The following is a 57,671-nucleotide window of genomic DNA, read 5'->3' as shown; positions in this document are numbered from 1 at the left end:
TGCCCTCGGATTTAAGGCATAATGAAAGGTGGTCAATGCCTTTTTTTGCAAATAGGGATCCATATAAATAAGCACATTGCGACAACTGATAAAATCCATTTTGCCGAATGGTGGGTCTTTTAATAAATTGTGAATGGCAAACACGCACATATCCCGCACGTTTTTATTCACCAGATAATTGCCATTGTGTTTCTTGAAAAATTTCTGCAAGCGTTTTGGCATTAAGGCTTCCACCTCTTTTTTAGTATAAATACCAGAGCGCGCTTTTGCAATGGCAGGTTCGCTTAAGTCGCTGGCAAAAATTTGCACTCTTCTATTGTCGTCCAATATTTCCCTAAAACACATGGCAATGGAATAGGCCTCTTCTCCTGTGCTGCATCCCGCTACCCACACCCGTATGGTTTCGCCAGGCGCTTTGTTTTCTACAATGCGCGGAAAAACATTTTCACATAAATAGTCAAAGGTATCTGTGTCGCGAAAAAAAGCTGTTACCGGAATTAAAAGATCCTGGTATAAAATATTTTGCTCCGCAGTATTTTCCCTTATTTTTTTAAGGTAAGTGGCTAGCTTATCGATTTTACTCAAGGCCATCCTGCGCAATATCCTTCTGCGCACTGTTGTCTGTTTATAATAAGTAAAATCGACTCCCTTGCGAATGGATAGCAGCGCGAGAATTTTTTTAAAAACCTCCTCCTCGGGCTGCAAGAGGTTTTGCAGATCCTCATCACTTTTATCCATATTGGAGCAAAGCTCTATTAATTTTTGCGGAATTTTTTCTGGTGTAAGAATGAAGTCAACCACATTTGCCTGCACTGCGCTGTGGGGCATTCCGTTGTAAGCAGCGGAGGCTTCTTCCTGCGCAATGGTAATGCCACCGTGATCTTTTATCATTTTCAGCCCCAGTGTGCCATCGCTGCCAGTGCCCGATAACACCACCCCTATCGCATGGCTTTGATGCACCTCTGCCAAGGAAGTGAAAAATAAGTCTATGGGCAGGGTGCGATCGGTTATGCTTTTTTCAGGACGCTTAGTGAGCAATAAAACGCTATCCCTTGCCACCATCATTTTATTGCTGGGAATCACGTAAATATGGTTCGGCTCCACTTTAATGTCATCCGTAATTTCTACAACAGGCACACTTGTTTCTTTTTGCAAAATTTCTGGCAACATGCTTTCGTGGTGCGGATCAAGATGCTGAACCAGCACGAATGCCATACCTGAATCTTCGGGAATGGTTTTGATCAGTTTTTTAAAGGCATCCAAGCCGCCTGCGGAGGCGCCAATACCTATTACTGGAAATAAATTGGCAGATTTAGTTGATTTTTTTCTGCTTTTTTTTGGATCGGCTGTTGGTTTCATTTCAATTTGGGATTTTCTGTAATTCCCGTAAGGATAAACTTTTCCTTTAAGGGAAGGGGGCTATTTTCCTGCCCCAGAAGGCTAAGCACATTTTGTATTATATTTTTGAGCTGTGAGAATTTAGGGGGTTTGTGGATATAATAATGCGCGGCATCTTTATAGACCTGTACTACCATATCATTATCAGAGGAGGTGGAAAAAATAACTACCGATAAATTTTGGAGAAGCTCGTTGTTTTTTATTTCCGATAAACAGTCCAATCCATTTTTGCGCGGCATATTGATGTCGAGAAAAAGAATATCCGGAAGTTTATTGGCTTTATCAGTGAGCCACTGCATCAATTGTTCGCCATCGTGGACCATTTTAAGCTGGACATCTACCTGCAATTCCTCCAGTGCTTCTGTAAATAGAAAGCAATCGTCCAAATCATCATCTGCAAGAAGGATATTTAGGGGATTTTGAGGGGATTTATTTGAATTTTTCATTTCTATTAATATAGTAAAAATTAAGGATGAATACTAATGCATCAAGAATCTCATTTGCTTTATTAAATCAGGGTTCAACTTCAACCATTTTTTGGCAGAATGTCTTTCATGCCCCATGAAAAGCCTTGTGAAAATTGGTCGTTCAGAAGAAATTATTTTATCCTAATTTAAATTTCAGGTCTGTTGAACTAGCCAATGTAGCCACAAGATAATTCCACAGTAGCCACAAGATAATTCCTCAGTAGCCACAAGATAATTCCTCAGTAGCCACAAGATAATTCCTCAGTAGCCTCAAGGCATGCCTTGAGGCTACTGAGGAATTGTGCTAGGCGTAATTGTGAATTTACTTCAATCATTCCATAATGTTATTGCAATGTGTGAATCATGTAAGTATTTCCTAAAATTTTGTAACAATTTCCTTCACATACTTTCCGAATTTTAATCAAATTTCAATACACTTTTGCGCATGTTGTTCTCCCTGCAAAACTTCCGGACACAGGTTTTGTTATATACTAAGCACCTGTAGGCAAAACAGTAAAAATGAAAACCACAGAAAATACCTTTCCCACAATCCTACTGCTGATAGCGTTGGCTACGCTTCTTTCTGGATGCGTGTTGTTCCCACAGGCTCAATACAACAAAGCGCAACGCACAGCACCTTATGATGTGGTAATCGTGCCGGGGTTCCCTTACACGGAAAGCGAGCAGGAAATCAACTTTGTGATGCGGCTGCGAGTGTTTTGGGCTTATCACCTTATAAAGAACGGCATTACCGAAAATGTGATTTTTTCAGGAGCCGCAGTACACACGCCCTATGTGGAATCGGAGATCATGGCGCAATATGCCCAAAGCCTGGGGATTCCAGCCAAGCACATTTTTGTGGAATCGAGGGCAGAGCACAGTACAGAAAATCTTTTTTATGGATACGCACTCGCGCTGAAATTAGGGTTTGATCACATTGCAGTCGCCACTGACCCTGTTCAGGCTATTCTAATAAAGATTAATACCCGGAAAGATAAGCTGCCGGTGGATTTCATCACCGCAAATGTCAGTATGGTTTTAAACAATTATAATAAAGTTTATCCCACATTGGAAAACCCTTGCTATGCGCACACCAATGATTTTGTACCGCTTGCGGAACGCCTTTCTGCAGAAGAACTAAAGGAAGGTACCAAAGGCGACCGATTCCGCAACCGCTATGGGCTGGTGCATGTAAGTCCTGACAACCTGGAGTTGATTAATCTGTCTATGAGAGATTAAGAATAAAGGTATTCTTTCCCTCTCAGACAGGCGGCATTCTTGCCCCAAAAAGTGTGAATTATGTAAGATTTTCTAAAAATTTTGTAACGCTTTTCTCATTTATCCGACCCACTTTTATATGTAAGAATCATCTAAGCAATTTAAAATGGGTACGAAAGACTGAATTTGTCAATCAAAATCTGTATGGTCATGAAAAAACCCGACACTCAATTAAGCAACATTGTAAAAAAACTGAGCGATGAAATTAGGGAACGTTATCCCAATCTTTTCCATAGCATAGGTAAATTTCAAGTTTACAAAATCCTGGAAGACCTATGTAAGGCATCGGAAAAAAGTGGTATAAAATACACAATGATAAACGGTTCAGATTGCCGGAGTACAAAGCAGGTTGTTCTTAAAAATGATCATTCAAACAAATAAAATGGGCAGGAAAGAATGAAACCCGTCAATCAAAATCCATAACATGGAAAAATCCGATCCCCGATTAAGCAAGATAGTATATCCCCTGAGCGATGAGATCAGCAAAGGGAAAGGGCATCCAATATTTACAGGTAAAATTATGCTGGGAAAAGAAGATAAAATCAATCACCTTGCAATAGATGTTTTGATACACGAGAAAATTCCGTATTTTACCACGTTCAACATTATGGATCATATCGGTCTTATCGCCAACATGGAGAATCCCGAAGCATTCATAAAACATCTGAAAAGCTTTGTGCTTCAATCTGAAAAGCCGATGTACTTAATCGGAAAAAATTCATCCCACTGTTAATGAAATATTATATTCTGAATATCCTTTTATCATAAATTCTATTTCACTTTTGACTTTAGCAAAAATCACATTTCAGCAATCAAAAAACGACCGATTTTATTCTGAATTAAAATCCAAGGTGAATAACTATTTTGCCGCGCGCAGACTATCGCCACATGCCAACACGCAAATGATTATTAAAACGATTTTGATTTTCATTATAACGTATGGCGCCTACGGACTGATTATAGCCGATTTTCTGCCTATGTGGGCGATGTTTTTTCTTTGCATCGTGATGGGAGCGGGAATAGCCGGACTGGGATTTTGCGTAGCGCATGACAGCATACACGGAGCCTACTCTTCCAATAGCAAAGTCAATTATTTTTTAGCGCTCACGATGAACCTTATCGGAGGAAGCCGCTATGTGTGGAGCATCACCCATAATCTGGCGCATCATACTTATACCAACATCCACGAATATGATGAAGATTTGGAGATCGCACCATTTATTCGTTTATCCAAACATAAATTGTATAAGCGCATTCATCGTTATCAGCATGTGCTGGCATTCATAGCATATTCATTTGCTACTTTTTTCTGGGTATTCTTTAAAGACTACAAAAAGCTCTCGCAGAAAAATATCGGTCCGTACAAAAACAAGAAGCATCCTGTTTCTGAAATCATTGAGTTGACGCTTTTTAAAGTTTTTTATTATACCTATATGATTTTGATTCCCTTACTTGTGATGGACATTACCTGGTGGCAATTTCTCATCGGTTTTCTTACTATACACTTAGTGTCAGGAATTATTATGGGGGTCATCTTTCAATTGGCGCATGCCGTAGAAGAAACCGACCAATTAAAGCATGATGGAAGAGGTGGGATAGAAGCATCGTGGGCGATTCACCAAATGCGCACCACCAATAATTTTGCAATGAATAATCGTTTTATCACCTGGTATGTAGGCGGCTTGAATTTCCAGGTGGAACATCATTTGTTTCCACGAGTCTGTAGTATTCATTATCCCGCAATCAGCAAGATATTGCAGCGCACGGCATCTCAATATCATGTGCCTTACCATTATCATGAAAATTTTTCTGACGCCCTTCGCTCACATTATCGCTACCTGAAAAAATTGGGTAGGTCTTAATGCCAGAATCTATTGGGAGAAAAACAGACTATTTATCTTTTTGGCTATGTGTGAATCATGTAACATTTTGTAAAAATCCTGTAACGCTTTTCTTTAACATTATACGCATTTTTGTTTAACCATCATTTTAACTAAAAAAATGAACAAAAACCAAACAGACCTTCGCAATCAGCAATCTGATAGCAAGTCAAAAAAGCAAGTAATACAAATTGATCCTATTTCTACTAAGGAAAAATTAAAAGAGCAATTAGAGAAACCGGAAGAATTTGAATTAAAATCAAATATTCAAAGAAGACCGCAATTCAGGTTAAATGAAAACATGAAAAGAAGATTCTGCTGAATGTTTTTTGCAAGCTAATTTGCTATTCGGTGAGGACACCAGCCAAGGTAACTTGTTTAAGTCTATGTGCATAAAAATAATTAAGTATTAACATATGAGTAATAATAGAAATTATCCCCTAATGCTTGTTGTTTGGCTAGTCATCGCAGTCATTGCGGTGGTTTTTACCTTACAAAATTCTTCTGATATAGAAGTTGTCTTTTTCTTATGGCAGGTGGAAACACCCCTCGCGCTTTTAATAATCATCACTATGCTTTTGGGAGTAATTGCCGCGCTGGCGTTGACCATGCCCGCTTATTTCAGCGGAAGAAACAGTGAAAGTAAATACAAAAAAGAGAGTGCTGCATTGAGAACGAAAAATTCCGAACAGGCTGCAAAAATAAAACAACTAGAAGCAAGAGCAGAAATCAGAAAATAAACTTTATCAAAGCAATGATGCAAGCTTTAAATGGATGAACAACATCTCATTAAGTTTCAGCATCAATAAAACTATAATTATATAATGAAAAACATCATTCTTTTATTCGCCTTGTGTTCTTCCTTCTTAGCGCATGCTCAGTATAAAACCGTCAATTTTAATTATGAAAGATCCTATTTCAATGAAGGTCAACCGCTGCCGGCACAAGATTATCTAATGCTCAATGGCGAGGTGTCCTCTGATGTTCAGATGGTGCAGTTAAAAATTTACAGAACCTCGAACACGGATAAAGCCCCGCTTCACACCGCCCTCTGGAAAAGACCGAACAACAATCTGCAAAACACTTTTACGCTGCCCATCAATTACAAACTGAATGGGAGTTCGGAATACACCTTCGTCATCAATTATTTTCAACCAGCATCTGATGCTCAGAGTCAAAGTCTTCACGCCATGCTGGAAGAAGTGCTTTTTCAATATCTAGAACAATCCGTTCAGGTAAAAAAAAGAAGCATCACGCTACTGAAAAATCCCAAACTACTCATCAAGGACATGGACCAAATCGTAGAGACCTCATTATCTTTTTACGATAACAAAAACAATTTTCGGTTCAATGGTTTCTCTGATATTATTCTCAGTCAGTTGCAGCAATTGGAAAATATAAACCTGAGCCGCGCGCTGCATGACGGTGAAGGCGATATGAATAAAGCTGCTACGCGCATGGCGTACGCAAGAAAACAAATTGAGGGCGTAAAACTGCTTGTAGCCAGGGAAATCACGCAATTTATTGATGATTACCTGATGATTATCACCGACAATAAAACCATTATTGATTATCCCACAGAGCATGAAAAATATACCTTCGCTATTAACGCGGGATACGGTGGTGCCTATAATGACGGAGGGGTTGACAATTTCACCTATGGTTCGGGAGTAATGCTCGGACTATCATTCCCGCTTGGTCGCGGAAGTTCACGCACGGGGCTCAACCGTCTGGCAATTTCAACCGGTGTGTTTATTCAGGATTTTGATTTCGGAGACGGAAAGGGCGCTACCGGCCCCTTGGTCAAACGACCATATTATCTCGGTTTAGGCATAAAGACTTTGAAAGTAGTCCGCTTAAATGCAGGTGCGGTCGTGTTGCAAAGTACAGACAGTAACAAATTAGTTGATTTTGGAAAAGTATATATCAGACCTTATATCGGTATTGCTATAGAGTTGAACCTTTGGCTGGGATTTTAATTATGAAGCATTTTACTACATTCATTTTCATTCTTCTTTTTTCGTCTGCGCTTCATGCGCAACAGGATTTGTATAAATGGAGGTTAGGCATCCATCTCGGTTACATGAATTATATTGGCGATAAAACAATCGTTCCCTTCACTTCCAAGCCTGTCTTCCTGCCCTATGGCGTTGACCTGCAATACAACTTCACGCCATCATTCGGCATTAACGTAATGGCTGATCATGGAAAATTCTCCATTCCCGCTTCTGATATTGATGCGGTGCAACCCGATTTCGAAACAGATGCTAAAAGCGTTTCACTCAGATTAGTGTATCAATTTGATAATGGAAAGCTACTTCACGCCCGCTCGCTTTTTTCGCCCTATCTTTTTGCCGGTGGCGGTTTTGGATGGTATAATATTGAAGCTGTCACAACCGAAGAGGTGCGCACAGGATTTATTCCCGCGGGTGCTGGGCTGAAAGCGCGATTGTCCGACCGATTTAACCTCGACTTACGGGGCGATATGCGTTACACTTTCACGGACAAATTAGACGCGAATGTTTCTGGCACGAATAACCTGAATGATTTTTATTACCTCATTACCCTTTCAGCCCACTTCAATTTCGGAATGAGAAAAGCAAAATACAAAGCGCCTGCTTTTTATACCGGGGAAAAAGGTTGGGCAATGATACCGCTCGAAAAACCAGAGAGTGAAGAAGAAAAAATTCAACCATCAGTCGATAGTTTGAAGAAAACAGATATTGTCAAAAAAGAAATTGCGGACACTGCGGCAAGAATTAAAAAAGATACTATTTATATACTGGAGGAGATAGATGTTCATGAAACTGTGCTGCCAAAAGAAAAAGGCGTTCGCATCCTCTTGAATGATACGATTATTTCCATTTTGGTGAATGAAAACGAGTCATTGGATTTTCAGATGGACCCTAAATTGTTTCGGGAATCACGCGCTCCATCAAGGAACGCTTATCCCGATGCTTCAAAATCTCAACCGGTTCATGAAATAAAAAAACTACAGGATGAAATCAAATCATTGAATTTGCGCATTGATTCATTGTCAAAACACATAAGGCTGACAAGTAAAGACTCGGTGATTGAAATTGGAAAAATCATTTCAGCAAAGGATTCTCTGAAAGAACAACCTGTCATTCATACGGTGATTGATACTGTCATCACGCCCATGAAATTACCGAAAGATTCGATGAAGCTTATACCGAAATTAAAAGTGGATACGATTGAGTTGCAGATTCCTCAAAAAGACAAAAGCGAACCGGATACCTCTGCGCTGATTTTTGAAGAAGCTGAAATGATGATTGATGATTCAGCAAAGGTGAAAATGAAACAAATTCAGGATGAAACGCCCTATAAAGAAGTGCAGGTAGAAAAAAAGTCCGATACTGTTCAAACCCCAGCATCTGTAGAATCGAAAACTGATACCGTTATTGAAAAGCAGGTGATTACAGAAAAAGATGTTCAGGAAAAAACGAACACGATTTATATAGCAGAACCGGAAACAAGCAAACAGCAGCTTGAACCGGAAAGAGATTCTTTGCAACAAAAAACCCCTGTAAAAATCATTCGTGATACTGCTCGTGTTGAAGTAGAAAAAGAAACACTTGAGCTAGCACCGGTCAATGTGTTTTTTGAGAAAAACTCTTATGTTGTAGAAGAACCTTACCGGAAGCAACTCTCTGAATTTGCGCAATCACTTCTTGCCCAATCTGACACAGCAAAGATTTTGGTAACGGGATTTGCAGATAGGTGGGGCGAATCGGATTATAATAAGATGCTTTCAGAGAAAAGAGCATTGGCGGTTAAAAATGTGCTTGAAAAAAATAATATCCCTGCCGCCCGCATTCTCCTTAGATTTTTTGGAGATGAAAAGGCAGTGGAAGGAAAAAGTGAATTGCATCGCAAGGCTGAGGTAAAAGTGTTGTCCGAATAATCATTGCAGGACGATAAAAATTTGAATGCCCTTCCCGCCCAACAAAATCTTTCCAGACGTTGGTGTATTAAAAATCAAGCGCGTTTAAACCATTTCCCATCCCAGGCATGTTAGGAAATGTTTTCTTTGAGTTGTTTTACCTGCGTTTCACATTCATCCGCAAAGGGGACATGATTTTTCTGCTGTGCGACTTCTGCAAACCAGAGAATAACTATTTTTTGCAAAGCAATTCCATTTGCAAGTATTATCGAATGTATTTTTTTCACCGGGAAAGTGAAGATGTTTGATTTCTGTTGAAAGAAGCTTATCGCTAATCCGCTCTGCTCTTTATGAAGCAGACAAGCCCCTAAAGCTAATTTCTCATGCTCCTTCTCATATTATGCTGAAATAAATAAGAATAGAAAGAATCACTTAGGTGTTCTTTTTGTCCTTAGAGCTTTTGGTAAGACTGGATTTCATTCCAGACCAAATAGCCTTGAAGCAGTAATTAAAAAGGGATTTTTCGGGATCTCTAATATATACTATTGTACCTGCTCTTGCTTCCTTTCCTGAAACCGGATTAGCGTCTATCACTTTTTTATTAGCTAAAAATGATATGATCTGCTCTTTTAAAGCTGTGGTGTCATCTGTCTGTTTGTTTTTAACTGTGAGATCCAATGCATGATAGAGCATAGTCATCTTACCCCTTGCTTGAGTATTATTTGCGATTAAGCTAAAATTCATTGCATCTACTTTCCCGGAATTGACATATACAAAAGCATTTTTCTCCAGCATGGGATTCAACGCCTTTACTTGCATATCGGAAAGTGTTCCACTCAATAAAAATGTATTCTCAGGGTCGTATATTTCTCCTTTCAATAAAATAGTCATTTTGCCTTTTCCCATCAACAGGGCCTGGCCGCTGATGACTAAAAAGTCTTTTTTTGTTTTGTAAATCTTGTCGTTTGTTACTTTAAGAATTTTAGCTTGGATATTATTGAAGCTGATGCTGCCAGGCTTGTTTGCCTTTTCGGCATGTTCGGTATAAATGAGGTTTCCGTTTATTAGTTCTATTGAATCAATATGGAGATCGCCCGGATAATTGTAAATCAAATCCTGGAATGCAGTTTTGTTCACATGCTTGAATGGTTTTTGCTTATCCCGAAAAACATTTATTTCCATTTGTCCGATTTCGATAAAGGAGCTCATCAGGCTTTTGCTTTTTAAATAATGCATGGCAGAAAAATCGTGAACCGAAATACTGCTAAAGCTAGCTTCAATCCTGTCGGTTTCATACTTGTAGCGCGATGTGAAATCGTAATTTTCGTAATTGGGCTGTATGAAAAAACTATCTGCGCTCATGGTGCCGGAAGTATGGGAATATTTTAGGCCACTGCTTTTATAGGTGTACATGCTATCAGCGGAGACAAAAAGGATTTCATCGGCTTCAAAATCAAATTCCTGAATAATGCTGGTGGAAATGGCATCCTTTTTTTCAATTTGCAAATCATGGAATGTCACATCTCCTTTTTTCACGGCATACGCTTGTGCGCTTGCAGTATTATTTATAGCCAGATTTAATTGAACAAACTGCAATTTGCCAAGCCGGATGTTCGCAGGCGAAAGCATGGGCTTCTTTGCTCCTCCTGAAAAGGGCATCGTCCCTTTTATATTGGCATTGGTAATAGTAATTTCCCGAATGTCGATATCATTATTGAATATAGCTTTAAGCAATTTGATTCCCGTGCATTTTATGGAGGCTATTGATCCGCTAAAACCCGTATTGGCCTGATGTATGCCCTTTGACTCGATGTGAATGCCACTAAATTGAATTTCCCTTCTTATCATTGAAATATGCACTTTGTCAATTTCGATGGTAAAATCCTCATTCCCTTCATTAACCATTGCCTCCATTTTATTTCCGACCCAGGGCTCCAGAAAGACTGTACTTAAAAGTTTTGTTAATGCAGTAAGTGCAATCAAGACGACTATTACTGTAAAAAATGTTTTTTTATTCATGATTAAAATTAGAATAAGGCGAAGTTGCTTCATTTTTAATCGGTATATATTACATCATTATTTCAAAACATTACATCATTCACACTTTTTGCCATTAGATATGTGAATCATGTAACTCTTTTCCATAATTGTGTAAGCGCATTGGTAAGAAGTCTATACATCTTGCGCTATTAATTTTATAAAATCTAAAACAAAACAAAATGACTATTAGAAAGAATTTTTTCGCAGCCTTCTCAATTTTTGCGCTGCTATTTTTAGTGCTTGCAAGTGGTTGCAAGAAAGATGATGAAGTAGAAGATAAACCAATGCGCCAGGTCTCATATGACATGAAGGTGAAAGATGTGCTAGGAGTATCGGGTAAAGTAACTTTTATTGAAAGAGCCAATTCTACTACCATTGAAATTGAGCTGAATGGCGTAAGTGATGGCAACCATCCTGCACACATTCATTTTAACTCTGCAGTAGAAACGGGCGGTATAGCAGTAACGCTAAGTTCTGTTGACGGCAACGGGGAAAGTACTACCTCAGTAACACACCTGGACGATAATACGCCCATTACTTATGATGAGCTTATCGCATTTAATGGATATATAAATGTGCACCAAAGCGCATCCAACTTAGGTGTAATCGTTTCACAAGGAGACATTGGAGGCAATGCGCTTACTGGTGCCAGCAAAACCTATAATTTGACAGAAAAAGATAGCTCTGGTGTATCGGGTACAGCACTTTTCGAAAAGCGGAACAACAACAATACACTTGTAACTATTACCCTAGATGGAACATTAGCCGGAGGATCTCATCCAACTCAAATTCACTTAGGTGATGTCAATACCGTGGGCGGAGGACCTGTTGTTGCCGAATTAAATGATGTGAATGGTGATTCAGGAAAAGGTTTTACCAATGTAACCAAACTTTCCAATGGTACGCTAATCACTTATGATAACTGGATGGAATATGATGGTTATTTAAATATCATTGAATCTTCTGCAAATCCAAACTACATCCTTTGCCAAGGAAATATAGGCGCTTTGTAGATTAATACAAAAGTCTTTTGGAAAGAAGTTTCTAAAATAAAAAAGAGCGTCCCATTCTAATTTGGGGCGCTTTTTTATTTCTAATAATTAGCGGATGAGTGCCCGCCCGACTTAAGTTATACAGCAAGGGCAACGCCCAGCGACTATACTAGGAAGTGTATATAAGGGGCTTGTAATGGTCTTAAATTTGGTATGATAATGGGATTTAAACCGATATTTACAGAAATGAAATGTATTTGAGAGAAAAAGGAGATAAATGAGAATATTATTAAAGGTCATTAAATAGACCTCTATGAAAGCCTATCAAAAAATCATTGCTGCAATTGCAATCTTAATCACGCTCTATGTGCTTTCTATCAACGGATGTAAATCACCCGAACCCAAAGACTCCACTGAATCAGTTGACATATGCTTGGACACCGTCACCATCAAAACCGACACAACAACTGTAGCAGAAGAACCCGACACCACCTCAAGGACAAAGAAACACAAGCCTCTAATCCTTATTATAACAAATCTCGACACCACCAAGTCGCCAGTGAACATAGTTTTTTATCAGGAACAGCATGAATTCCTAAGCAAGACCGATCGGCACAAGGGCTATAAATTCACTTCAAATGGGGAAACGCTCATTGTGCAAATAGCAGATCTTAATTATGGGGAATATGCAATAGCTCATTATCAGGATGTGGACAAGAATGGGGAATGCGACAAAAATTTTCTTGGTGTTCCAAAAGAGCCTTACGGATTTTCAAACAATTTCAAACCAAAGTTAAAAGCTCCCCACTTTAAACATTGCAAGTTTATATACAGCGAAAAAGAGGATACCTTAAAAATGTCCATGATTCGATAAAGAATGCTCAAGCTGAAATGTGTGAATATTGTAAGTCTTAGCTTAAATTGTGTAACAGTTTAGCTCTATGAATGGCTCATCTTTGTTGTGTGAAAATTCTTTCACAGCTAAATCAATATATTATGAACACTACCGAATTAAAAGGCAACTGGAATGAGCAGAAAGCAAAACTCAAAAAACAATTTGCAACGCTTACTGATGATGATCTAATGTTCGCAGAAGGAAAAAGAGATGAAATGCTCTCAAAACTTCAAAAAAAATTAGGCAAGACTAAAGAAGAATTGCACAAAATTATCTCCTAAAGTCTATCCAATCTACAGAAAAAGGGGTGTTGCCTTGTGGCATCCCTTTATTAATATAAAAACAATTTAAATAAAACCGCCTCATTTAATTGAGGACATAAAACCAAACAAAATGAAAAATACAATTTTAAAATTCGCTATGGCTTCAACGCTAATGGCTGGAATGATCTTCACCGGTTGTGAATCTTCAGAAACAAAAATGAAAGATGCACAGGATGAAGTAAAAGATGCAAAAGAAGAATTAAACGAAGCACAGCAAGAGGCAAAGGCTGAAGCACAAAGAAAACAGGATGCAAAAGAGTGGAAAGTTTTCAAATTGGAGGCAGAAGCAAAAATCAAGCAAAATGATGCTCTTATTGCTCAATTGAGAGACAGGATGAAAACATCAGGGAATACCATGGATAAGCTTTATGCAAATAAAATTGATGCGCTTGAAGAGCAAAACAAAAATCTAAAATCTAAAATATTTGCCTACGAGAAATCACAGAGTGATTGGGAAACTTTCAAACATGAATTTAACCACGATATGGATCAACTTACACAAGCATTAAATGATCTTACAGTTAAGAATACGAATTGAGGTTAAAAATAGTAGAAGCTGTTATCATATTAAATAATACTTAAAAAAAACAACAAATGAAATATATTTTATTAATTTTAATAACTTCCATTTTAGCACTGACTTCTACTCCGGTAGAAGCTCAGGCTTGGGAAAGAAACTCAAAGGTTTTAACAATTGGCGTTGGCGCTTCTCAGTTTTACCACTTTGACAATTACTATCACGAAGATTTTAGAGGCAATCACCGAAGTTACAAACCACTGACCGGGCAGTTCAATTTGCAGATGGAATTTGGTATTCACAAATATGTAGGGCTCGGATTTTCAACAGGTGTTGGTGGAAGAAGCAGATGGTCAAATCATTACAGAGGGGAAGTAAACATTCCTTTCGGCATTCTCTCCAATTTTCACTTTTATCAACTGATAGCCGATAAATCCAGTAAAAACCTACATGCCGACAAATTGGATATCTATGGTGGAGTAAGTGCGGGAAGTGGCATAGCCATTACATTTTACAGAAACAAAATAAATGAGGTAGAAACCAGGCGTATTGCCCCTCTTGCATTCGGTGGACTTCATGCCGGTATTCGCTATTACTTTAAGCCTAATGTAGGAGTAACTGCAGAAGTAGGCTTTGGACAAAGTTTAGCCAATATAGGGTTTGCGTTTAAATTCTAAACAAACAACATGAATCTCAAAAGAATCTTTGGAGCAGTCCTTACTGTTCTGGGAATAGGCGGCTTGATATTCGCTGCCATTCTGTTTGCCAATTCCACTAACGGACTACAGGGAATCAAAGCTCCTATTATATACGGGTCACTCGGTTTCATATTTTTCATTTCCGGTATTGGCCTGGTGCGCACAACAAAAGATGAAGCGTAATGCTTTTGGAAATAAGGCGTTTTTAAAAAAATAAAAACGCCACACTACATTCACTGGATAGTCGAAACCCTAAATAAAAGCCCTGGAGTCAATTGATTCTCAGGGTTTTTTTATACTTAGAGCAATATTCTGAAAAGTACTCAAGTTTTCTACTTGAAGGTCTGGATATGCTGGATAACCCACTCCAAAACCCATTTTTTGTTTTATTCGAACAGCCAATTGAATTATTCGGTCTTTAATGCAGCATACTTATGCGCTTCTATAGTTACAGCATACTTTCTTTGGTAGAAATTTCAACATGCAGTTTTCACTATCGGAAATTTTCTATCTCCAAAGCAAGACTATAGGAAAAATAATTTATTGCAATATAGTCCGGCATTTTTCTTTCAGGAGGCTTGCTTTCACTTTATTCTTTTTATCCCTGCATTTGCTGTTGATGCTGATCCTAAGTATTGGGCGCCTGTTGGACAAAATCCTTTTTCCCGCTTACCGGGATAATGAAATTAAAGCGCCCCTTTTTATCATCAGTAATCCGCGCAGTGGCACTACCCTACTACATCGCCTGCTCAGCATGGACAAAAACAAATACAGCAGCACGCTCTTGTACCACACCATTTTCCCCTGTGTAACTTACATTAAGGCCATCAGTGCTTTGGCAGCCGTTGACAATAAAATTGGCCGCCCCTTTCAAAGGGTTTTGGACAAAATTGAAAACATGGTGTTTGGGGGTTGGAAAAACATCCACCCAATGGGTTTCAAACGCAGCGAGGAAGATGAAACGCTTTTTGTTTATGCGGGGCTTTCCCCGGCAGTTTTTCTGCTTTCACCCTGGATTCGTGAATTTGAATTCCTGCATTTTTTTGATCGTGCCCCGGAAAAAGAAAAAGCCAGGTTCAAGGACTTTTATATCAGTAGTTTAAAGCGCATACACTATGCTACCAATCCCGACAGAAAGCTGTTGGTTAAAAATGTGTTTTCTACCGGGCGCCTGCATTTCATTCTTGATTGTTTTCCCGATGCAGAGATCATCTATCCATTGCGACACCCGGTAAAAGCTGTGCCCTCACTGCTGAGCATGTTTGCCGGCCCCTGGAAACAACACAGTCCTGAAATCAAGGCAGGGGCACAGGAATTTCAGGATTTTGCAGATTTGGCCATTGCCTATTACCGCTATTTTTTTAACGAGAAAAATAACATAAAGCAAAACAGGATTTATGTGCTGCGCTACAAGGACCTGGTGAAAAGCCCTGAAAAAAGCATTCGCAATATCTATGAACACTTTGGTTTTTCAGGTACTCCAACCTTTTGGCTTACACTTGAAAAGGAATGTCAAAAGAGCAAAAACTACAAATCAAAGCACAAATACGATACCGGTGAATTTGGTATCAGCAGGGAATACATCAACAAGCAGCTTGCAGACATTATCCAGAACTATTGGCCTGAAAAAAACAAGGTCAAAGAACTTGTAGAAAAATAATTACAATTTGACACTATTCCTCAACCTTCTTCAACTCCATGCCACAAATAGCACAATTTCCGGGATTATCATGAAGTAAATCTCCCTCACATTTCATGGGGCACATCCATTTGTCACCTTCTACTGTTTGTTGAGTAGTATTGTTTTCCTTGCCTGAATTGCTACATGCGCTGAAATGCATTCCTACAAATAAGAAAATTATCAGACTGAGGATTGCTTTTGTTTTCATTTCTATGGTTTAGAATTTTCAATAAAATTAATCATTTATTATCATTTTGCGGATATTGACAACAGCCGGGCAAATCTTCATAAACCGATTCCTCCGCTTTTACTTTTTCAGTACTGTGCCCCACTGCCGCTATTTTCCGGTGAATTTCCATCTCTGATATTTTTTCGGGATTGTATTCCACATGCATCATTTTCGTGTCCATATTCCAGTTGGCACTGAAAATTCCAGATTCATCCTTTACTGCTCCTTCTATCCTATCCTTGCACATACTGCAATTGCCTGATACTCGGAATTTCAGGTGATTTTGGCTTTTATCTGATGCGGGGTCAGTCGCTTGCTTTCCGTGATCGTGGCCTTTCCTTTCAGCACCACCTTTCGGATTCATCATACTCGGTTTACCTGCCAATTGCGCAGCCGCATCAATGCTGAATGTGCCGTGCACCGCAATTTCCTCCCCTTTTTCCAAACCGCTTTCAATGATATACTCCTCGCCCATTTCAGATCCCAAAACAACTTCCCGCATTTTAAAATAAATGCCCTGCTCCGTAGAATCCTTAACATACACTACAGAGCGCTTTCCTGTCCACATCACAGCGGATTTGGGCACTGCTATAGAATTGGACTTTTGGGCAAAATCCGATTTTACGATTCCCGAAGCAAACATCTCGGGTTTGAGTTTTAGCTTATTATTGGCAACTTCTACGCGAGCTTTTGCCACACGGGTTTTGGGATTGATCACCGGATCGATGTAAGTAATTTTTCCATTGAATTTTTCTCCCGGCAAAGATTTAACCCTAAACTCAACTGAATCCCCTTTGTTGATCAGGTTTATATCTGATTCATAGATGTCAAAAAACACCCAAACCCTTGAGAGGTCTGCAATTTCAAAAATACTTTCGCCCTTTTGGACATAATCGCCTTTTTGCAGCATTTTTTGGGTCACATAGCCAGATACATCTGCTTTCACTGCAAAAGTCTCTTTGGGTTTTCCTGCTTCCAAAATTTGCTCTACCTCACTTTCAGAGAGTTTCCAGTTTTTGAGTTTTTCTTTGGCAGAGTGGAACAATTGCGGCTGAGATGCTTTGAATTTTTGCGCTTCAAACAATTCTTCCTGTGCGGTGACCAATTCCGGGGAATAGATATAGGCGATTGTTTGTCCCTTTTTGACATATTCGCCTGTGAAATTCAACAATAGTTGCTCAATTCTGCCGGGAATATGCGAGGATTGGGAATAAACCAAACGCTCGTCTTTTTCTACTTTACCGCTCAGTTGAATGGCGCTTTCACTGCCTGAGCCTCCCACTATTGCCGTACTGACATTCGCTAGTTTCATTGCATTGGCAGACATTTTCACAGCTTTTGGGTCGAGCCCTTCTTCACTGTTCAATGGAATCAACTCCATACCGCAAATTGGGCAGTCCCCGGGCTCATCTTTGCGTACCTGAGGGTGCATGGAACAAGTCCAGGTTTTTGATGTGCTGGTTTGCTGATTATCTGAGGTGCTGATTTGCTGATCGGTTGATTTACTGGTTGGTTGCTTATCTGGTTTTAAGAACCAAACCGCTGTAGCACCCAAAATAAAAGCAATCCCGAACAGCAGATATTTATTTTCAAGTATTCTTTTCATGGTCTTTTAATATTTGATCTTGTTGTAAAAATGATTTTGCTTAATAGCTTTTGAATGGAAAGCAACTCAGATTCAAGTTGAGGGCTTGGGTCGGGATACGATTTAGATTTTTTGCATAGAAGCAACCAATATTCTGTTTCCTCGGCTTCTTTAGCAGATATCTTTAGTTTATGAATAAAGTCAAGTTTGCTCTCACAACTTTGGGCTTCTCTGATATTCGCACCAATTGAGGTTCCTGATTTAAGCAACTGCCGAGCAATCACGTACTTTTTTTGTGCTTCAAGTTTCTCAGAATATTCAATAACATTGAGCGCAAAATCAAAGCTCAATTCCAATATTTCATTTCTTTTTTCCATCATTCTATTTTTAATCATTAAAAAATAAATATTTATTCAACATATCAATTCATTAGCAAATCAGCACATCAAATCATCAATCCATCAGCACATCAGCATATCAATTCATCAGCACATCAACTACATCAATTCATTTGTTTTTTGAGCAATTGCGCATTCACCGCCACAATTACGGTACTTAAACTCATCAAAACCGCACCAACTGCCGGACTTAAAATTATTCCCACGGGAGCCAGAATTCCCGCGGCCATTGGCACAGCCACAATATTGTATCCCGCAGCCCACCAGAGATTCTGCATCATCTTGCGGTAAGTCGCTGCCCCGAAAAGTATCAATGAGGCAATGTCCTTTGGATTGCTATTGACCAGCACTATATCTGCCGTTTCCGCTGCTACATCCGTTCCAGAACCCACTGCAATGCCAACATTGGCCTGGGCCAATGCAGGCGCATCATTTACGCCATCTCCGGTCATGGCAACAAACTCACCCTTTTCCTGTAAATCCTTAATGATCTTTTGTTTGTCTTCGGGCAAAACTTCTGCATAGTAATCGTCCAGTTCCAGTGTTTTGCTCACAGCTTTTGCAACGGTTTCATTGTCTCCGGTGGCCATAATTACTTTAATGCCCCGCTCTTTTAATGTGGCCACTGACTCAAAAGCATCTTCCCTGATTTCATCTGCCAGTGCAATAAATCCAATCAGCTTATTTTCCCGCAAAACAAAAACCACGGTTTCCGATTCATCCTTAAAATCGCCTTCGGGCAACTCAATTTCATTTTCCCTGAGGTAGCCCGGGCTGACAATACTTACTTTCTTGCCGTTTAATTCTGCCTGAATCCCTTGTCCTGTGATGTTCTGGAAATTTTTGGCTTCCTCGTATTTCAAGTCCATTTCCTGAACTTTCCGCATAATTCCACCTGCAATGGGATGCTCGGAATTGCTTTCCATCGCAGCTGCTATTTTTAAAAGTTCCTCATTGGAAATATCCTGATCAGTTGATTCAAAGCGGGTTACACCAAATTCACCTTTGGTCAAAGTCCCTGTTTTGTCAAATATCATGGTCGTGATCTTGCGGGAATTTTCAAATGCAGTGCGGTTGCGGATCAACAGACCTTTTTTAGCCGCAACAGCCGTAGAAATGGCAACCACCAATGGAACAGCCAAACCCAAAGCGTGCGGACAGGAAATAATCATTACGGTAACCATGCGCTCCAGGGCATATTCAAATTCCTTTCCCATAAAAAGCCATACGCCCAAAGTAATGATGCCAGCTCCCAAAGCCAGGTAGAACAACCACCCTGCTGCTTTATTGGCCAAATTCTGTGTTTTGGATTTTGTGCCCTGCGCCTCTTCCACCATGCCGATTACTTTGGAGAGGTAGGAGTCTTCTTCTGTGTGTTTTACCTCAATTTTCAGGGAGCCTTTGTCATTGATAGAACCACCGATCACTTCATCCCCGGCCTTTTTGGCCACGGGCTTGGATTCGCCCGTCAGCATCGACTCGTTGAGGTGACTTTCCCCTTCTTTGATTTCGCCATCGGCAGGGACTTTTTCTCCGGGTTTTACCAAAATCATATCTCCGGATTTCAATTCCGATATTTTCACAGTCTCGGAATCCCCACTTTCAGTAATCCGGTGTGCTTCAGAAGGCATCAATTTTGCCAATTCCTGCAAAGCATTGGAAGCGCCCATTACCGATTTCATTTCTATCCAATGGCCGAGCAACATAATGTCGATCAAGCTGACCAATTCCCAAAAGAATATTTTTCCTTCCACGCCAAAAACCACCGCAGAACTGTAGAAATAAGCCACCGAAATGGCCAGGGCAATCAAGGTCATCATGCCCGGGGCTTTGTCCTTTATTTCATCTACCAGTCCTTTCAGAAAAGGCCAGCCCCCATAGAAAAACACGATGGTGGATAAAGCAAATTGCACATAGCGATCGCCCTGAAAGCGCAGTTCATAGCCGAGCAATTCCTGTATCATAGGCGCCAAAACCACAATGGGCAGCGTAATGAGAAGCGAAACCCAAAAGCGCTTTTTAAAATCCTCGATCATGTGCGCATGATGGTCGTGGTGATCGTGGTGATCATGCTGATGTGATGATTTATTGTTGTGCTGATGGTTTGATGATTCTTCGCCATCATGTTCATGATGACTGTGGTCTTTATCGTGGTCTTTGTGATTATGATGTTGATTATCCATAATTTAATTTGTTTTAGCAGTTAAATAATTGAATTTGGCCAATCCAATATTGTATTGTGCCAAAGCTGTGGCTTTCATTTTGCGGTATTTGAGCAATTGCTGCTGCATGCGCAACACTTCCTCAAAATCACTGTTATCGTTGCTGTATGCCGAATAGAGCAAGTTTAATGTTTGCCGGGAACTTTGAATTTGTTGTTCGTAAAGCTTGAGTAAATCGAGCTGTTGCCGAAGTTCAAACCACTGCATTTCAATATTGCTTTTCAGTGCATTTTCCTGTTCCTGTTTTTGCAGGGCGTAGCTTTCCTGCATCAAGCGGTTTTCCTTTACAGCGGCCTTATATTTTGAACGGTAAATGGGAATCCCTACGCTCAACATTGGCATAAAGGCATCCTTGCCATTGTCATTTAAATCAGAGGCTGCTGCCCCTGAGAGATCCGTTCGTTCGCCAATTATAACATAATCAAGCCCCAGTCCTATTTGTGGCAATCCTTTCTTTTTGGCTGCCAATTCTCCGGCCTCAGCCGCTTTTATTTTCAAATCAAGTTCGCTGAGCAAAGGATGATTTTCAAACAATGAATCATTGTAATATTCAGCCGAAAATTCTTTGTAATCAATTGAATCGACAATACTGATACTGTCATTTTCATTTCTATTGAGCAACTTGTTGAAGCTTACCCGAAGTGGCTGTTCTTTGTCTTTTAAAATTTTAAGATTGGTAATGGCATCATTCAACATAATATCTACCCGCAAAACATCCGCCATAGCCGCTTTTCCATTTTCAAATTTTTTAGTGGCAACACTTTTATAAGATTCCAGTATCTCAATATTTTCCTGCTCAATTTGCTGCCAATGCTGAAGTTCATATAGCGGATAATAGGCTGCTGCTACCCTGTAAAAAAGTTTGTTGCGCACATCAATGAAAGACTGGAATTTGGCTTCTGCCATTAGTGTTGCTGCATCGCCCTGGGCTTTTAAGGTACCGAACCAGGGAAACATCTGTGAGAGTGAAAACCTTGCCCGTTGCGGGCCGACCCTTGTTTCTACCGGAGATATAAAATAGCCAAAGGAAAATACCGGATCCGCCAGGGAATTGACCTGTGGAATTTTCTCCAAAGCCGCTTCATATTCCTTGTACTTGGCTTGCAGACCTGGGTTTTGTTCGGCTGCTGTTTGTTGGTAATCTTCTATGGACTGAGCACTCGCTTGTATTGAAAGGAACAGGGAGATACATAGAAATAGATTGAAATAAATTGAAAGGAAATAAATGGTTCTCATCTCTTTTTGTTTTTTAGAGTAGCTGCAATGAAATTATTGAGCTTTACTTCTAATGGTTTGTGAATTTCACTGATCGAATCAAATGCACTTTGATTGATAATAGCCCTTTCCAGCATCAGCTCTGCCCAGTGTTGTACTGCTTCAGAAAGCGAACCTCTGGAAAAGTGATAAAAGCGGACTTTTTCGAGGTAATGGTAGCGGGCATAGCCTTCTGCAATATTAGCTCCTACTGAATCTGCCGACCTGATAAATTGATCTCCAATAATTTTCTTCTGCTCGTAATTCAGCTTTGAATATATTTCCCATGCAAGTGCAGAAAGCTTTCTGCTCAACTGATAAACTTCTAAATCCTTTAGCGTAATGTAATTTGACTGTTTCATTTTAAATAAATTTTGATGGTTTAAGAATAATCATATTTAATTAACAATAATCTCTCTATTTTCCTACTTATTTCAATCATATCTCCATTTATCCCCACCATATTTCCTTCTATTTCAACAACACCTCCACATATTTCCATATACTTCTACCTATTTCAACCATACTTCCACTTATTTCCATCATATTTCCAATTATCTCCATTTATTTCAACCATCCTCCCACCTATTTCCATCATATTTCAATCTATTTCAACAATACCTCCACATATTTCCATTTACTTCTACCTATTTCATTTTAACCTCCTCCCTCCAACAATACAGCACGGGCACGACAAAATAAGTAATGGCGGCAAAGATCATCCCCCCAAAAGCAGGAATGGCCATGGGCACCATAATATCAGCACCACGACCTGTTGAAGTGAGAATGGGCAATAAAGCAATAATGGTAGTAGCCGAAGTCATCACAGCCGGTTTGATTCTCTTTTGTCCGGCCTCGATCACCGCAGACCTTATTCCTTTTATGTTATCGGTTTTGTTTCTTTTAAAACTCTGATCCAAATAAGTGGCCATCAAGACCCCGTCATCCGTAGCAAGGCCAAACAAGGCGATAAATCCAACCCAGACTGCCACACTCAAATTGACCGTCTGCATTTGGAACAGGTCTCGCAGATTGGCTCCGAAAACGGAAAAATCTACAAACCAGTTTTGACCGTAAAGCCAAAGCATCATAAAACCTCCGCTAAAAGCCATAGCAATGCCAGCATATACCATTAGGGAGGTTGTAACCGAGCTGAACTGGAAATAGAGAATGAGGAACACAATGGCCAAAACCACCGGAATAATTATAGACAGGCGTTTTTCCGCCCTCACCTGATTTTCGTAGCTGCCAGAAAATTTATACCTGACTCCTTTTGGCACATCCAGTTCTCCAGCATCAATTTTTTCCTGAATGGCTTTTTGTGCATCATTTACCACCCCTACTTCGGAAAAGCCATCCCGTTTGTCGAACAGCACATAGCCCACCAAAAAAGTCTCTTCACTTTTGATGGCCTGTGGACCGCGCTCGTATTCAATATCCACCAATTGTTTAAGCGGAACTTGTTCTCCATTGGAACTTGCCATCAATATGTTTCCTATGGCTTCGGGACTACTGCGCAATTCACGGGGATAGCGTACCCTGACCGGAAAACGCTCCCTTCCTTCTACCGTAGAGGTGATTTTCATTCCGCCAATGGCTGTTTCTATGGTCTGTTGCACATCCTCAATATTCAACCCGTAGCGGGCAATTTCATCTCTATTGATATTGATGTGCAAATAGGGTTTTCCTACTATTCTATCTGCAAAAACCGCTTCTGATTTTACGGAAGCCACTTCCTTGAGAATTCCTTCCAGGCGCATACCGAAATCCTCAATGGTTTTGAGATCAGGGCCATAGACTTTGATTCCCATAGGTGCGCGCATACCTGTTTGCAGCATGACAATTCGCGTTTCAATGGGCTGCAGTTTTGGTGCAGAAGTAACTCCTGGAATTTTGGTCACTTTCACGATTTCCTCCCAAATATCATCGGGCGATTTGATGTGAGGACGCCAGTTTCGGAAGAAATTGCCATTGTTATTTTTTAATAGAAATAAATGGAAGGAATTGGAAATAGATTGAAATAATTTGTCTTGAACTTTCCCCGAAAACTCCTCACCTTCTTTGTTTACAAATACATAAGCATCGGCATCAAAAAACACCTCTGCTCCATTTGTTTCTACCTTATTTCTATTTATTTCTGTTTTATTACCATCTACCTCAACCTTATCCCCTTTTTCATCCACCTTATTTCTACTTATTTCAACTTTACTTCCCTTTTCATCCGCCTTATTTCCACTTATTTCTACATTTTCTCTCTTTATCCAAACATCGTTCAACACAAAATCTCCATGCTCATTGATTTCAAACCTTTCCCTCCTTCCATCTTCACCGACTATATACTCCGGTTTGTAATTGATGATGTTTTCATACATAGAAATTGGCGCAGGATCGAGTGCGGACTCCACCCTGCCGAGTTTACCAACTACCATTTCCACTTCAGGGATACTGTTGAGCAGCATATCCATCTGCCCCAGTACTTTCAGGTTGTACTCCATACCCGAATGTGGCATAGAAGTAGGCATTAGCAAAAAACTTCCCTCGCTGAGCGATGGCATAAATTCCTTTCCCATTCCCGGAAATGTATGCGCAAGTGCAGACCATGTTTTTGTCTGACTGATCTCCCAGCCCAATTTATCTGTGCCCTTGGCTACAAAACCGAATATTGTATTGAACCCCAACCAAATTACCGCGCCCAAAAGAATCAAAAAGGAAGGCAAGGAAAGGAATAGAATTTTGTGATTTAGGCACCATTTTAAAATGCTTTTGTAGAAATATTCCAGCAAGATGAATGACCCTAAAATCAGTCCAACCAAAAGCGAGACGAAAACAGCATTGAGCATTAGACTTTTACCGGCACCAAGCGGCAACCAATATTTAGCCAATAACCATAAAACAGCAAATGCAACAATAAATATCTCAGCATTTTCCAATAGCCAATAGCCCCAATTTTTAGCCTCTAACTTCCAACTTCTATCTTCTAACTTCTCTTTTCTATCTTCTAACTTCTCATTTCCAACTTCTAGCTTTTCAAACAAAAACCATTTCAACAACCCCACAAGGCCAAAAGCCAAAAGAATTACCCCAGCCCAAATTTGCCCGAAAACAAGGCAAAGAATACCCAGAGGCAGGAGCGCAATATTCAATCCGTTTTTGATTTTATTGTGATTGATTCTAAGTCCAAAAAACCAGTGCGCCAACATGGGCATAATAAAAAGTGCTACGATAAGAGCCGCTATCAATGCAAATGTTTTGGTATAAGCCAGCGGGCCAAAAAGCTTTCCTTCGGCTGCCTGAAGCGTAAATACCGGAATAAAACTCACAATAGTGGTAGATACGGCAGTGAGTATAGCAGAACTCACCTCAGCAGAACCTTCATAAACCGCTACTTTAATTTTTTGGTAATAGGATGTCTTGGATTCCCCATCTATTTCAACAGTATTTCCATCTATTTCATCTGATATATTTCCACTTTTTTCAACATTATTTCCATTTATTTCAACTGTATCTCCATCTATTTCATTTAACTTCTTCAAAATATTCTCCGAAAGAATTACCCCCAAATCCACCATAGTACCAATGGCAATAGCAATACCCGATAAGGCCACAATATTGGCATCTACACCAAAATAGCGCATGGCGATAAAGACCATCAAAATGGCCAAAGGCAAAAGTGTGGAAATGAGCAGTGAGGCGCGTAAATTATAGACCATTACAATTACCACCAAAATGACAATCAAAATTTGCAGGGACAATGCTTCCTCTAGTGTTCCCAAAGTTTCATAAATCAGGCCGGATCGATCGTAGAAAGGCACAATGGTCAACTGGCTTTCCGTACCATTGGCAAGTGTCTTTTTGGGCAATCCGGGCGAGATTTCCTCGATCTTGTCTTTCACATTATTGATGACTTCCAGCGGATTGGCTCCATAGCGGGCAACGACCACTCCCCCAACTACTTCGGCTCCTCCTTTATCAAGGGCACCTCTGCGGGTAGCGGGACCCAAACTCACTTTCGCGACATCTTTTATGCGAATGGGGACATTGTCCTGCACATCTACCACTGCTTTTTCAATGTCTTCTAATTTTTTGATGTAACCCAGTCCGCGCACCAAATATTCAGCCTGATTGATCTCTATGGTTTTGGCGCCCACATCCCTATTGGATTTTTGAACGGCCTGCATCACTTTGTGCAGCGGAATATTATAGGATTTCAGTGCATCGGGATTTACATCAATTTGGTATTCCTTTACAAAACCACCGATAGATGCCACTTCAGAAACCCCATCCGTAGCATTGAGCCCATATTTTACGTAAAAATCCTGAACTGTGCGTATTTCGTGTAAATCCCATCCGCCCGTAGGATTTCCATCTTTGTCGCGTCCTTCAATGGTGTACCAATAAATCTGACCAAGCGCAGTTGCATCAGGTCCCAATGTAGGTTGCACCCCATCGGGCAGGATGTCTTTCGGCAATGAATTGAGTTTTTCTAGAATTCGCGAACGCGACCAGTAAAATTCAATATCTTCCTTAAAAATGATGTAGATGCTGGAAAATCCAAAAATGGACGAACTGCGAATGGATTTCACCCCCGGTATCCCCAGCAAATAGGTGGTAAGCGGATAAGAAATCTGATCTTCTATATCCTGTGGCGATCGTCCCTGCCACTCGGTAAATACGATTTGCTGGTTTTCGCCAATATCAGGGATGGCATCCACAGGAACAGGATCGGAGGGCAATGCCCCAAGCTGCCAGCCAAAAGGTGCAGTAACAATTCCCCAGGCAATAAAGCCCAGCAAAATAAGCGATGTTACCAGCTTATTATCCAGAAAATATTTTATGATTTTATTGAGCATAATTCAGATTTGCTGATGAATTAATGACTTGATGTGCCGATGTTCAAAACTTGTATGAACAGCACATTAGCAAATTAAAAAATCAGCAAAATCAAATTAAGAAGGTCTGGAAAAGCACCTGTATGTCTTTGTCCAGTGGGGGCGGGTAGTAATTACCGTATTGTGGAAAGATTAATTCCGGGAAATATTTTTCACTCTTACTTTGGGCAAAAGCCTGCACAAAATCAATATCAAAATTGAGCTTCTGAATCGTTTGGTTAAAATCCTCTTTTAGCTCTACCGTGAGGTATTCATTTTCGCAGCAAGGTACTTTATTGATGCGTTCTTTAGTATCCGAATGAAATGGGCATTCCTCTTTTACTTTGTGCATGCCGCAATCCAAATCACCTTTGCCCAGCATGAGCTGAGATTTCACCACAAAACCTGCGCAATAGTGCGTGGCCATTGTAAGGCTTATGTTGCTGAGCAACAACAGTAGAGTAAAAAATATGGAAATGACTTTCTGCATCAATTCGAATATAAGTATTTTACAGAGAAAAAGGTACTATGTATTGTGTTAATTGTTATTAATCTGAGCTCGGAAATTATTTATTGCTCAGAATGCCATAAAACAGAAATATTATTCTTGGAAAGATGCACAATGCTATATTCATTAAATTAATTAACAAATGTAAACGTCTGCTGCTGTTACAAGTCTTATTTTTGGCGTAAACCAATTAATAATCATGGAAACATTTATTCAAAGTTGGCTGGGAGCAACATTTTTCAACAGCCTTCGCTATTTTACCATTGCGGGCTTGGCGTTCATTCCATTTTATCTTTTAATGAAAGACCGCTTTACAAAAGAAAAAATCCAAAGTAAATCAGCCACTAAAAAAGATTTTATCCGTGAAGTAAAAGACTCCATTTCTACCATGGTGATCTTTGGAATAAGTGGAGCCCTGTTGCTGGCAAGCCCTGTAAGACAATACACACAGGTATATTCTGAAGCAAATGAATTTGGATGGCTCTATCTAATATTAAGCGTAGCCCTGGCATTGGTCATCCACGATACCTATTTTTATTGGACCCACCGGTGGATGCATGGAAAGAAGGTGTACAAGCGCTTTCACCTCACCCACCACCTTTCTATAAACCCAAGTCCCTGGGCTTCTTATACTTTCAGCGGTCTGGAAGGTGTAATTCAGAGCGGCATTATCTGGGTACTGGCTTTTTGTATCCCAATGCACGAATATGCACTCTTATCCTTTACTGTAATTGCTTTTGTGATCAATGTTTACGGACATCTCGGTTATGAAATTGCACCACTCTGGTTCAGAAAAACCACAATATTTAAATGGATGGCTACTTCTACCTATCACAATCTGCACCACAGCAAGTTCAACGGCAATTTTGGACTGTACTTCCGCTGGTGGGACAAGTGGATGAACACTGAAGTGCCAGGTTATGAAAAAGCATATGACAAAATCCAGGAAAGAAGAATGGAAAAAGGATTGGAACCTGAATTGAAAAATATTTAAGGTACTGGTAAAGAACTAATTTTTATACTAAAATTTTAAATCAAAACATTGCAAGAAACAAATCAAAATAAAGACAAGAATTCCGCCCGTAAATTTGAAATAGCCATTATTGGCAGTGGATTTGCCGGTATTTGCATGGGTATTAAATTGCGCGAAGCGGGCATCACGGATTTTGTAATCCTGGAAAAAGCCGATGAAATTGGCGGTACCTGGCGCGACAATACCTACCCCGGAGCCGCCTGTGATGTTTCTTCACACCTCTACTCCTTTTCATTTGAACTGAACCCAAAATGGAAGCGCATGTTTTCCGGTCAACAAGAAATATTTGAATACCTGAAGCACTGTATAAAAAAATACGACCTCTTGAAACACATTCGCTTCAATGCCGCTGTTATGGGCGGCAAATACGAGGAAGAAAGTGGTATCTGGCTGGTTGATATTGCTAACCAGAGTCCAGTGGAGTGCCGTTTTTGGATCAATGGAATGGGGCCGTTGAACAGGGCTGTTACACCCGACATACCCGGAAAGGAAAGTTTTAAGGGCGCAGCTTTTCATTCCTCATCCTGGAATCATGATGTAGATTTAAAAGATAAAAAGGTGGCCGTAGTCGGCACGGGGGCCAGTGCCATACAGATTGTTCCAGCAATTGCCCCAATGGCCAAACAACTTCACCTCTTTCAGCGAACTCCTGCCTGGATCATGCCCAAGCACGATAGGGAAATGCTTCTTTTGGAGCAAGTTTTATTTAGAAAAATGCCTTTTATCCAGCGCTTATACCGCAATGTAATCTATGGTATTAATGAATTGACAGCTATTGCAATGGTCTATAAACCTCGCCTGATAAAATTCCTGGAAAAATTTGCCATAAGAAATATGCGCAAGCAAGTGAAAGACCCGGAACTGCGCAAAAAGCTGGAGCCCAAATACAGCTTTGGTTGCAAAAGGGTATTGCTTTCCAATGACTACTACCCTGCATTGACACGCGACAATGTAGAAGTGATAACAGATTCCATTGCTTCCATTTATGAAAATGGTTTAAAAACTGATAAAAATGAGTCCATTGATGTAGATGCCATTGTTTATTGCACCGGTTTTATGGCTTCTGAATATCCCAAATATTTCAAAGTGTTTGGTAAAAATGGATTGGAGCTGGGTAAATACTGGCAAGATGGCCCTGAAGCATATATGGGCACTACCGTAAACGGATTTCCAAACCTGTATTTTATCATTGGCCCCAATACAGGGCTTGGTCACAATTCCATGGTGTTTATGATTGAGGCGCAGGTCAATTATATTATGGATGCCATTAAAAAAGCGCGCAGGAAAAAAGTGAAGGCTATGGAAGTAAAAGCTGAGGTACAGCAAAAATTCAATGAAAATATCCAGACCAAACTGCAAAGCACCATATGGAACAGCGGTTGTATGAGTTGGTATATGACCAGCAGTGGCAAAAACACCTCTATTTGGCCGGGCTTCACTTTTGAATTCTGGAACAAAAGCAAAAAAATTAAGGACTCGGATTATTTGTGGGAGAAATAAAAAATTGAGGCATGTATTTTCATGGTTTCTCAATAAAAAAAACCGGTATTTGATTCATTCAATACCGGTTTTCTATTTGTTTGCAAGTTCTGTATTAACCTTGCGCTCTTCCAAAAGAGCCCCTGCTAAGTTTGTCCATATGATTAAAGATGAGGTTCAGAAAGTGAACCAAATCCTTATCGGTAACAATTCCAACAACTTTGTTGTCATCATCAGTCACAAGTACACTGCTGATATTATTTTCATCCAGAATTTTGGTCATGTCTTTTATTAAATCATCCGGATGCATGGTCACTACATTTCTAGTCATTATATCCTCTAACTTCAGATTTTTATTCAAATCAGCATTTGTAAACACATCCTTTTGCATGGCTACTTCAGCAAACTTTTTAGAAAGATCGTTTGAACTGACAATACCGAGTAAGACATCATTGTCATCTACTATTGGTAAGTGACGCAATTTGTAGGTCTGAAACAATTCCAGTGCTTCAGAAAATTTATTATCGGGTTTGGCTACAGTTACTCGTTTGGCCATCAATTGATGCACCTTGGTATTTTCCTCTATGTACATTATAATTGGTTTTAAAAATTAAAAAATTATTCTCCGTTTAATGCTGATTGTTCTTGTTGCTGTGCCATAGCCTGAATATTTCCCTTTGCCAAAGCAAAATCAGGAAAAATTTCCAATGCTTTTTGAAAAGAGGCTTCCGCTGATTTAAAATCTTGTTGTTGCATAGCCAATACACCGTTGATATTAAAAACAGCAGCCATTACAGGGACTTCTTGTGTTTCTCCTCTTCCATAGCGAATATTGACTTTTGTTTCTTCGGCTTCCGGATCTTGAGTTATTTTATTTAAACTGCTAACACATTCATTGTATCTCCTTAAATTAAATTGTAGCGATGCAATTTGATAAAGGTAATTCAACTTTTTAGTTTGATCATAGAGTTTTTCATAGGCTTTCAAAGACTCTTCATGCATTCCAAGTGCTTCTTTTGAAAAAGCCATATACTCCATAAGTGTAGTGTCTTTTTCTCTGCCTTCCATCAGTTTTTCACCAAGCAAGACCGTTTGAACATATGCCCCTCTGCCAAAATAAAGACCAATCAAAGTATCTTTCCAGGCATTTTCGGGCTCATATTCATTCAAATAATATACAGCATTAATAGCTGTAAGCAAATCTCCATTGTCCATAGCTGAGCGATAAATGGATTTTTGTGTGTTTATTTGTTGTGCAGTCTGGTCGCAGGAAGCAAAAAGTAAAATAAAAGAGAAAAGTAAGGTAGTAGTAAATTTCATTCGTTTTAATTTGAGTGTTTTTGAAAATCAGAACTAAGATAGTAAATCGATCAATATCATTTTAATATTAAGTCTGTCAATTTTTGAAATAAGCTGAATTCAAATATTCAACCTACTATTTCTTATAAATTCATACAATCAATGTCAAAGTAAATTTCGGGTTTTAAAAGCCATAAATTATTCCCATTTTTATAGCTATGAATCAGTTCTACTCTGCTGCAGTAATATTGCTGCTATTGATTTTTCATTGTTATTCATATGCTGAAATAATATTCTCAGACACATTGGGCACAGCCGATTGCTATGAAGAAGGATACAGTCTGATCCCCTTTGGTAATGGATATTTGTGCAACAGTGTTGAATTGTGCCCCAATGGCAGTAATCAACGAGAAGGCAGTTGGGTTTTTCTGGATGAAAATGGCGATTCCCTATCACTTGAATACAATAATTACTCGGGCTATGGAAAAGAATTGAAAAATGGCGACATACTTATTTATGGGGGAGAAAGTGCAGGCCTGGTCTATGACAGCGTATATATTCACCGTTTTGATCAAGGGGGCCAATGGCTTTGGACTTTTAAATCTTACCTGCCCGATTGTAGCAATGCGGTTTACGATGTAGCAGAAGATTCAGAAGAAAATATTTATGTCTGTGGCACTTATGGTACAGTAAATTGCAATCAACCGACTTATCAGAGCTATATTTTTAAACTCAACAGCAGTGGCGAATTGCAGTGGAGTAAAACTTATACGGCTCCGGGAGGTGAATTGCAGTTTTACGATATTAAAATTTCAAACAACAAAATTTATGTTGCTGGTTTTAAAGACAGCAGCAGCCTGAACAGAAGTGCCTATTATGCACAGTTCAATCTTTCCGGTCAATTCGAATGGTTCAGGGGTATTTCTACTCCCGGTAAAGACCTGAACGGATACAGTATTGCTAGAAGAAAAGATCAATTATATATTCTGGCTTATGATGATAGTCTGCGCTTGTTCATCACGGATATTGCAGGTCAATCTTTTGAAAACATAAATCTGGGCGCAAGGTGTGGTTCACGATATTTCCATATTGAAAACAGCCTTGACGACTACCTTTTAGTATTGGCAAACAAACGCATAAATTTCAATTGCAGCAGTACATTCAGCAAAATCGACAGCAGTGGACGTCTGCTTTGGGAAAAGAATTTCGGTGGACTGTTGCGGACTTTTCACGAAGCCGATTCCGGTTCTTTTTTATTGGCAGGAGAAGCTGATTACCTGCCCCAAATAAAAGTGCTGCGCTTTGATACTACTTATACTTCTCGCCCACCTCTTCACAATAATGTTTTTGAGCAAAATAATGACTTCAATATCGGGCTCTATCCCAATCCTTCTACAGGAATATTTTACCTGGACATTCAGGAAAATTTCCAACTACAAAAAATACGCTTAATTGATTTGCAGGGCAGAATTATTGCAGCTTGGAATCAGGCGCAAACTTCAGCTTATCAAATACCGAAATTCGCAGCTAACGGCATTTACCAGATTCAACTTAGGGGAGAAAAAGGAATACTCCTTCACAAAAAACTCATACTACTTCGCTGATTTGCTTATAATTCATCAGGGTATAAGTGTAAAAGATGCTTCTTGTAATTGAACAAATCAATGTCATAAAAACCATTTGAGTAGGTCAGTTTGTACAAAGCCACATTATCGTGCGGAAAATCATCCATTTTTGACAATTCACAATTGGTAAGGTTGCAAAGCAATGATCTTATTGCCCGGCCATGGGAACAGATCAGCATTTTCCCTTCAAAATCACTCAGTGCTTCTTTAATAAATTTTTCCTGCCGGGTTTTCAAATCCAGGGGACTTTCCCCACCTGGCATGCTCCGGCTGAGCTCGCCTTTTTTCCAACTTTCAATTATGGACAAATACTCCTGATGCATATCCTTTGTCGCTACTTTGCCTTCGTGCATTCCCCAATGGAGTTCATCCAACCCCTCATGTGCATGATGGGCGGGATACAAAGTTTTAAAGGGCTCTAATGTTTGTTGGGTACGCTTTAGTGTAGATGAAAAAACACGGTCAAATGGTGTGTTCCGGAATGCATCGTAAAATGCCTGCGCCTGTTTTCTTCCCATTGCATTGATATCGGAATCCACTCCCCTGCCCTGAATGATTCTTTTCTTGTTGTAATCTGTTTGCCCGTGTCGAATCAGGTATATTTCCTTGCTCATATATCAATTTAAGTGTTGTTCAAATTTACATTTTCTCAAAATGAGGAGAATCAGGTAATCTGTACAACTACAATTCATTTTTATCAATTCCTGCCTGTTTAAGAATGCTATTTAATGTACCCTTGGGAAGGTCTTTGCTGTGCATTGTATCTACAGTGATTTTTAGATAATAAATATTTATAATAGTTATAGCTGTCATCTATGAAGCCAAGGTTAAAGAATACTCCAGGGTTTTACTATCATCGGGGACGGATTCGTTTTCTATCTCCAGCAATTCAATATATCCTTCTATGGCTTCTTTTGCCATCTCCATCGCATGCTCCAGATTTTTACCGTAGGTAATGCAGCCAGGCAAAGCTGGTACAGTAACAGTATATCCACCTTCAGGCTCTTCCTGCAATAAAATTCTATATGTTCGGGTAGTCAAGAGCTTTTGATTTATATGTTTTCAAAAACAGGGAAATTAAAACTTTAGGTTGTTAATCAAATATACAAACCAACTCCGAGTTTGAAAAGGTTCTGATCTCAAGGTATATTTCTTTTCCCATCATTTATATTTGTATAACAATTGCGCAGCTAATCTATTATTTTCATTAAAATTAGTCTTAAAGATTTAAAATTGAACTCAAACTTTTCCAATTCAGAAGGCATAATTGCATACTCCCCTTTTAATTCAACTGAATTTCAGTTTTATACCTCGAAAAAAGTAAGCCAGAACAGCTCCAACTTGTTCATGCCCTCTGAATCCACTAAGAAATTTGTTTTTGCAGCATTTAACAATTCCCATTTACCAAACTTGGTTTTTGAAGATTTACACAAAATAAATATTGATTCTGCTAAAAGTATTTTTGAAAGTGCATTGTCTTTTCCCAATGAAACCAATTTCAAGGATTACAAAATTCAATTTGAAGCAGCACAAAAGCTTTTGAATACCGACCTACTTCAAAAAGTAATTTTATCGCGGATTATTCACTTTTCAATTAAGGATTTAGACATAAATCCAATTGCCTATTTTAAATCAATTTGCAGAAAATATCCGCAAAGCTTTAATTATTTGTGCTATCATCCTACGTGTGGATTGTGGATAGGAGCTACTCCTGAAACGCTTTTGGAAATTAAAGGCAATCAATTAAACAGCATGTCGCTTGCCGGCACCCGACCCAAAGAAGAGCATCCACCAAAATGGAGGACCAAGGAAATAGAGGAACAAACTATCGTCACAAAATACATTCGCAATGTGCTGAAATCACATTTTAGCGGTGAGTTAAAAGAATCCAAAGTGGAGAACCTATTTACGGGATCTGTTTGGCATTTGATAACCCGGTTTGAGCAAGAATTGGAAAGCGGAGATTTTTCAAAACTCAAGGATTTCATAGCAGATATACACCCAACACCTGCAATCAGTGGATTACCAAAAACGGCAGCCTTAAATGCAATTGAGAAAATAGAAAAGCACGATCGGCAATATTATACCGGATTTTTGGGACTGGTGGAAGCTGAAAATGTGCATTTATTTGTAAACCTTAGATGCTTGCGCTGGCAAGAAGATAAAGTCGCATTTTTTGTAGGAGGTGGCATTACGAAAGACTCAAAACTACTTGAAGAATGGGAAGAGACGACTAATAAGAGTCAAACTTTACTACAGCTCTTCAACAAAATGTAGGATTAAGTAACTTTGGCCTCAAAATCACTGATGTATTCTCTACTGCGCAATATTCTTTTTCTTCTGCCTGCTGAAAAAGCACATTATTTTACCCTGAACATACTCAGGTTGATATTGTGCATTCCCGGGATGAAAGGCCTGTTCAAAAAAATATTCAACCCTAAAAATCAGTCCGATGAATCTGTAGAGCTATTTGGCATTCGTTTTCCCAATCGAATTGGCCTCGCTGCCGGCTTCGACAAAGATGCCCGCTATATACACGAACTCAGCACATTAGGTTTTGGATTTTTGGAAATTGGCACACTTACACCACTACCGCAAGAGGGAAACCCCAAGCCAAGACTTTTTCGATTGCCTGAAGACCAGGCGCTGATCAACAGAATGGGCTTCAATAATGGCGGGGTTTTAGCAGCAATTGAGCGATTGAAAAAGCGTCCTAAAAATAGGATCATTGGCGGGAATATCGGGAAAAACAAGATCACCCCTAATGATGAAGCAGTTGAGGACTACAAAAAGGCATTTGATGCACTTTTTCCTTATGTAGATTATTTCACGGTAAATGTTAGTTCTCCCAATACTCCCGGCTTACGCGAATTGCAAAGCAAAAAACCACTGCTCGATATTCTGAATCAATTGCAATTGCTAAACAAGCAAAAGGAAAAAAGAAAAGCTATACTGCTGAAAATCGCCCCGGATTTAAGCCTTCCTCAATTGGATGATATACTTGAAATAGTCAGTGAAAGTAAAATTGATGGTTTGATTGTAAGCAATACCACAATAGAAAGGACAGGTTTGAAAACCGCTAAAAACCAATTGGAAGCTATTGGCAATGGTGGATTGAGCGGAGCTCCATTGATGCAGAAATCCACTGAAATTGTAAGGTATTTGTCGGAAAAATCGAATGGCAAAGTGCCAATTATTGCAGCCGGTGGAATAATGAACGGAGAAGATGCCCTTGCAAAAATAAAAGCCGGTGCCTCACTGGTTCAGATATACACAGGATTCATTTATCGGGGGCCGGGATTTGTGAAAGAATTGAGAAAGGCAATTAGCAATAGCTAAGCAAATAATTTAAAACGGATAACCGATAGCCAGGTTAAATTTAATATTATCCCTTCTCCATTCTTTTTCCGAAGGTTCAAATGTTTTGATCACCCAGGGGTCGCCTGTATTCACTTTTGCAGGATCACGCAATGGCATGGCCACATCAAAACGCAGTACAAAATAAGAAAGATCAATTCGAGCTCCCACACCTGTGCCTAAAGCAAACTCATTGTAAAAACGGTCAAATTCAAAATCAGCACCGGGTCTGGAATCATCAGGTCTAATCAACCATATATTTCCCGCATCAACAAAAAATGCCCCTTTAATAAACTTAATAATATCAAAGCGCAGCTCAATATTGCCCTCCAGTTTTATATCTCCTGTTTGATCTAGCGCAAAATTATTACTTGCATCAACACCGGAGGCCTCTATATCAAAAGAACCTGGGCCTAATGTACGCACACGCCAAGCTCTTATACCATTTGCACCTCCTCCTGTAAATTGCTTGGTATATGGCAGGGCCGTTGAATTGGAATATGGAATACCAACACCTGCAAAAGCTCTGCTCACCAGGCGAGCATGTTTTGAAAAATCCCAGTAGTTTCTGATGTCTGAATTAAAAATTGCATACTGCGCATAATTGACATTGAATATTTTATAGGGTTTTTCAATATCCTTATTCTTATTGATCAGCGAAACAATACCATGCAATGTATTCCCGGCCAGGTCAATCCCACCTCTGTAAAAAATATAGCTGTTTCTTTTTGACTTAGGTTGATTGGTATAGAAAAAGGTGTATTCTGTACCGAGAATAAACTGTTCTGTAAAGCTGCTTCTCAATGTTTGGCTTTGCGCAAGTACTTCCAGAAATTCAGGTGTGGTTTGGTTCAACCTGATCAAACTGGCGACCACTGGCGTCAACAAATGCCTTCTCGTATTGGACACTTTCCAATCGTAGCTGTAGGATAAATTGATGGAATTAATGGTGTAAAAATTAATCCTTCTCAATAAGCTGTAACGCAGCGACAACCTGGTCTTGGGTGTATGTTTATAGGGGGTGTTGTTAAGGCGAAAAGGCACAATTAATTTATTGAACAACAAACTGCCCTCTATATTCAACTCCCCCGTATTGAAAAAAGCCGACCCACCATCAAAATTTGATTCCAAACCACCGGATACATTAAAATTAAACTGCTCAGTTCCCTTGAAAATATTTTTATTGACATAATTGAACGAAGCTGCAACACCAAGTAAAAAGTCGGTATTGTTATTGGCTTCTGCATCTATTGAAAAAGCCTGTTTTTTAGATGGCGTAAGGTGAATAAAGCAATTGAGATAATTTTTGCTCGTATCAGCAACTTTTTGATAAGACACATTTACAAACTTAAAAACCCCCAATTCAGTCAGTTGATTGGCTGTATATCGCGCTTTTTGTCTGCTGTAAAGAGCATCGTGTTTCTGATGAATATTGTTGATCAAAACCCTGTGGCGGTATTTATGGGATTCGGCAATAAAATAATAATGCCCTATTTGAGTGGTATCGAAATTAATTCTGCTGAGCAATTGCTCTGAGTTGTAATCGGTATAAACATAGATGTTGTTAATATAATAAAGTTCATGCTCGGCTGAATCACCGGGAGGCTCCACTCTTACACTGATATCTATTTCATTGCTGACATCATTGCTGTCCAAATCAAAATAAACGTACTCTTTATTGAAAAAATAATAGCCCCTGTCTCTCAGGTCTTTGGAAATGCGCTCCCTTTCCTCCTTGAGTACACCCACATCAAAAGGATCTCCTTCTTTTAAAAGAGTAGCTTCCTTGTTGTCGTACAAGATTTTTTCTACAGGCTTGTCTATCTCGGGAAAATCAACATCTTTGATTGTATAACGTGCATTCAAATCAATTAAAAAATTAAGTTCTACACGTTTTTCTTGTTGACCAATGTCTATCTTTTCAATATTCACAGATGCATAGAAAAATCCTTTATTGATGAGGTAGTTTTTCATCATTATAGCAGACTTTCGCGCAAAAACCTCATCATACAAAACAGGAGCCTCTCCTATCTTATTTTTCATCCAATAGCGGAATTTATTCTCGCGCCTCCTGTCGGCCACATTATAGAACCACAAACGCGTTTTAGCCAGCCCTATAAATTTTTTATTGGGCTGCAATTGCGAAATATCTTTCAATTCATTTTTAAAATTCCTCTTTTTGTTCTCGGGTTCCTCATCGATAAACGTAATATTGTTGGCCTTAAAAAGCTGCTCACCTTCTCCAAGGAAGCGCGTATTGAAACACCCGCTGTTTAGATAAGCAATAGAGATCAATAAAAAAATGTAAATTCCGTGCCTCAAAACGATATATATGCTATCACGTTCGCAAATTAAACATATTCAATCTTTACAAAGAAAAAAATATAGGACACTGCATCAACAGTATTTGATAGAAGGTCCAAAAATTGTTGAACAAGCTGTGGTCTTCAACGCCCCGAAAATAGAAATATTTGCAACAGCAATGTGGGTAAATGCACAAGAGGATTTATTATCAAAATACAGTCCTGTTGTAAATATAGTATCTGATAAGGACCTGGATCGTATCAGTCAATTAAAAACAGCCAATGAGGTATTGGCACTGCTCCCTATTGAAAAAGCTGAACCGCGTAAAAAACTCAGCGGCTTAAACCTCATGCTGGAAAACATCCAAGACCCCGGAAATTTAGGCACCATTATTCGCTGTGCCGATTGGTTTGGTGCAAGTGCAGTATTTTGCACCCCAGATTGTGCAGATTTATACAATCCCAAAGTGCTGCAAGCCTGCATGGGTTCCAATTTTTATGTACCGGTTTATTATCTGGAAGCCGAAACACTAATTGAAAATGCCCATGTGCCAATTTATGCTGCTACTGTTAGTGGAGAAAATTTGTATAATGTAAAGCCACAGGAAAATGTCTTGATTTTGATTGGCAATGAATCCAAAGGATTGAGTGCCGCATTGAAAGAAAGCTGCGATACCGAAATCACTATTCCCAAAAAAGGCAAAGCTGAATCGCTAAATGCAGCAAATGCAACAGCTGTGATATTGTCTTATTTCGCAAATGCAATGCGCTAATCCATTATGTTTAATCTTGTTCTACAACTTCAAAGCCCAAGCTGATAAGGTCTTCCCAAAAACCGGGATAGGATTTGGTGACTACATATGGATTGTCAACTGTAATTGTGCCATATCTTAAGCAGAGCGGAGTTAAACTCATGGCCATACGATGATCGCTGTAGGTATTAAAAAAATGAGCAGGTGATAGTTTATCAATCCCTGCTGTACCGAGATTCCATTTTCCATCATGCTCGTTCATATAGAAACCCAGATCATCCAATTCTCGCTGCATGGCTTTCATACGATTGGTTTCTTTAATCATTAAAGTATCCACTCCGGTAATCTGTGCCGGAATGTTTAATCCTGCACATGTGGCGAGCATAGTCTGTACCAAATCAGGGCTGTTTTTAAAATCATGTCGAAAGAAACTCTGTGTAGCTTCACCTTTGCTCAGCCGAACACCTTTTTCATTGAAAGTAGTCACTACTCCAAAGCCTTGCATGATCTTGTGGATTTCAGCATCCCCCTGCCCGGTATGCTTGTAAAGGCCGTTTAACTGTAGGTCAACTTCATCTGCCAATGCAGCCATTTCATAATAATATGAAGCTGCCGACCAATCTGATTCTACCTGTATATCCCTTGCAGAATAATCTTGATGCGGAATTGAAATCAAGTTTTGTGACCATTCACAACGAATGCCAAAATAGCGCATAATTTCAAGTGTAAGTCGAATATAAGGACTGGAAACAACATTCCCTTTAAGCTTAAGCACAAGTCCCTTGGGCAATACAGGAGCCACCAGTAATAAAGCAGAAATAAACTGACTGCTTATTCCTGCATCGATTTCCACCCTGTTCGACTCAAATTTTTTACCCTGAACCAGCAAAGGCGGATAGCCTTTATAACCCAGATATTGAATATCTGCTCCAAGTTCATTGAGCGCATCTACAAGGGGCGCAATAGGTCTTTTTAATAATGAGTCGGAGCCGGTAAGAATGCTTTGTCCATCATGTGTGGCGAGCAAAGCAAGTAAAAAGCGTATTGTAGTTCCACCCTCGCCTGCATTCAACACGATATCTTTGCTTTTCATCAGCTCGTATAGCCTGATGGTATCATCCGACTCGGAGATGTGTTTAATTGTAAATGGATCCTGGCAAAGCGAACGGATGATTAAAATACGGTTTGAAATACTTTTGGAGCCTTCCAAATCTATTTCACCTATGAGTTTTTTATCTGCTTTGCTTACTTTAAATTTCATCTGTTTAAAATTTTTCTGCAAGCTCCAAAAATGCAGAAAAATTTTTGCACAGATGGAACCGCTTCGCTCTCACATGAATTTATTTTAATCATCCTCATGTATGAAGTTTTTGATTAAAAAAATTCATGCTCGTTTCATGCTTTACTATTCAGCCATTTAACAAGTTCCTCAATATATTCAATATTCAAGGATTGATTGTACTTTGCCTCCCCAATTTTTCTTAAAAGGGTAAAGTTAAATTGTCCTGAAGTATTTTTTTTATCATTTTCTATAAATTGTGAAACATTCTGTAAATCAATTTTATCGGGCAAATACTTGCCATATATGGGCCAAATATACTTTTCCAGTTCATCAAAATCAGTAGCGGAAAGCAGTTCCATTTTAACTGCACAATAAGATTCTGCCAATATTCCCAATGCTACAGCAACTCCATGTGGTAAAGCTGTCTTTCTTTCCAGGGCAATAGATTCCAGTGCATGCCCTATGGTATGTCCGAGGTTCAATATTTTTCTCAAACCTTTTTCAAAAGGATCTGCCTTTACTATCTCTAATTTAATCTCTAATGATTTTGCAATAAAATCCACGGGAATTATTTTCTCCTTCAGTATATCAAATGCACAAAGTGCTTTCCAATGTGATTTATCTGCTATTAATGCGTGTTTCAACATTTCTGCCCATCCGCTAATGCGCTCTGCTTTGTCCAGGGTCTTTAAAAATACGGGATTGATCCAAACAGCCAGGGGATTGGCAAAACAGCCTATACTGTTTTTTATTCCATTAAAATTATACCCGAGTTTACCTCCAATTGTAGCATCCACCATTGCCAACAATGAAGTTGGTACTTGTATAAAATCAATACCGCGCTTATATGTAGCTGCCAAAAATCCACCCAAATCACCAACTACACCACCACCCAAATTGATTAGCAACGCATTCCGGTCTGCTTTACAATTCAAAAGTGCTTTGTATAAATCCTGAAGTGTCACAGCCGATTTGTTTTGTTCTCCAGCTGGGAAAACATGCAGCTTGTAATCAAAGTCGGCTAATACAGCTTTAAAAAGCGGAAGGCAACATTTTTCGGTATTGCTGTCACAGATAATGTGAATGGAGCTGTATTTTTCAAAATATGAACAAAGTAGCTGCTCCTCTCCTTCTTTTTCCTGAAGCAAAACCGGATAATCGGGATTTATGATCTTCAGCATATTTAGATTATTTAGACTGCACTGTTAATTCTAATGACCAAGCTTCAGGTTTATCGGCAAACAGCAATTTGGTTTTAGACCAGGTATTGCGAAAGAATTCTGATTGTCGATAATTGTTTAAAGCCTCTGTACTCTCCCACAGCGAAATAGTAAAAAGCATATTTGGTTGATCCTTATTGATCAATAATTCTACTTTTTTACAGCCCGGGAAATTTTCAATCTTATTGCTAACTTTCTTAAAAACAGCAATAAACGCATCGACTTCCTCCGGGACAAAGCTCATTTTTACAATCCGCCTGATCATTTGAAATTTATTTGAACGGTAGTTTTCAATTTCAACCCAAGTAAACTTGCTGCTTTACCGTGATTCACAGCAATTTCCAAATGCTCCGATCCATTGAATAAAGCGAGCAATTCACCGGGATCAACATCTGAGTAACTATCACAAATGCGCTCAATACGGTCCAGATGTTTAAATTCAATATGAAAAGGACGGCAATTGCATTGCGTTTCGAAAAAGTCGCGGTCTATATTCAGCACAACATTTTCATAATTGTCGATATAGATCACTTCTCCACGAATGCCCCAATCACCATAAGCAGGACGAGCAGCATTGATGGACAGCAGTTTATTTCGCTTTGTTCCCAGTTCCAAAGGTTTCTTACCATTGCTCAGAGCACCAAGTACATCCGCGAAAAAATTATTGAGATTGCTCTTAGAGCTATAACCAAGTTTTTCAGGCTCCAGCTCCACTACCCAATCGGGCTCAGCTCCATCAATGGCAATATTAAAAACACCATTGTCTATACCGAGAAAAAAGTGTGCATTGTACTTAAATAAAACCGGTCTGCCTTCTTCTTTTTCAGTATCAATAAGCATGAGGTGAAAACTGCCTTTTGGGAAATCGGGAAAACAACATTTTAAAACATAGGCTGCCTGTACCAAACCGTGTCTTTCTATTTCGTGAGTGATATCAACAAGCAAAGCATTTTCACACGCAGAATAGATATTCCCCTTGAGGGATCCTACATAAAAATCTTTTATTCCAAAATCTGTGATCAAGGTGATCAAGGGCATAGGAGAGGACACAATTTTTAGGTAAATTTGAAGTTCAAAAATACAATAAAATTTTGAGTGAATTAATCATTAGCATCGGTGATACAGAACCGGTAGAACTCTTTGGAGTAAATAATTCCCGGCTAAACCTTATCAAAAAATCTTTTCCACTGCTTAAAATAGTAGCACGTGGCAATAAGATAAAACTTTCGGGATCTGCTGAAAACATAGCTCAGTGTAAAAACAAAATTGAGCAAATGGTAAAAATGACTGAAAAATATGGTCAGTTGAGCCATAAAAATGTGGAAGCTATAATGGAGCAGGAAGGAACCGTAAGCGATCTCGTTGATGACAGCAGTCAGGTGATCGTTCACGGCTCTAATGGACTGGTAGTTAAAGCCCGTACACCCAATCAGCGAAAAATGGTAACGCTTTCCGATGAAAATGATGTGCTGTTTGCGCTGGGACCTGCCGGAACGGGAAAAACATATACTGCTGTGGCACTTGCTGTAAGAGCTTTGAAAAATAAATCTGTACGCAGAATTATCCTTACAAGACCGGCCGTAGAAGCTGGAGAAAATCTTGGTTTTTTACCGGGAGACCTGAAAGAAAAAATTGATCCTTACCTGAGGCCACTTTACGATGCATTGCACGATATGATTCCGCTTGAAAAGCTCAATTATTACATGCAAAACAATGTGATAGAGGTAGCTCCACTGGCATTTATGCGCGGTCGTACATTAGACAATGCTTTTATCATCCTTGATGAATCCCAAAATACGACTACTGCACAACTGAAAATGTTTTTGACCCGAATTGGACCATCTGCAAAATGCATTATTACAGGTGATATGAGCCAGGTGGATTTGCCTAAAAATCAAAAATCGGGATTGCGACAGGCAGCTGAAATACTTGGACAAATTGAAGGCATTGGTACCATTCACCTGAAACAAAGCGATGTGATCCGCCATAAACTGGTGAAGGAAATTATCAAGGCCTATGAAATTTTAGAAGAACAGGAAAAAAACCCAAAAGACAAATAATATGGCAAATACGCTTATGCACAGCGAATATAGTTTTCCGGGACAAAGCAATGTTTATCACGGAAAAGTAAGGGATGTTTATACCATTGATGACAAATACCTGGTAATGGTGGCCAGCGACAGGATTTCCGCTTTTGATCATATTCTGCCCAAGCCCATTCCATACAAAGGGCAGGTGCTGAATAAAATTGCAGCGAAAAATCTTAAACAATGCATTGACATCTGCCCCAATTGGCTGATCAGCAGTCCTCATCCCAATGTGAGTATTGGCAAGCTTTGCGAACCCATTCCACTTGAAATGGTGGTGCGCAACTACCTTACAGGACATGCCTGGCGAGAATATAAAGCGGGCAAACGTGTATTGTGCGGAGTGCCCCTCCCCGATGGACTGAAAGAACACGATAAATTCGAAAAACCCATTATTACCCCTGCCACTAAAGCCGAGGAAGGACATGATGAGGACATCAGCCGGGAGGAGATTCTACAACGGGGAATTGTAAGCGAAAAAGATTATGAAACACTGGAACGCTATAGCCTTGATTTATTTGAAAGAGGCACGGAACTGGCCGCTGAAAAAGGTTTGATTTTGGTGGATACCAAATATGAATTTGGTTATCACAAAGGCCTGATCACGCTTATGGATGAAATTCACACCCCCGATTCTTCGCGCTATTTCTACGCAGAGGGTTATGAAGAAAGACAGGCCAAGGGAGAAGCCCAAAAACAACTCTCTAAAGAATTTGTGCGAGAATGGCTGATTGAAAACGGCTTTCAGGGACTGGAAGGCCAACAAATGCCGGATATGCCCGATGCTTTTGTAGAAGAAGTAAGTGAGCGCTATATTCTACTCTATGAAACCCTTATGGGTAGAAAATTCATCAAGCGAGCGGAAGATATTGACTCAAAAGTGATTGAAGATAAAGTTGCGGAGGCTTTGGGGAAATTGGAGGCCTGATACTTTTAAAAAATGCCTTAGCAACATTAAGCAATTAAAACGGCATTACTTTTCATCTGTTGAAGCCTCAAAATCCAAAGCAGCAGAATTGATGCAATAGCGCATCCCGGTAGGTAAAGGGCCATCATCAAACACATGGCCAAGATGTGCACCACATCTGCTGCACAAAACTTCTGTTCTGCTCATGCCCAGGGATTTATCTTCTGCCTCAAGGATTGCATCATAGCTTTTGGGAATAAAAAAACTCGGCCAGCCGGTACCCGATTTAAACTTGGTTTTGGAATCAAAAAGCACCTGTCCACAACAAATACAATGATAAAGCCCTTCTTCTTTATTGTCCCAGTATTTGCCGGTAAAAGCTTCTTCGGTTCCACCTTCACGTGTAACATGATATTGCAATTCAGTTAATTGAGCTTTCCATGCCGAGTCACTTTTTTGCACTTCGAAATCGTAAGCTGCCTCCTCTTGTGCCTGGGAACTGCAAAAACAAAAGAGGCTTACAAACAAAATAGACAGATATCTCATACTTAAAACTTTGTTGCATTAAAAAAAGGAGAACCTCACAAAAGTTCTCCTTTAAAAATACTTTTAAAAAAAGACTATCGCAAAACAATCCGCTTATGTGTTTGAATATCATCATTTTGAATACTGATAAAATACATGCCGCTATTAAAGTTGCTTAAATCAAGCTGATACTGCATTTCTTTTCGATTAATCTGATCTTCTATTAACAAACGGCCTTCTATACTCAACACCGAAACTTTCATATTATTTTCCTGAGCCGGGAATCTAAGATTAACAATCCCTTCCGTAGGATTAGGGAATATTTCCAATTGCTTATAAAAATCTTTTTGATCAATCCCTATACCCAATGAATCCGGTGGTTGATTAATTGTATATGCAGAAGCGTAAAAACAGCCATTTTTATCAGTTACGGTTACTTCATAAGCGCCTGTATCTAAACTTGTTATCACAGGAGATGTTTCCCCTGTATTCCACAAAAAAGACAATGGGGGTGATCCACCGTTAACCTCAATAGAAATTTCACCATCGCTCATACCATAAGTAGAAACATCAATAACTGAGTCAATTAAATTTATAGAATCAGGTTCAAAAATTGATACACTTAAACTATCTGTACACCCATTGTCATCAGTTACAGTTACAGAATAAGTGCCTTTATCCAAAGCATTAATATCTTGTGTTGTGTCACCACTGCTCCACAGGTAAGAAAAAGGTGATTTTCCCCCATTCAAAATTAAATCAATATACCCATCTGAATTTCCATAACAATTGACTCCTTTGCTAATTGATTCAATCCTTAGAGAATCGAACTCGCGTACATTGAAACTTGCAAAATAAGCACACCCAGAGTCATCAGTAACAGTAACACCATACAAACCACCTTCAAGATTAAAAATGCTATCAGTGCCAATACTGTTATTGGTCCATTCAAAATTGTATGGCGTTATACCACCACTTACATCAATTGAAACAGCACCATCACTACTTCCATAACAACTCACATCACTAATTGTAGAAGAATGAGAAAAATTTACAGTATCTGAAAGCACATAAGATTCCACAATTTCACAATCAACAGAGTCTTTAATTTTTACAGTATAGGTTCCTGAAATAAGGCTATCAAGATCCTGAGTAATTTCGCCATTTGCCCACAAGTAAGTATAAGGCGATGTTCCTCCTTCTACACTAATATCAATGCTTCCCAATGTACCATTGATACAATTTGGATCAGTTAGAGAATCTAATGAAGCTGTGATTTCAGAGGGTGCTGAAACTTCAAATGAATCAACAAAAACACTGCCGAGCGCATCTGTAAATGTAACCGTATAATTACCGGCAGATAAGCCTGTAACAGATTGAGTATTCGCTCCATTACTCCAATCAAATGTATAAGGAGCCTGGCCGGACTTAACTGTCGTTATGATTGATCCATTGGCATCTCCAAAACATTTAACACTTGTCACTTCTCCAGTCAATTCGTTTAAAATTACTGGACATTGTCTTTTCCCTTCCTGGATCAAGGAATTTCTATAATTAATAAGATTACTTCTCATCACCGCTGCCTGATCATTTGTAAACATTACCTGACAACTTTCTTCTGAATAGTCCATATAGTTTTCCCAAAGGTCAGGATAATCATAAGGCGTATCTACACAAGTATTTTTATTAGGATCACAACCCGTTTGTTGAGAATTGTTTCCGGCATTAGGCGTGTCATCAATGCCATCATCAACAGAACAATCGGGTGGGCCGGGAAAAAAAGGACTTCCTCCATCCCCCCAAATATGTCTGAGTCCGAGATAATGCCCTACTTCATGTACAGCAGTTCGACCTTGATCTGCCATAGATAATATACCTCCTACAGCAAATGGATTATTGACACCAAAAACCTCAAAATGAATAACTACTCCATCAAATTCAGGAGAAGGGGCATTTGAATTAGGTGGCCAGTTGGCAGCTCCAATAGGTGGATACGCAAATCCTAAAACACCAGGCTGACCAAACAAACTTAAATCACCCACCCAGATATTAAGATACCTCTCCGTATCCCAAGCATCGGAGCCACCTTCAGTGGATTGTTTTATGAGATCCAGGTCACCACCAATGTCAAAAAAACCTTGTGTTGTAGTACTCTTCCTGATAATTCCATTAGTGGAATCTCCCAGCGGGTCTTCTTTTGCCAGAAAAAACTCTAATCCTACATCTGCTTTTAGAGTGTCAAATTCAGGTCTAAGATTAGAAGTATCGGAATTTCGCATTCTATAACTCAAATTGAGCATTTCAATTTGATTGTGTATCAATGAATCATGTAAATTTTCATTGGCATTTTTGTATAGAATATGTACAACTACCGGAATTTTAAACACAGAATCCTGACTAAAACCTGACTTGTGATTTGATTGTAAGAAAGCCAGTTGTTTTGCCTGATCAAAGGTCTGATTCCTTGCCTGTATAAAACCGGGGTATTGCGCTTCATATTGCTGTAGCATCAAGTCGTAGCCACATCTGTGAAAATCCTGGGCACTTGTGACAACAACTGTAAAAACAAATAAAAACAATAATAATATATTTCTCATAATTTTTCTTTAAGAGCGCAAATATAAGGAATAAGAGATTTAATACAGAAACAGAAAAACGAGATGAATTATATCTTAATATTTTTCCAATGTCCTGTTTTCAGGTAAATAAAAGTGAGTACCATCAACACAAACCAATAAAAAATTTCAGAAATCCATACAGTAGGGAGCGAAACACCGTCAATATTAAATATGCTAATAATAAAACCCAAATAAATAACTACTGTAATCAATTCTATAAATAAGGAAGCCCTGGTGCTTCCGGTACTGATCACACCATGATACAAAACAGTTGAAACCGAATACACGAAAAGGGCTCCAAGACACACATACAAAACTGGAACGCCCGCGGCAATGACTGTTGGGTTATTGGTATAAAAAGCAAGGCATATTTCAGGAAAAAAACCGCACAATAGTGCCAGAAGCAAGGCAAATAGAAGGCTCATGTAAATAATTTTCTTTAAAGCACTCGTTACTTCTGCCTGACGATTTTGGCCCATTAAATTACTGATTACAGTATTGGCCGTAGTGCTCAAGCCCCAGGCAGGGATTCCTATAACCATGTAAATACTTTTCACAACAGAAGAAACCGCCATTTCATGTGCGCCCATTTTTTCAACAAATGTGAAAAATATCATCCAGGACGACAGACTAATAATGGTTTGCAAAACTATAGGGAAAGCCAACTGTGTAATATTTTTAATCAACTGAACCGAAACCCTGCGCATTTTAAACAAGTGATATTTCTTGCTCAGCTTTGCCATTACCGTATGCACTGCAAACATTAGCAAAGCCACAGCTTCAGCAATATTAGAAGCCCAGGCAGCTCCTGATATCCCCATTTCCGGAAAACCGAATTTCCCGAAAATAAGCAGATAATTCAGCGTAATATTCAGCGCAGACATTACCAGGATATTAAAAAGCAGAAAAGGAGTGCGCCCAATACCCATATAAAAGGCCAAAAACACAGAACCGGTAAAACTAAAAAGCAAACCAAAAGAGCGGGCTTCCAGATAGGTAGTACCTGCTTTTTGAATGTGTATGTCCTGTACCAGTAATTCCATAGCGTAAGTAGAGCCAAAACGCATTATTAAAAATAGCGCAACTGCAATAATCAATACAGCGAACATGGAGTGATCAAAAATAAAACCTGCCGATTTAAATTTTTTCTCTCCTACCCTGCGCGCCACCATAATTTGCGTGCCTTTGGTGTAGGAAAACCCAATCATAAACAAAATGAGGTAATACACACTTACCATACCAATGGCCGCCAATTCCACTTCCCCAACACGCCCCATAAAAGCAGTATCACTAACAGAAATAAAAGTTTGTGCTATACTGGCTAAAATTATTGGATAGGCCAGTTTCCAGATGTCTCTGTATGTTGCTTCCACAGTTTAATTAACTCTTTCCTTCAATAGTGGTTCAGTCCCCGTATTTATCATTCACAGCCCTGTCAATCACAGCCATTGTTGAGCTTGCTTTTGCAATCAATTTACTTTCACTGTCATTCACTGCATACAATTCAGATTCGCAGTTGATAAACTGTTTCCCTGCTTTGAGCACCCATCCTTTGGCTTTTATTTCCTGACCGATTCCTGGCCTTAAATAACTCACTTTAATTTCTATAGTAAACACCTGAACGCCTTCTTCCACAAGACTATATGCTGCAAATCCACAGGCCATATCACTGAGTGAGGAAATTATTCCTCCGTGTACAAAACCATTTTGCTGTTCGTGCATTTCTTTCACTGGCATAGTTCCATTAACTTCACCTTCCTGTATTTCGTCAATCTGAAACCCGATAAGCTGCATAAATTTATTGCGCTCAATTTTAAGACGTACATATGCCTCGTAATTAGGGTTTTTGGATTTCAACATGTCGCAAAAGTATCCATATTTAAGATTAAAACAGCACATTTCTTGTACAAAGCTATTTCTCAAAAGCAATAAAAAACATTATTATTGTACACTTAAAATTAGAGCTTGTGCAGTTCGCGAAATTTGAAATAATAAAAAGTTATTCATGAAATCACCTAAATTATTTGTCAATATCTTTTTGACGCTTGCGGCCATTGGTATGGCGTATTACCTGTATTATATCATTCAGCAACCCATTATTTTTGAGAGAAGTAAAAAAGTGCGTGAAGAAGCACTTATTCAGCGACTAAAAGACGCCCGTGAAGCTCAAATAGCATATAAAGACCTTACAGGTGGATTTGCGCACAAATGGGAGAATCTGATCGACAGCATTAAATATGCAGATTACCCACAAATAAAGATTATTGGTAATCCTGATGACACGACACAAGCTGTTATTTACGATACGACCTATATTCCGCTGAAAAGCAGGGTTTTTGAAGACAACTATGTTGTTGATTCTTTAAAATACATACCATATACCGGGGGAAAAGAAATTATGTCAATCAATGCCGGTGAGATTACAGTGAACAAAGTAAATGTTCAGGTTTTTGAGATCAGAGCTCCTGAACGCAAATTGCTAAATGGCTTGAATAAAGACTACATTGATCCAGATTTTGAATACCGCGTTGGTTCTATGAGTCAGGCTACTTATTCCGGCAACTGGGAATAAGCCTTTGTTTTAGCATAAGCAGTCAAACTATTTGTATGTCTTTATACATACACAACAATTCCAATCACTTGTATTGACAAATTGGGGTTTAATACTGCTAAACACGCAACTATGGCGCAAGTCAATCCATCAAAATATTATCTTGAAGTGCTGCTCAACAATGAGTTGCACTTATACGCACCACTTGATTCCGGGGTGCAAAACTGGGAAATAAACCAAAAGGAAAGAGACAAACAGCTCAATAAAATTGCTGAGCTGGTAAATAAAAAAACCGTTGAGCTGCATATTCTTTTCCAACCGCTTTGTTTTTCCCTTGTGCCGGAAATACTTTTTGAAGCTAGTGAGGCTCCCCTATATTTAGATTTGCATCACAGTGATATCAGCAATTCATTTATCACATTTGAATCCTTGAATTTTGCAGCTATAGAATTGGTTTATGCCATTCCCAAAAAAACAGCACAAGTCTTTAGGCAAAAATTCGAAAATGCATTCTGGCATTGCAGGCCCAAAGCCCTTTTGCAATACATTGCCGAAAAAAGCTTTGAAAACGAGGACATTAGTATGTGGGTTGCCGGAGATTCCAATGAGCTTATGATTGCCCTCTATAAAAAAGGCCGGCTCTTGTTTTACAATACCTTTCAAACCGATTCAGAAACAGATCAATTGTATTACTGCCTTGCCCTTGCCGAACAACAGGGCATTGATAAACAAAGCTGCCACCTGCATCTTCTGGGAGAAAACACTTCTAACGAGCTGAAAACAGCGCTTAAAAAACAATTTGCACACACACGGGAACAGGTCAGCATCAGCAGGGATAAAATTAATTCATCGTTCATCTATTTAGAAGCCATGCATTTATGCGCATCATAGCAGGAAGTTTAAAAGGACGGAAATTCACTCCTCCAAAAGGATTGCCCACACGCCCAACTACCGACTTTGCCAAAGAAGGCCTTTTCAATATCCTGGAAAGCAATTGGGATTTGTCAGAAGTGAAATACCTTGACCTATTTGGCGGCTCGGGCAACTTAAGTTATGAAATGTATTCCAGGGCTTGTCGAAACATTACCATTGTAGATAATTTTGACGGATGTATTCGCTTTATTGAAAATACTGCTGAAAAATTCGGAATTGATTGTATCAAACCTGTAAAAGCAGATGTTTTTAGATTTATAAATTCCTGTAAAGAACAGTTCGACCTAATTTTCGCGGGACCTCCCTACCCTTTAAGTAATTTAGCGGAAATACCGGATAAAATATTGAGCAACAACTTATTAAAAAAAGAAGGGTGGTTTATTCTGGAACACAGTCCGGAACATAATTTTGAAAATCACCCCAATTTTTTTCACCACAGAAACTACAGTAAAACCAATTTTAGTATATTCAGGATGGAACAAAAAGAAGCCACATGAGCAAAAAAATAGCAGTTTTTCCCGGATCTTTTGATCCCATTACCAAAGGACATGTTAACATTGTAAAACGCGCTTTGCCGCTTTTTGACAAAGTGATAATAGGTATTGGCAACAATACTTCCAAAAAATACTCTTTCAGCTTTGAACAGCGCCTGGAGTGGATCAATAAAATTTTTAAAGATGAGCCCAATGTTGAGGCCAAAACCTTCCAGGGTTTAACGGCCTATTATGCCAAAAAAGTCAATGCCAAATACCTGATTCGCGGCATTCGCACAGCTGCCGATTTTGATTATGAAAAAACCATTGCTCAGCTCAACAAGTCGCTGGATACCGATCTGGAAACCATTTGTATTATCAGCGATCCTGAACTGTCGCATATCAGTTCTACCATAGTGCGTGAAATTATTCTCAATGGCGGAGATCCTTCTAAATTCCTGCCCGAAGAAGTGGATGTTTCCGAAATAAAATCAGGTAAATAAAGCTGATTTATGAACCCGATTTCTTTCTGAGCAATAAATAATTTCCGAATTCAGGTTAATAGCTCCAGTACTTTCGGAGCGTGTTTGCACTGAAATGTTTTGCCTTTATATTGCTCCACCCAGCGAATGCCCATAATAGCATTGCTGAGGAAAATTTCATTGGCATCTAATAGTTTATCTTCCTCCAAAGGGCCTGATGCAGCAGTGAGCCCGAGCTCAAATGCCAATTGCAACAGTTTTGCCCGCATGGTTCCGGCCACCGGGCCTTCTGACAAAGCCGGGGTAAACAAATAACCAGATTTAATGGCGAAAATATTGGAAGCCGTTGCCTCTATAATATTCCCCTTGGTATTGCAAATCAAGGCATCATCCCATTGCTGCTCTTGGGCAAATTTTGCGGCCTGCACATAGAGCTGAGCCGAAGTACTTTTAATATTCGCAAGCTTGCCGGTAGCTTTTTGCTGCAAATCATATTTCCCGATATGCAGCCCCTTTTCATTAAGTGTAAATGCACTATTGTCCATTGCTTCAAAACTAAGCAGCCAATCCCATACAGCTTCTGAGTCGGGTTTATAGCGTCCTCCCCCTGTTCTGAAAAAAGTAATTCTCAAACGAAAATCTTTTTCGGGAAATGCATTGGATAACAATCTTTTTATTTCTTCCAGCAGCGAATGGGCTGCTAGCTCTTCTCCCAGCAAAACACTACTGCGCTCAATTCGGGATATATGGGCATGTTCATTGAAAATAGTGCCGTTCACATATTTCATGGTTTCAAAAAAACCATCCCCGTATAGAAAAGCGCGATTGGCAGGGATTAGAGGCAGTGCCTTCTCCTGCTCGTAAATTTTCCCTTTGTAATAATACTGTTTCATTCCAGGTAAAGATCGTATTTCAAAGCAAAGCGTTTTTGTGCCACTTTAAATTCGTGACTGGCGAATTTTTCGGCTACTTGTATATTTTTCAGATAACCACTGAGTTGCTTAAGGTTTTTCTCCCTTAAATTTTTGTGAAAGCTGATTTTCAAAATCTCAGGATATTCGTGCATAAAAACCTGTTTGTAAAAATTCCACCAATCCAGTGCAGCCTGCTGGTATTCATATTCAAGGTTATAAGGCTCGTAGGCTTTAATGCTAATTTTAGCATCCACAATCAATGCCCTGATAGAATCTAAAACCTGGTAGGCGCGCACTTCATTTCCTTTTTCCACCTCATCACCCAGCATTAGAATAGCCTCTTCCAAATGATCCTGCCAGCAAATCAAAAAATCATTGTATTCCACCGCCCCTGATTCATCTGCTTTTGCAAAAAAACAATGCATCAGAAAAAGGGCAATTAAAAGCCCCTTACTCCCCAAGATCAATCGATTTTCATTTCAGGAACATCTCCTTCAATACGCAATTTGCCTTCAGTGGCATTTTTAATTTCTTCCACAGAAACTCCCGGAGCCCTTTCTTTCAGCAAAAAACCATCATCAGTAACATCCAGCACCGCCAAATTGGTAACAATGCGCGTAACACAAGCCACCCCGGTCAAAGGCAGAGTACAGCGCCTCAGTAGTTTAGATTCTCCTTTTTTGTTGGTATGCATCATAGCTACAATAATGTTTTTGGCGGAAGCTACCAGATCCATTGCGCCACCCATGCCCTTTACCATTTTGCCCGGAATTTTCCAATTGGCAATATCCCCGTTTTCGGCTACTTCCATTGCTCCCAATACCGTTAAATCCACATGCTGCCCGCGAATCATTCCAAAAGAAGTAGCGGAATCAAAAAAAGCTGCTCCGGGGCGGGTGGTAATGGTTTGTTTCCCTGCATTGATCAGGTCGGCATCTACTTCTGCTTCTGTGGGGAATGGCCCCATTCCCAGCAAACCATTTTCGGATTGAAATTCCACGTCAAGTTCATCGGGAATATAATTGGCCACCAATGTAGGAATACCGATTCCCAGGTTTACATAAAATCCGTCTTTCAATTCTTTGGCTATTCTTTGTGCTATTTGGTTTTTATCTAACATGATTTACTTGATTTGAAAATTTGATAATTGCTTAATTTGGTGATTTTCAAACCACCTAATTAACTCCTGACAGTTCTTTGTTCAATGCGTTTTTCATAGTTTTTTCCCTGGAAAATACGCTGTACGAATATGCCCGGGGTATGAATTTCATTGGGGTTTAATTCACCGGCAGGAACAAGTTCTTCTACTTCAGCAACCGTTATTTTTCCAGCCATGGCCATCAATGGATTAAAATTGCGCGCAGTGGCTTTGAAAATCAGGTTCCCTGCAGTATCGCCCTTCCAGGCTTTTACCATAGCAAAATCAGCATCAAAAGCCCTTTCCATGACATACATTTTTTCGCCAAACCTACGGATTTCCTTTCCCTCTGCTATTTCTGTGCCATAGCCTGCCGGGGTATAAAATGCGGGAATCCCAGCTCCGGCAGCTCTGCATCTTTCTGCCAGCGTACCCTGTGGTATCAATTCCACATCGAGCTCACCGCTGAGCATTTGCCGTTCGAATTCTGCATTTTCCCCCACATAGGAAGAAATCATTTTTTTGATCTGACGCTTGTGCAAAAGCAGCCCCAAACCAAAATCATCTACGCCTGCATTGTTTGAAATACAGGTTAGGTCTTTGACTTCCAACCGCACCATTTCAGAAATGCAATTTTCTGGTATGCCGCAAAGTCCAAAACCACCCAGCATTAAAGTCATGCCGCTTTCTAAGCCCTGCAACCCTTCGGCTGCATCTTTCACCACTTTGTTGATTGCCATAATTATTCTTTTACTCTAATTTATTGAAAATTAATTTTTTGCCTTTTCCACTGTTTCATCAGATTCTTGCTTGAAATTGGCTTCTAGTACACTGAATGAATCTATGATCTTTTCGTACAACAAATCCATTTCCTCGGGATTTTTTTCATAGGCTTCGAATGTATTCAAAAAATCACTTTTGCTGATATTGTATTTGCTGAAAATTGAATCGTATGCTGCGCTCTTGGCTGTAATAAATGAATCATTCAGCGTTTTAAATTCCTCTGCGCGGGCTTCCAGTAAATGAATTTCCATTAAAATAGGAATCATTTTCTCTTTCGGTACGGAAGACTTTAATTTTGTCTTTTCAGGAGCGCCACAGCACAGCAGCAAAAATGAACAAATTGAAAAGACAAACATTATCCGCATTGTAGAATATTGATACTATGAATTTAAGCAAATACAAAGAAATCGAATCAAAGTTAAAAGAAAAAGGAGTGAAATTGGTGGCAGTTTCCAAAACCAAACCTGCGGAAGATATCCATGTGCTCTACAAGGAAGGACAGCGGGTTTTTGGAGAAAACAAAGTGCAGGAACTCTGCGATAAAGTCGAGCAACTGCCCGATGACATTCAATGGCATATGATTGGCCACCTTCAGCGCAACAAGGTAAAGTATATCGCGCCATTTGTTGCGCTAATCCATGGAGTAGATAGTTTGAAATTGCTTAAAGAGATCAATAAGCAGGGAAGAAAAAATGAACGAAAAATACCGGTATTGCTGCAAATGCATATTGCTGAAGAGGAAAGTAAATTTGGGCTGGACAAGACCGAGCTCAATGATATTATTGCATTACACCCACTTGAAAATTTCCCTAATATAGAAATATGTGGCTTAATGGGAATGGCCACTTTCACTGATGACAAGGAAAAAATCCGCAGGGAATTTCAGTTGCTAAAACAATATTTCGACAATTTGAAAACTGGCTATTTTGCCCAAAGCAATGCTTTTAATGAATTGTCAATGGGCATGTCGGGCGATTATGAAATAGCCCTGGAAGAAGGAAGCACTATGCTGCGCATCGGCAGCCTGATTTTTGGGGAAAGGGATTATCAGAAGGTTTAAATTATTGGGATTAAGTCTTTCATAGCCACAAAGCCACTAAGTCTCAAAGAAATTTTAGAAATAAAGACTTTCAAGTTTTATGTACTTATTAAAACTTGGGTAAGTAGAACGAGCTGAAAGCTTGTGCTATCGGGGGACACTGGCGTTTATTTTTTCAAGTCATTGTACAATTGTTTCATGTGAGTGACAACTGTCGGGATGTTGATTGGTATTGTGAATGTACGTCCATGAGCAATATTGTTTCGTTGATCATAATATAGAGCAATTAGGTTGTAATCGGTTCTTCCCATTTCGGTCAGCAATGCAACTCTGTCCATGAAATAGATACTGTTCGGATTTTGGGTCATTCGCTTATGCAAAATGTCCCAAGTACGTTTATATGACCAATTTGTAAGGTTGTTGTGTTGGTTTTCAATAAGTTCATTTGAAAGTTCATTTATCCTGTCTTCAATTCGGCTGAACATAAACAAAAAATATGCCTGGTCATTTAACTCTCTCCTTCTCTGATATTCTTGTTCCTTCCTATTAAATCCTCTGGCTCTTGATTGATGCTCGATTGTTGCATATCTATTGTCCGTTTCGGAATATATTCTCCACAACTCGTCAAAAATGTTCATGGCGACTTATTTAGAGAATATTCAGTAATTCCGTCTTATTGAATGGCTTACCGTTTTTACGATCTTGAGTGGTGTAGATATGCCATTTGGGTTTCTCAAACTGTTCGGAATAGTCAATAAGAATATAGTTGCCTTTACGGGAAATTATATCAATGCGCCCATTTGCTCCTATTACCCAAAGTCCTTTCGGTTTGAATGTCAGAAGTAGTTGCTTGTCTTTGAAAAGGTCAGCCGTGTCAATGTTCTGAGGTTGAACAACAAATTGCTCCATGGGTTCTTCAAACATTCTCATAGGTTGTCCTGTAACCAGCGTATATTCTGGTTTGTCAGTCAACCAGTTCTGAATGTCTTTGTACAGTTTGGAAACTCTTCTTTTCCAGTCTCTAACTCGTCTTTGTACGTGTGCTTTATTTACTGGTTTTCTTTCTTCTAATTCCATGTCAATGTTATTTGTGCAAAATTACGTTTTTTCAATTGTCCCCAACTGTTCTCGGCTATGACAAGTGTGAAATTTCAAGCCACTTGCTTGTCCGGTTTCAGTTGGTTTATTTTGTGTAATTACTTTCACTTCAGCACTTTAGTCCGCATTTGCTATGCTGCGTATGCGCCTTGAATGGTAAATATAGTTCATTAAAGTGAACATCACAACGGATGGTTCGCCCGAAAGAATTGTTTCAAGTGGGCTCACACACCGCACTCGTAATAGCCAAGCGAAGCCAACTTAGATTAATACACAGTTTTTCTTGGAAATAAAGCCACTAAGCCTCAAAGAAATTTTAGAAATAAAGACTTTTCAAGTTTTATGTACTTATTAAAACTTGGGTAAGTAGAACGGGCTAAAAGCTTTTGCTATTGGAGATACAAAATGCACAACGTATTTATCAATTATTTTCAAAAATGCTCAATAAGATGTGCAATATGCTATTTTTTGTTTGGCGTTACTGTTTTGGAATTTGGCGAAGAAGCGGATTTCGAAGCACTCAGAACCTAAGCCCAATCAAGGTCGTCATCCTATGTTTACAATCTCATTATTTTTATAGGGAATAAAAAGGGAGAAAGAGTAAGGCTATTGATCGTCATTGGTCTTAAAGACAGT

58 protein-coding genes (1 of these 58 running past the window's edge) are annotated in these 57,671 nt (G+C 39.3%); 27 read left to right on the top strand and 31 right to left on the bottom strand.

The window, feature by feature from the left end; translation table 11 throughout:
• Both WD048_12325 and WD048_12320 read right to left on the bottom strand, forming a co-directional pair.
• Positions 1 to 1,359: the 5' portion of a chemotaxis protein CheB gene (locus WD048_12325; protein MEX0812996.1), read on the bottom strand. 2,406 nt of this gene lie to the left of the window's left edge; 1,359 of the gene's 3,765 nt are visible here — the first part of the coding sequence; its start codon is at positions 1,357 to 1,359; the stop codon falls past the left edge of the window.
• Positions 1,356 to 1,844, bottom strand: a complete 489-nt coding sequence (locus WD048_12320) for a response regulator (protein MEX0812995.1) — start codon at positions 1,842 to 1,844, stop codon at positions 1,356 to 1,358. The genes WD048_12325 and WD048_12320 overlap by 4 nt, the downstream gene beginning before the upstream one ends.
• Before the next feature lie 540 nt (positions 1,845 to 2,384).
• Between WD048_12320 and WD048_12315 the strand changes: the two genes are divergently transcribed.
• From WD048_12315 to WD048_12285, 7 genes are all read left to right on the top strand, one after another.
• Positions 2,385 to 3,104, top strand: coding sequence for a YdcF family protein (locus WD048_12315; protein ID MEX0812994.1), 720 nt, complete (start codon positions 2,385 to 2,387; stop codon positions 3,102 to 3,104).
• 463 nt (positions 3,105 to 3,567) lie between these two features.
• Positions 3,568 to 3,876 (top strand): hypothetical protein, encoded by a 309-nt coding sequence (locus WD048_12310; protein ID MEX0812993.1) that lies wholly within the window; start codon positions 3,568 to 3,570, stop codon positions 3,874 to 3,876.
• A gap of 118 nt (positions 3,877 to 3,994) precedes the next feature.
• A complete protein-coding gene (locus WD048_12305; protein MEX0812992.1) occupies positions 3,995 to 5,005 on the top strand; it encodes an acyl-CoA desaturase in 1,011 nt (336 codons plus the stop codon).
• Positions 5,006 to 5,144: 139 nt separating this feature from the next.
• On the top strand, positions 5,145 to 5,345 hold the full coding sequence (locus WD048_12300; GenBank protein ID MEX0812991.1) for a hypothetical protein: 201 nt from the start codon (positions 5,145 to 5,147) through the stop codon (positions 5,343 to 5,345).
• Positions 5,346 to 5,466: 121 nt separating this feature from the next.
• Positions 5,467 to 5,763 carry a LapA family protein gene (locus WD048_12295; GenBank protein MEX0812990.1) on the top strand — a complete coding sequence of 99 codons (297 nt, stop codon included), beginning with the start codon at positions 5,467 to 5,469 and terminating at the stop codon, positions 5,761 to 5,763.
• Positions 5,764 to 5,847: 84 nt separating this feature from the next.
• Positions 5,848 to 7,002, top strand: coding sequence for a hypothetical protein (locus WD048_12290; GenBank protein MEX0812989.1), 1,155 nt, complete (start codon positions 5,848 to 5,850; stop codon positions 7,000 to 7,002).
• 2 nt (positions 7,003 to 7,004) lie between these two features.
• Positions 7,005 to 8,948, top strand: a complete 1,944-nt coding sequence (locus WD048_12285) for a DUF6089 family protein (GenBank protein ID MEX0812988.1) — start codon at positions 7,005 to 7,007, stop codon at positions 8,946 to 8,948.
• Between the two features lie 411 nt (positions 8,949 to 9,359).
• On the opposite strand, the gene WD048_12280 is transcribed toward WD048_12285, so the two are convergent.
• Positions 9,360 to 10,946, bottom strand: coding sequence for a DUF748 domain-containing protein (locus WD048_12280; GenBank protein MEX0812987.1), 1,587 nt, complete (start codon positions 10,944 to 10,946; stop codon positions 9,360 to 9,362).
• Between the two features lie 200 nt (positions 10,947 to 11,146).
• Here WD048_12280 and WD048_12275 point away from each other — a divergent pair, with 200 nt between their 5' ends.
• The 7 genes from WD048_12275 (at position 11,147) to WD048_12245 (ending at position 16,052) form a co-directional block, all read left to right on the top strand.
• Complete coding sequence (locus tag WD048_12275) at positions 11,147 to 11,980, top strand: CHRD domain-containing protein (GenBank protein MEX0812986.1); 834 nt, start codon at positions 11,147 to 11,149, stop codon at positions 11,978 to 11,980.
• Between the two features lie 292 nt (positions 11,981 to 12,272).
• Positions 12,273 to 12,833 carry a DUF2141 domain-containing protein gene (locus tag WD048_12270; protein ID MEX0812985.1) on the top strand — a complete coding sequence of 187 codons (561 nt, stop codon included), beginning with the start codon at positions 12,273 to 12,275 and terminating at the stop codon, positions 12,831 to 12,833.
• Positions 12,834 to 12,955: 122 nt separating this feature from the next.
• A complete protein-coding gene (locus tag WD048_12265) occupies positions 12,956 to 13,135 on the top strand; it encodes a CsbD family protein (GenBank protein ID MEX0812984.1) in 180 nt (59 codons plus the stop codon).
• Between the two features lie 112 nt (positions 13,136 to 13,247).
• Positions 13,248 to 13,715 (top strand): hypothetical protein, encoded by a 468-nt coding sequence (locus WD048_12260; protein ID MEX0812983.1) that lies wholly within the window; start codon positions 13,248 to 13,250, stop codon positions 13,713 to 13,715.
• A 56-nt stretch (positions 13,716 to 13,771) separates the two neighbouring features.
• A complete protein-coding gene (locus tag WD048_12255) occupies positions 13,772 to 14,371 on the top strand; it encodes a hypothetical protein (GenBank protein ID MEX0812982.1) in 600 nt (199 codons plus the stop codon).
• Positions 14,372 to 14,380: 9 nt separating this feature from the next.
• Positions 14,381 to 14,575, top strand: coding sequence for a hypothetical protein (locus tag WD048_12250; GenBank protein ID MEX0812981.1), 195 nt, complete (start codon positions 14,381 to 14,383; stop codon positions 14,573 to 14,575).
• 298 nt (positions 14,576 to 14,873) lie between these two features.
• Positions 14,874 to 16,052, top strand: coding sequence for a sulfotransferase (locus WD048_12245; GenBank protein ID MEX0812980.1), 1,179 nt, complete (start codon positions 14,874 to 14,876; stop codon positions 16,050 to 16,052).
• A 13-nt stretch (positions 16,053 to 16,065) separates the two neighbouring features.
• Here WD048_12245 and WD048_12240 read toward each other — a convergent pair whose 3' ends face one another.
• From WD048_12240 to WD048_12205, 8 genes are all read right to left on the bottom strand, one after another.
• Positions 16,066 to 16,281 carry a heavy metal-binding domain-containing protein gene (locus WD048_12240; GenBank protein ID MEX0812979.1) on the bottom strand — a complete coding sequence of 72 codons (216 nt, stop codon included), beginning with the start codon at positions 16,279 to 16,281 and terminating at the stop codon, positions 16,066 to 16,068.
• 31 nt (positions 16,282 to 16,312) lie between these two features.
• Entirely contained in the window at positions 16,313 to 17,908 is a 1,596-nt protein-coding gene (locus tag WD048_12235) for an efflux RND transporter periplasmic adaptor subunit (protein MEX0812978.1), read from the bottom strand.
• On the bottom strand, positions 17,905 to 18,264 hold the full coding sequence (locus WD048_12230) for a four helix bundle protein (protein ID MEX0812977.1): 360 nt from the start codon (positions 18,262 to 18,264) through the stop codon (positions 17,905 to 17,907). The genes WD048_12235 and WD048_12230 overlap by 4 nt, the downstream gene beginning before the upstream one ends.
• 125 nt (positions 18,265 to 18,389) lie before the next feature.
• Positions 18,390 to 20,468 (bottom strand): copper-translocating P-type ATPase, encoded by a 2,079-nt coding sequence (locus tag WD048_12225; protein ID MEX0812976.1) that lies wholly within the window; start codon positions 20,466 to 20,468, stop codon positions 18,390 to 18,392.
• 3 nt (positions 20,469 to 20,471) lie between these two features.
• On the bottom strand, positions 20,472 to 21,743 hold the full coding sequence (locus tag WD048_12220; protein MEX0812975.1) for a TolC family protein: 1,272 nt from the start codon (positions 21,741 to 21,743) through the stop codon (positions 20,472 to 20,474).
• A complete protein-coding gene (locus WD048_12215) occupies positions 21,740 to 22,123 on the bottom strand; it encodes a four helix bundle protein (protein ID MEX0812974.1) in 384 nt (127 codons plus the stop codon). Before WD048_12215 ends, WD048_12220 begins: the two co-directional genes overlap by 4 nt.
• Before the next feature lie 285 nt (positions 22,124 to 22,408).
• Positions 22,409 to 26,611 (bottom strand): efflux RND transporter permease subunit, encoded by a 4,203-nt coding sequence (locus WD048_12210; GenBank protein MEX0812973.1) that lies wholly within the window; start codon positions 26,609 to 26,611, stop codon positions 22,409 to 22,411.
• A gap of 91 nt (positions 26,612 to 26,702) precedes the next feature.
• Complete coding sequence (locus WD048_12205) at positions 26,703 to 27,119, bottom strand: hypothetical protein (GenBank protein MEX0812972.1); 417 nt, start codon at positions 27,117 to 27,119, stop codon at positions 26,703 to 26,705.
• A 217-nt stretch (positions 27,120 to 27,336) separates the two neighbouring features.
• On the opposite strand from WD048_12205, the gene WD048_12200 reads away from it, so the two are divergent.
• A complete protein-coding gene (locus WD048_12200; protein MEX0812971.1) occupies positions 27,337 to 28,131 on the top strand; it encodes a sterol desaturase family protein in 795 nt (264 codons plus the stop codon).
• A 48-nt stretch (positions 28,132 to 28,179) separates the two neighbouring features.
• Positions 28,180 to 29,670, top strand: coding sequence for an NAD(P)/FAD-dependent oxidoreductase (locus WD048_12195; GenBank protein ID MEX0812970.1), 1,491 nt, complete (start codon positions 28,180 to 28,182; stop codon positions 29,668 to 29,670).
• Positions 29,671 to 29,764: 94 nt separating this feature from the next.
• On the opposite strand, the gene WD048_12190 is transcribed toward WD048_12195, so the two are convergent.
• Together WD048_12190 and WD048_12185 are read right to left on the bottom strand one after the other, a co-directional pair.
• On the bottom strand, positions 29,765 to 30,241 hold the full coding sequence (locus WD048_12190) for a CBS domain-containing protein (protein MEX0812969.1): 477 nt from the start codon (positions 30,239 to 30,241) through the stop codon (positions 29,765 to 29,767).
• 26 nt (positions 30,242 to 30,267) lie between these two features.
• The gene (locus WD048_12185; GenBank protein ID MEX0812968.1) at positions 30,268 to 30,969 is read right to left on the bottom strand and encodes a hypothetical protein; all 702 of its coding nucleotides are present in this window, start codon (positions 30,967 to 30,969) and stop codon (positions 30,268 to 30,270) included.
• A gap of 197 nt (positions 30,970 to 31,166) precedes the next feature.
• Between WD048_12185 and WD048_12180 the strand changes: the two genes are divergently transcribed.
• Positions 31,167 to 32,552 (top strand): T9SS type A sorting domain-containing protein, encoded by a 1,386-nt coding sequence (locus WD048_12180; GenBank protein MEX0812967.1) that lies wholly within the window; start codon positions 31,167 to 31,169, stop codon positions 32,550 to 32,552.
• Between the two features lie 5 nt (positions 32,553 to 32,557).
• Here the strand turns inward: WD048_12180 and WD048_12175 are convergent, their stop codons facing one another.
• Together WD048_12175 and WD048_12170 are read right to left on the bottom strand one after the other, a co-directional pair.
• Positions 32,558 to 33,187 (bottom strand): histidine phosphatase family protein, encoded by a 630-nt coding sequence (locus tag WD048_12175; GenBank protein MEX0812966.1) that lies wholly within the window; start codon positions 33,185 to 33,187, stop codon positions 32,558 to 32,560.
• 199 nt (positions 33,188 to 33,386) lie between these two features.
• Positions 33,387 to 33,614 carry a type II toxin-antitoxin system HicB family antitoxin gene (locus tag WD048_12170; GenBank protein ID MEX0812965.1) on the bottom strand — a complete coding sequence of 76 codons (228 nt, stop codon included), beginning with the start codon at positions 33,612 to 33,614 and terminating at the stop codon, positions 33,387 to 33,389.
• Between the two features lie 192 nt (positions 33,615 to 33,806).
• On the opposite strand from WD048_12170, the gene WD048_12165 reads away from it, so the two are divergent.
• On the top strand, positions 33,807 to 34,850 hold the full coding sequence (locus tag WD048_12165) for a chorismate-binding protein (protein ID MEX0812964.1): 1,044 nt from the start codon (positions 33,807 to 33,809) through the stop codon (positions 34,848 to 34,850).
• 30 nt (positions 34,851 to 34,880) lie between these two features.
• The gene (locus WD048_12160) at positions 34,881 to 35,912 is read left to right on the top strand and encodes a quinone-dependent dihydroorotate dehydrogenase (protein ID MEX0812963.1); all 1,032 of its coding nucleotides are present in this window, start codon (positions 34,881 to 34,883) and stop codon (positions 35,910 to 35,912) included.
• 9 nt (positions 35,913 to 35,921) lie between these two features.
• Here the strand turns inward: WD048_12160 and WD048_12155 are convergent, their stop codons facing one another.
• Positions 35,922 to 38,252, bottom strand: coding sequence for a BamA/TamA family outer membrane protein (locus WD048_12155; GenBank protein ID MEX0812962.1), 2,331 nt, complete (start codon positions 38,250 to 38,252; stop codon positions 35,922 to 35,924).
• Positions 38,253 to 38,262: 10 nt separating this feature from the next.
• Here WD048_12155 and WD048_12150 point away from each other — a divergent pair, with 10 nt between their 5' ends.
• Entirely contained in the window at positions 38,263 to 39,006 is a 744-nt protein-coding gene (locus WD048_12150; protein ID MEX0812961.1) for an RNA methyltransferase, read from the top strand.
• A gap of 10 nt (positions 39,007 to 39,016) precedes the next feature.
• Here WD048_12150 and WD048_12145 read toward each other — a convergent pair whose 3' ends face one another.
• From WD048_12145 to WD048_12130, 4 genes are all read right to left on the bottom strand, one after another.
• The gene (locus WD048_12145) at positions 39,017 to 40,246 is read right to left on the bottom strand and encodes a hypothetical protein (protein MEX0812960.1); all 1,230 of its coding nucleotides are present in this window, start codon (positions 40,244 to 40,246) and stop codon (positions 39,017 to 39,019) included.
• 134 nt (positions 40,247 to 40,380) lie between these two features.
• Entirely contained in the window at positions 40,381 to 41,448 is a 1,068-nt protein-coding gene (gene aroB / locus WD048_12140; GenBank protein MEX0812959.1) for a 3-dehydroquinate synthase, read from the bottom strand.
• A 7-nt stretch (positions 41,449 to 41,455) separates the two neighbouring features.
• Positions 41,456 to 41,752: an antibiotic biosynthesis monooxygenase family protein gene (locus WD048_12135; GenBank protein ID MEX0812958.1), complete on the bottom strand. Its 297-nt coding sequence runs from the start codon at positions 41,750 to 41,752 to the stop codon at positions 41,456 to 41,458.
• A complete protein-coding gene (locus WD048_12130; protein ID MEX0812957.1) occupies positions 41,749 to 42,525 on the bottom strand; it encodes an SAM-dependent chlorinase/fluorinase in 777 nt (258 codons plus the stop codon). The genes WD048_12135 and WD048_12130 overlap by 4 nt, the downstream gene beginning before the upstream one ends.
• A gap of 53 nt (positions 42,526 to 42,578) precedes the next feature.
• Here WD048_12130 and WD048_12125 point away from each other — a divergent pair, with 53 nt between their 5' ends.
• Both WD048_12125 and WD048_12120 read left to right on the top strand, forming a co-directional pair.
• On the top strand, positions 42,579 to 43,547 hold the full coding sequence (locus WD048_12125; GenBank protein ID MEX0812956.1) for a PhoH family protein: 969 nt from the start codon (positions 42,579 to 42,581) through the stop codon (positions 43,545 to 43,547).
• 1 nt (position 43,548) lies between these two features.
• Positions 43,549 to 44,502, top strand: coding sequence for a phosphoribosylaminoimidazolesuccinocarboxamide synthase (locus WD048_12120; GenBank protein ID MEX0812955.1), 954 nt, complete (start codon positions 43,549 to 43,551; stop codon positions 44,500 to 44,502).
• Positions 44,503 to 44,547: 45 nt separating this feature from the next.
• Here WD048_12120 and msrB read toward each other — a convergent pair whose 3' ends face one another.
• The 4 genes from msrB to WD048_12100 all read right to left on the bottom strand — a co-directional run bounded on the left by msrB (position 44,548) and on the right by WD048_12100 (position 49,484).
• Positions 44,548 to 45,027 (bottom strand): peptide-methionine (R)-S-oxide reductase MsrB, encoded by a 480-nt coding sequence (gene msrB, locus WD048_12115; protein MEX0812954.1) that lies wholly within the window; start codon positions 45,025 to 45,027, stop codon positions 44,548 to 44,550.
• 74 nt (positions 45,028 to 45,101) lie between these two features.
• The gene (locus WD048_12110) at positions 45,102 to 47,603 is read right to left on the bottom strand and encodes a T9SS type A sorting domain-containing protein (protein ID MEX0812953.1); all 2,502 of its coding nucleotides are present in this window, start codon (positions 47,601 to 47,603) and stop codon (positions 45,102 to 45,104) included.
• 68 nt (positions 47,604 to 47,671) lie between these two features.
• A complete protein-coding gene (locus WD048_12105) occupies positions 47,672 to 48,997 on the bottom strand; it encodes an MATE family efflux transporter (GenBank protein ID MEX0812952.1) in 1,326 nt (441 codons plus the stop codon).
• A gap of 31 nt (positions 48,998 to 49,028) precedes the next feature.
• A complete protein-coding gene (locus tag WD048_12100) occupies positions 49,029 to 49,484 on the bottom strand; it encodes a PaaI family thioesterase (protein MEX0812951.1) in 456 nt (151 codons plus the stop codon).
• 145 nt (positions 49,485 to 49,629) lie between these two features.
• Here WD048_12100 and WD048_12095 point away from each other — a divergent pair, with 145 nt between their 5' ends.
• The 4 genes from WD048_12095 to coaD all read left to right on the top strand — a co-directional run bounded on the left by WD048_12095 (position 49,630) and on the right by coaD (position 52,084).
• Positions 49,630 to 50,196 (top strand): hypothetical protein, encoded by a 567-nt coding sequence (locus WD048_12095; GenBank protein ID MEX0812950.1) that lies wholly within the window; start codon positions 49,630 to 49,632, stop codon positions 50,194 to 50,196.
• Between the two features lie 111 nt (positions 50,197 to 50,307).
• Positions 50,308 to 51,066 carry a DUF3822 family protein gene (locus WD048_12090; GenBank protein MEX0812949.1) on the top strand — a complete coding sequence of 253 codons (759 nt, stop codon included), beginning with the start codon at positions 50,308 to 50,310 and terminating at the stop codon, positions 51,064 to 51,066.
• On the top strand, positions 51,054 to 51,605 hold the full coding sequence (locus tag WD048_12085) for an RsmD family RNA methyltransferase (GenBank protein ID MEX0812948.1): 552 nt from the start codon (positions 51,054 to 51,056) through the stop codon (positions 51,603 to 51,605). Before WD048_12090 ends, WD048_12085 begins: the two co-directional genes overlap by 13 nt.
• The gene (coaD, locus tag WD048_12080; protein MEX0812947.1) at positions 51,602 to 52,084 is read left to right on the top strand and encodes a pantetheine-phosphate adenylyltransferase; all 483 of its coding nucleotides are present in this window, start codon (positions 51,602 to 51,604) and stop codon (positions 52,082 to 52,084) included. The genes WD048_12085 and coaD overlap by 4 nt, the downstream gene beginning before the upstream one ends.
• Positions 52,085 to 52,134: 50 nt before the next feature.
• On the opposite strand, the gene WD048_12075 is transcribed toward coaD, so the two are convergent.
• From WD048_12075 to WD048_12055, 5 genes are read right to left on the bottom strand one after another with little or no spacing between them, the layout of a single operon-like run.
• Positions 52,135 to 52,956, bottom strand: coding sequence for an aminotransferase class IV (locus WD048_12075; GenBank protein ID MEX0812946.1), 822 nt, complete (start codon positions 52,954 to 52,956; stop codon positions 52,135 to 52,137).
• Positions 52,953 to 53,438 (bottom strand): hypothetical protein, encoded by a 486-nt coding sequence (locus WD048_12070; protein ID MEX0812945.1) that lies wholly within the window; start codon positions 53,436 to 53,438, stop codon positions 52,953 to 52,955. Before WD048_12070 ends, WD048_12075 begins: the two co-directional genes overlap by 4 nt.
• Before the next feature lie 2 nt (positions 53,439 to 53,440).
• The gene (locus WD048_12065; protein MEX0812944.1) at positions 53,441 to 54,097 is read right to left on the bottom strand and encodes a CoA transferase subunit B; all 657 of its coding nucleotides are present in this window, start codon (positions 54,095 to 54,097) and stop codon (positions 53,441 to 53,443) included.
• 59 nt (positions 54,098 to 54,156) lie between these two features.
• Entirely contained in the window at positions 54,157 to 54,849 is a 693-nt protein-coding gene (locus WD048_12060; protein MEX0812943.1) for a CoA transferase subunit A, read from the bottom strand.
• 36 nt (positions 54,850 to 54,885) lie between these two features.
• Entirely contained in the window at positions 54,886 to 55,254 is a 369-nt protein-coding gene (locus WD048_12055; protein MEX0812942.1) for a DUF4296 domain-containing protein, read from the bottom strand.
• A gap of 26 nt (positions 55,255 to 55,280) precedes the next feature.
• Here WD048_12055 and WD048_12050 point away from each other — a divergent pair, with 26 nt between their 5' ends.
• The gene (locus WD048_12050; GenBank protein MEX0812941.1) at positions 55,281 to 55,958 is read left to right on the top strand and encodes a YggS family pyridoxal phosphate-dependent enzyme; all 678 of its coding nucleotides are present in this window, start codon (positions 55,281 to 55,283) and stop codon (positions 55,956 to 55,958) included.
• 146 nt (positions 55,959 to 56,104) lie between these two features.
• On the opposite strand, the gene WD048_12045 is transcribed toward WD048_12050, so the two are convergent.
• A complete protein-coding gene (locus WD048_12045) occupies positions 56,105 to 56,575 on the bottom strand; it encodes a hypothetical protein (protein MEX0812940.1) in 471 nt (156 codons plus the stop codon).
• Positions 56,576 to 56,585: 10 nt separating this feature from the next.
• Complete coding sequence (locus tag WD048_12040) at positions 56,586 to 57,014, bottom strand: hypothetical protein (protein ID MEX0812939.1); 429 nt, start codon at positions 57,012 to 57,014, stop codon at positions 56,586 to 56,588.
• Positions 57,015 to 57,671 lie beyond the last annotated feature (657 nt).

It is taken from the genome of Chitinophagales bacterium (genome assembly GCA_040877935.1).
In the GTDB taxonomy this organism is placed as follows: domain Bacteria; phylum Bacteroidota; class Bacteroidia; order Chitinophagales; family CAIOSU01; genus JBBDNB01.
The sequence above is the reverse complement of the archived record's forward strand: the minus strand, read 5'-3'. Positions and strand labels throughout refer to the sequence as shown.

Bases quoted from the DNA above. Each gene is read 5' to 3' on its own strand.
- WD048_12320 (MEX0812995.1), bottom strand. From the start codon at position 1,844: ATGAAAAATTCAAATAAATCCCCTCAAAATCCCCTAAATATCCTTCTT.
- WD048_12315 (MEX0812994.1), top strand. From the start codon at position 2,385: ATGAAAACCACAGAAAATACCTTTCCCACAATCCTACTGCTGATAGCG.
- WD048_12310 (MEX0812993.1), top strand. From the start codon at position 3,568: ATGGAAAAATCCGATCCCCGATTAAGCAAGATAGTATATCCCCTGAGC.
- WD048_12300 (MEX0812991.1), top strand. From the start codon at position 5,145: ATGAACAAAAACCAAACAGACCTTCGCAATCAGCAATCTGATAGCAAG.
- WD048_12295 (MEX0812990.1), top strand. From the start codon at position 5,467: ATGCTTGTTGTTTGGCTAGTCATCGCAGTCATTGCGGTGGTTTTTACC.
- WD048_12290 (MEX0812989.1), top strand. From the start codon at position 5,848: ATGAAAAACATCATTCTTTTATTCGCCTTGTGTTCTTCCTTCTTAGCG.
- WD048_12285 (MEX0812988.1), top strand. From the start codon at position 7,005: ATGAAGCATTTTACTACATTCATTTTCATTCTTCTTTTTTCGTCTGCG.
- WD048_12280 (MEX0812987.1), bottom strand. From the start codon at position 10,946: ATGAATAAAAAAACATTTTTTACAGTAATAGTCGTCTTGATTGCACTT.
- WD048_12275 (MEX0812986.1), top strand. From the start codon at position 11,147: ATGACTATTAGAAAGAATTTTTTCGCAGCCTTCTCAATTTTTGCGCTG.
- WD048_12270 (MEX0812985.1), top strand. From the start codon at position 12,273: ATGAAAGCCTATCAAAAAATCATTGCTGCAATTGCAATCTTAATCACG.
- WD048_12265 (MEX0812984.1), top strand. From the start codon at position 12,956: ATGAACACTACCGAATTAAAAGGCAACTGGAATGAGCAGAAAGCAAAA.
- WD048_12260 (MEX0812983.1), top strand. From the start codon at position 13,248: ATGAAAAATACAATTTTAAAATTCGCTATGGCTTCAACGCTAATGGCT.
- WD048_12255 (MEX0812982.1), top strand. From the start codon at position 13,772: ATGAAATATATTTTATTAATTTTAATAACTTCCATTTTAGCACTGACT.
- WD048_12250 (MEX0812981.1), top strand. From the start codon at position 14,381: ATGAATCTCAAAAGAATCTTTGGAGCAGTCCTTACTGTTCTGGGAATA.
- WD048_12245 (MEX0812980.1), top strand. From the start codon at position 14,874: ATGCAGTTTTCACTATCGGAAATTTTCTATCTCCAAAGCAAGACTATA.
- WD048_12240 (MEX0812979.1), bottom strand. From the start codon at position 16,281: ATGAAAACAAAAGCAATCCTCAGTCTGATAATTTTCTTATTTGTAGGA.
- WD048_12235 (MEX0812978.1), bottom strand. From the start codon at position 17,908: ATGAAAAGAATACTTGAAAATAAATATCTGCTGTTCGGGATTGCTTTT.
- WD048_12230 (MEX0812977.1), bottom strand. From the start codon at position 18,264: ATGGAAAAAAGAAATGAAATATTGGAATTGAGCTTTGATTTTGCGCTC.
- WD048_12225 (MEX0812976.1), bottom strand. From the start codon at position 20,468: ATGGATAATCAACATCATAATCACAAAGACCACGATAAAGACCACAGT.
- WD048_12220 (MEX0812975.1), bottom strand. From the start codon at position 21,743: ATGAGAACCATTTATTTCCTTTCAATTTATTTCAATCTATTTCTATGT.
- WD048_12215 (MEX0812974.1), bottom strand. From the start codon at position 22,123: ATGAAACAGTCAAATTACATTACGCTAAAGGATTTAGAAGTTTATCAG.
- WD048_12210 (MEX0812973.1), bottom strand. From the start codon at position 26,611: ATGCTCAATAAAATCATAAAATATTTTCTGGATAATAAGCTGGTAACA.
- WD048_12205 (MEX0812972.1), bottom strand. From the start codon at position 27,119: ATGCAGAAAGTCATTTCCATATTTTTTACTCTACTGTTGTTGCTCAGC.
- WD048_12200 (MEX0812971.1), top strand. From the start codon at position 27,337: ATGGAAACATTTATTCAAAGTTGGCTGGGAGCAACATTTTTCAACAGC.
- WD048_12190 (MEX0812969.1), bottom strand. From the start codon at position 30,241: ATGTACATAGAGGAAAATACCAAGGTGCATCAATTGATGGCCAAACGA.
- WD048_12185 (MEX0812968.1), bottom strand. From the start codon at position 30,969: ATGAAATTTACTACTACCTTACTTTTCTCTTTTATTTTACTTTTTGCT.
- WD048_12180 (MEX0812967.1), top strand. From the start codon at position 31,167: ATGAATCAGTTCTACTCTGCTGCAGTAATATTGCTGCTATTGATTTTT.
- WD048_12175 (MEX0812966.1), bottom strand. From the start codon at position 33,187: ATGAGCAAGGAAATATACCTGATTCGACACGGGCAAACAGATTACAAC.
- WD048_12160 (MEX0812963.1), top strand. From the start codon at position 34,881: ATGTATTCTCTACTGCGCAATATTCTTTTTCTTCTGCCTGCTGAAAAA.
- WD048_12150 (MEX0812961.1), top strand. From the start codon at position 38,263: ATGCTATCACGTTCGCAAATTAAACATATTCAATCTTTACAAAGAAAA.
- WD048_12145 (MEX0812960.1), bottom strand. From the start codon at position 40,246: ATGAAATTTAAAGTAAGCAAAGCAGATAAAAAACTCATAGGTGAAATA.
- aroB (MEX0812959.1), bottom strand. From the start codon at position 41,448: ATGCTGAAGATCATAAATCCCGATTATCCGGTTTTGCTTCAGGAAAAA.
- WD048_12135 (MEX0812958.1), bottom strand. From the start codon at position 41,752: ATGATCAGGCGGATTGTAAAAATGAGCTTTGTCCCGGAGGAAGTCGAT.
- WD048_12130 (MEX0812957.1), bottom strand. From the start codon at position 42,525: ATGCCCTTGATCACCTTGATCACAGATTTTGGAATAAAAGATTTTTAT.
- WD048_12120 (MEX0812955.1), top strand. From the start codon at position 43,549: ATGGCAAATACGCTTATGCACAGCGAATATAGTTTTCCGGGACAAAGC.
- msrB (MEX0812954.1), bottom strand. From the start codon at position 45,027: ATGAGATATCTGTCTATTTTGTTTGTAAGCCTCTTTTGTTTTTGCAGT.
- WD048_12110 (MEX0812953.1), bottom strand. From the start codon at position 47,603: ATGAGAAATATATTATTATTGTTTTTATTTGTTTTTACAGTTGTTGTC.
- WD048_12100 (MEX0812951.1), bottom strand. From the start codon at position 49,484: ATGTTGAAATCCAAAAACCCTAATTACGAGGCATATGTACGTCTTAAA.
- WD048_12095 (MEX0812950.1), top strand. From the start codon at position 49,630: ATGAAATCACCTAAATTATTTGTCAATATCTTTTTGACGCTTGCGGCC.
- WD048_12090 (MEX0812949.1), top strand. From the start codon at position 50,308: ATGGCGCAAGTCAATCCATCAAAATATTATCTTGAAGTGCTGCTCAAC.
- WD048_12085 (MEX0812948.1), top strand. From the start codon at position 51,054: ATGCGCATCATAGCAGGAAGTTTAAAAGGACGGAAATTCACTCCTCCA.
- coaD (MEX0812947.1), top strand. From the start codon at position 51,602: ATGAGCAAAAAAATAGCAGTTTTTCCCGGATCTTTTGATCCCATTACC.
- WD048_12075 (MEX0812946.1), bottom strand. From the start codon at position 52,956: ATGAAACAGTATTATTACAAAGGGAAAATTTACGAGCAGGAGAAGGCA.
- WD048_12065 (MEX0812944.1), bottom strand. From the start codon at position 54,097: ATGTTAGATAAAAACCAAATAGCACAAAGAATAGCCAAAGAATTGAAA.
- WD048_12055 (MEX0812942.1), bottom strand. From the start codon at position 55,254: ATGTTTGTCTTTTCAATTTGTTCATTTTTGCTGCTGTGCTGTGGCGCT.
- WD048_12050 (MEX0812941.1), top strand. From the start codon at position 55,281: ATGAATTTAAGCAAATACAAAGAAATCGAATCAAAGTTAAAAGAAAAA.
- WD048_12045 (MEX0812940.1), bottom strand. From the start codon at position 56,575: ATGAACATTTTTGACGAGTTGTGGAGAATATATTCCGAAACGGACAAT.
- WD048_12040 (MEX0812939.1), bottom strand. From the start codon at position 57,014: ATGGAATTAGAAGAAAGAAAACCAGTAAATAAAGCACACGTACAAAGA.